This is a genomic window from Pseudomonas farsensis, from assembly GCF_014268805.2.
GTDB classification, from domain to species: domain Bacteria; phylum Pseudomonadota; class Gammaproteobacteria; order Pseudomonadales; family Pseudomonadaceae; genus Aquipseudomonas; species Aquipseudomonas farsensis.
In genome coordinates this window covers 1,812,001-1,869,671 of record NZ_JABWRF020000001.1, presented here as the reverse complement: position 1 = coordinate 1,869,671, position 57,671 = coordinate 1,812,001, and the positions used below count along the sequence as shown (strand labels likewise).

The window sequence follows — 57,671 nt, the reverse complement described above, 5'->3', positions numbered from 1 at the left end:
ACATCGACCACTTCAAGCAAATCAACGACACCTTCGGCCATGCCGCCGGTGACCAGGTGCTACAACGCATCGGCGCGGTGATCAAGGCCGCCTTGCGTGAAGATGACATTGCCGGCCGGCTTGGGGGGGAAGAGTTCGCCGTTTTGCTGCCCGATACGCCCCAGGCAGCCGCGTGTGACATCGCCGAACGCTTGCGCGCAGCCATCGCGCAGGTGAACGTTAGTGCCGAGCACCGGGTAACAGCCAGCATCGGTGTGGCCTGTGCAAGCGCCAACGATACCGAACTCGACACGCTGCTCAGCGGCGCCGACAAGGCCATGTATCGCGCCAAGGCTACTGGCCGTGACCGGGTGGCGGTTGTGGAGCCAGTACGCGCAGCGGTCTGAAGGAGAAACCGCCATGCCCCTTATCGGTAATCTCACCGCCCCCGCCAATGTGCTGGTCTGTGGCGCCAGCCAAGGCATCGGCTTGGCGATGTGCGCGCAGTTGCTCGCCCGTGACGACGTAGGGCTGTTGATTGCAGTATCTCGCCAGGCCTCACGCAGCCCGGCGTTGGAGACACTGGCTGGCGAGCACGGCCAGCGGCTCCTGCGCATCGACTGCGATGCCCGCGATGAGCAGGCGCTACAGGCGCTGGCGACACAAGTGAGTGGCCACTGTCTGCACCTGAACCTGGTCATCAGCACCTTGGGCGTGCTTCATCAGGCGCCTGCGCGGGCCGAGAAGTCCCTGGCGCAACTGGATATGGCGGGCTTGCAGGCCAGTTTCACCACCAACTGCTTCGCCCCTATCCTGCTGCTCAAGTACCTGCACCCGCTGCTGCGCCAGCAGCCCATGACATTTGCCGCACTGTCGGCGCGGGTCGGGTCGATCAGCGACAACCAGTTGGGTGGCTGGTATGGCTATCGCGCCAGCAAGGCGGCGCTCAACCAGCTGCTACGCAGCGCCAGCATCGAGCTGAAACGGCTGAACCCTGCCTCGACCGTGCTCGCGCTGCACCCCGGCACCACCGATACCGAACTGTCCCGCCCGTTCCAGGCCAATGTTCCGCCAGGCAAACTGTTTTCGCCCGCGTTTGCGGCCACCTGCATGCTCAAGCTGATCGCCGAGCATGGGCCAGCGCAGACAGGCACCTTCTGGGCTTGGGATGGTACGCCGATCCCTTGGTGATGCTCTCAGAGTACCCCTTGGATCTGGCCAACCACGTAGTCAGTCGCCTCTTCCACCGTGCCTTCGTTGCGGCACAACACCCAGCCTTGCTCGGCCACCGCGCGCTCGAACGCCTCGGTACAGGCCACCTGCTCTTCCAGGCTGTGAATCACTGTGCTGCCCAGCCCTCGCGTGCGTGCGGCTGCCCTCGCCCATGAGGTTTCGGCACGGGTGACAACGCCTACATGCAGGTCAGGCACCCGAACCTTGCGCTGGATGTTCAGGCGCAGGATGTCGGCAAACGGCAAAAGGCGGCGAAACGCGGCATCAGACGGATACCAGCGGTCGATCAGGATGATGCTGTCTGCGGGCTGTTTGGGCAGCACATTCTGGGAAATCCACGCGCGGCTGTCGGCAAAGCGCTCACACACCTGTAATTCAAGCCCGAGGCCAGGGGCCCGAGCAAGCTGGTTGACCAAGGCCATGGTCTGCCCACGCGATGGGTCGCTTTTTTTCTCGCACAGGCGGATCACCTTGTGGCCATCAACCCGCAAGGCTTGAGTAACGGCCTCAAGCAACGTGGTTTTGCCGGTGCCCTTGGGGCCATCCAGCGAGATAAACAGCGGGCGCGTCATGTTGTGGTACCGGCTTGGCGAGGCCGGTCATGATGCCCTGAAACACGCGCACGGTCATGAACCCTCGCATGGAGCACATTTGTACTCCATGCGACTGCTCGCTCATCGGTTAACCCGCCGGGCAGTAGTTTTCGCAGCGTTTTGCTCAGACGATGCTGTAATGTAGGTCAGTTATTTATACGGCCGTCTCGCTGGCAGCCGCCTCGACTCTCACCAGGCGCCGTCCATGACGTCAGAAACCCCGGTAAACCTTACAAACTGCGATCGGGAGCCGATCCAGATCCCAGGCAGCATCCAGCCCCACGGCTGCCTGCTTGCCTGTGACGCCTCAGCCAGCGTTGTCCTGCGCCATTCGGCAAACCTTGCGCAGATGCTCGGCATCAGCGGCGAAATCAACAATCAGCGGTTGCAAGCGGTGCTGGGCGATGAAGTGGCGCACACGCTGCGCAACGCATTGGCGCGCACCCGCGAAGGCTCGCGCCCGGCGATGACCTTTGGCGTGCAGCTGCCATGCGGGCGGGCATTCGACATTGCCTCGCACCTGTTCAAGGGCACGGTGATCCTGGAGTTCGAACCGGCCGGCGCCAGCATTGCCGAGCCCATCGAGCTGACCCGCACGCTGATCGCGCAACTGCGCGAGATCGACCAGACCAGCAAGCTGTTCCGTGACGCCGCACGTTTTGTGCGCGCAGTCCTGGGTTACCACCGGGTGATGATCTACCAACTGGGCAGCGACGGCGCCGGCAAGGTGGTCGCCGAAGCCAAGCGCGGCGACCTTGAAAGCTTCATGGGCCAGTACTTCCCGGCCTCGGACATTCCCCAGCAGGCCCGTGCGTTGTACCTGCGCAATCCAATCCGGGTGATTTCCGACGTCAAGCTGAAAACCGTGGCCATCGTGCCGGTGCTGGATGCCTCGGGCGAGCCGCTGGACCTCTCCTATGCGCACCTGCGCAGCGTCTCGCCAATCCACTGCGAGTACCTGAGCAACATGGGCGTGGGCGCGTCGATGTCGATTTCAGTGATCGTCAACGGCGAGCTGTGGGGCCTGATCGCTTGCCATCATTACGCACCGCGCACCCTGGCCATGGCCCAGCGCGTGGCAGCGGAGATGTTCGGCGAGTTTTTCTCGCTGCAAGTCGAAACCCTGCGCTCTCGGCAGAACCTGGAAGCGGCGGTGAATGTCCACAATGCTTTGGATGCGCTGCTGCGTGATGCCAACCATGCCATGGACATCGAAGCCTTCTTCCAGTCGCGGCTGAGCGAATTCCAGGCGCTGATCCCCTGTGACGGCATCGGCATGTCGCTGCAAGGCCGCTGGACCTGCGCCGGCCTCACGCCGCCCAGGGCCGCCATGCCAGACCTGCTGAGCCTGGTGCAGACGTTCAGCGAAGGCCGGACCTGGGCCTCCCACCGGCTGTCAACGGTGCACCCGGTCGCCAGCGACTATGCCAGTGATGCCTCAGGGGTGCTGGTGATCCCCATGTCGCAGCAGCCGCGGGACTACCTGATGCTGTTCCGCAAAGAAGTGATCGAGACCCTGGAATGGGCCGGCGACCCCAATAAAACCTACGAAAGTGGCGCCCTGGGCGACCGCTTGACGCCACGCAAGAGCTTCGCAATCTGGAAGGAGACCGTGCACCAGCAGTGTGCCCCCTGGAGCGAACAGGACCGCCAGTTCGGCGAAGCCATCCGTACCGCTATCGTCGAGGTGGCGCTGCACAACAGCGAACTGCTGGCCAGCGAGCGCTCCAAGGCTGAGGTCCGCCAGCGGGTGCTCAACGAGGAGCTCAACCATCGGGTGAAGAACATCCTGTCGCTGATCGGTGCGCTGGTGTCCCACCCCACCTCCGAGAGCCAGACGCTCAAGGACTATGTCGCTACGCTCAAAGGCCGCATCCATGCCTTGTCACTGGCGCATGACCAGGTGGTGCGCGGCGATGGCGGTGGCCGCCTGGCCATGCTGCTTGAAGCTGAACTGTCGCCGTATCGTACCTCGGCCGGGGTGATCGAACTGAGCGGGCCGAACGTTATTCTCGATGCCCGCGCCTATTCGGTGATGGCCCTGGTGCTGCACGAGCTGGCGACCAACGCGGCCAAGTACGGCGCGTTATCGCGCGCCGGTGGGCAACTGTGCGTGAGTTGGACGCTGGATGCCGGCAATGCCTGCGACATCACCTGGCACGAAAGCGCAGGGCCTGTGGTTCGCGCCCCCACCCGCAAGGGTTTTGGCACAGTACTCATCGACCGCAGCATCCCGTTCGACCTGGGCGGTACCAGCCGCGTCGAGTATCTGCCTGAAGGCCTGCGCGGTTATTTCAGGATCCCGGCCAGGCACCTGGCGGTGGCCGAAGCGGTGGAGGCGGCGCAGCCGGCAGACGAGCTTGAGCAGGTCAGTGCAGGGTTCGCCGCGCGCAGCGATGCCTGTGTGCTGATCCTCGAGGACCAGTTGGTGATCGCCGTAGGGCTTGAGCAGATTCTCAACGATGCGCTGATCACCGACGTCATCACCGCAAGCTCCGAGGACGAGGCGCTGCGGCTGCTGGGCAGTCGTGCGCCGGACGCGGCGATCCTGGATATCAACCTAGGCACTGGCAACTCGATCTGTGTCGCCGATGAACTGCTGCGCCGTGGCATCCCGTTCTTGTTTGCCACAGGCTACGGCGACAGTGTCAGCATTCCGCAGCATCTGCAGCAGGTTTCGGTGATTCGCAAACCGTATGACGCCAGCGCGATTCTGATGAACCTGCACAAGCTGCTGCCCCCTGCCCTGCAGGCGCCATGAGCAACGCCTGCACGTAACCGGCCAGGGCCTCTTCACGCGGGCCCTGCGAGCGCTCCAGGCTGTTGTGGGCAACCCGTTGGGCCTGTTCGAGACATGCCGTCATGGTGGTGCTGTCGCCTGCCAGCGCTGCACGCAACGCCAGGCAACGTGGCTTGAAGCTTGCGTTGAACCAGTCGGTTTCGTCGCTGAATACCGCGTCATGCAGGCCGCTGGCATCGCGCGCCAGCATCGCCCGGCAGAACAGCAACTCGGCGCGCAGGATCGCAAGCAGCACCAGGCTGTGTTTCAGCGCAGGGGCAGGCGCCGTTGCCAGCAGCCCCTGCAGCTCAGCGTCCAGCGCCAGGGCGCCCTGCCAATCCCCTTGGTTTTGCCGGGCAAACAGCCGGTAGCCCAAGCCAATCAACGCCAACGGCATGGCCTCGGCCGCCAGGCACTGCAAATCGCCAGCATCGAGATCTTGCGCCTGGGTTCCGGCCACCGTCTGCGCCAACAGCCGTGCATTGGCCAGCGCCGGGCCCTGCTCATCGGGCTTGCCCAGCCAGGCCAGCAGCACCGTGCCGTCACTGACCGCCGGGGCGATGGTCGGCACCAGGTTGGCCAGCCCTACCGCCAGGTTGGAAACAGCCAAGGCCAGCAACACCGCAGCGAGCTTACCCGCGAGCGGCCAGTACAGCGCCAGGCACAGGCCTGCGACGAGCAGATTGCACAACGGCCCCATCAGCGTGATCACCAGCATGCTGCGGCGCATGGGCTGCTGCGGGGCGTGCGCGGCCATCACGTAGCCGGCTATCGGCCCGCCCTTGGCTTGTGGCGACCAACGCAGCCTGAAGCCGCGCCGCTGCGGCTGCAGCTCAACGGCCAGCACCCGCACCAGCAACACCGTCATGCCGCTGCAGCGGGCGCCCAGATAGTGCCCGCCTTCATGCACGGCAAGGCTGAGTGCGCCGAAGACAAACGCCAGAAACATCGCCGAAAACGGCTGCAGGCCGATATCGAGCCTTTCACCCAGAATGAGCGCGGTGAACAGATACCCCGCCAAGCCGATGGTCAGCTGCAGCAGGCGCAACAGCCAACACAATCCTTTGAACAGCATTATCAGATCCTTGATAGACAGCCCGCGCCAGGGCACCCCGGCAAATTGACCGCGCATTGAAGCACCGCCTACGCAGCATATCAACGCTTACTCAGGCAGCAGCTGCAGGCCCAGGTACAAGCTGAGCATGCCGTCCATGCGCAGCGGGTCGACCTCGCCCAGCTCGGCGATACGCTCAAGCCGGTAACGCAAGCTGTTGCGGTGGATGCCTAAGGCATCTGCACAAGCCTGGCTCTGCCCGTCATGGGCACACCATGCCCGCAAGGTGCCCAGCAGGTTGCCGTTGGCATCCTTGGCGCGGATGCGCAGCAAGGGTTCCAGCAGCTCGTCCAGCGCATCGTCGTTACGGTGGCGCCATAGCAAGGCGGGCAAGCGATAGCGGGCCAGCGCCAGCAGCTGTACGCCGGGCAACACTTCGCGGCCGTAGGCCAGCAGGTCGCGCACCCGGCGATAGCCACGGCGCAGTTGCTCCAGGCTCTGCGCCGGGCTGCCCAGCGCTAGCCGCTCAACCTCCCAACCGTGCCGCTGCAAGCGTTCAAGCAACCGGGCTTCGTCCGCCGCAACCGTGGCCGGGCGGCACCACAACAGCGACTGGCGCGCCGGGCTTACACACCAACTGTCCGGGAAACGACTCATCAGCCATGCCGACAGCGCCTCGGCCGGCGGCCCCGACTTCAGTTCAAACAGGCAAGGGATACGCGGCAGGTTGGGCTTCAAGCCCAGTTGCTGCGCTTCATCGACCAGCCGCGGCGACTCGCCACTGCCGCCCAGCAACAGGGCCAGCAAATCGTCACAGCGCTGCCGGCGCCATTGCTGCTCCACCTGCAAGTAGCGCTGGGCCAGCAGCATCTCGGCGGTCATGCGCACCAACTCGCCATAGGTGCGCAGTTGCGCCGCCTCGCCGGTCAGGCCCAGCACGCCGATCAGTCGACCATCGAGCAGCAACGGCAGGTTGACGCCGGGCTGCACGCCCTTGAGGCATTTGGCGGCTTCGCTATCCAGTTCCACGATGCGCCCGTTGGCCAGCACCAACTGCGCGCCCTCGTGGCGGGTGTTGATCCGCTCGGGCTCGCCGCTGCCCAGAATCAGCCCCTGGCTGTCCATCACGTTGACGTTGCAAGGCAGGATGGCCATCGCCCGGTCGACGATGTCCTGGGCCAGCGCGTGGTCCAGTTCGAACATGCAGGTTTCCTTAGATTTGGTCGACAGCACTGCAGCCTGGCGCAACACCTGTGCAAACGCACAAAGACAGCTGCGCTACGCTCCCCGAGACTCTTGAAGGCGAGCGCCGAGACAGGCGACGCGGTAACAACCATAACAACAGAGAACCCGATCATGGCACATAGCCCCGCCCCTGACCAAGGCAACGACGTCACCCGCAATGCGCTGTACCGGCGCATCACCCTGCGGCTGATTCCGTTCATTTTCATCTGCTACCTGTTCAACTACCTCGACCGCGTCAACGTTGGCTTTGCCAAGTTGCAGATGCTCGACGCGCTGAAATTCAGCGAAACCGTCTACGGCCTCGGCGCCGGCATCTTCTTCATCGGCTATGTGTTGTGCGGTTTGCCCAGCAACCTGGCGCTCAACCGCTTCGGCCCACGGCGCTGGATCGCGCTGATGATGATCGCCTGGGGCAGCCTTTCGACCTGCCTGCTGTTCGTCACTACGCCCACCGAGTTCTACACACTGCGCCTGCTCACGGGTGCTGCCGAAGCCGGCTTCTTCCCAGGCGTGGTGCTGTACCTCTCGCGCTGGTTCCCGGCCGCGCGCCGTGGCCGCATCATGGCGCTGTTCATGTCGGCGATCCCGGTGTCGGGCCTGCTTGGCGGCCCGTTTTCCGGCTGGATCCTGCAGCACTTCGCATCAGGCCAAGGCGGTTTGGCCGGCTGGCAGTGGATGTTCCTGATCCAGGGCCTGCCGACTGTCGTGCTCGGCATGCTGGCAATAGTGCTGCTCAGTGACGGCCACAAGACAGCGGCCTGGTTGAGCCCGGCTGAACGCCAGTTGATCGACGCCGACCTTGCCGCCGATGCAGCCGCCAGGCCCGCCACCCAGGGCGAAGGTGTGCTGGCGGTGCTGACCAACCCGCTGATCTGGACCTTTGGCTTTGTCTACTTCTGCATCCAGAGTGGCGTGTACGCGATCAACTTCTGGCTGCCATCGATCATCAAGAACATGGGCTTCGACAGCCCGCTGCTGATCGGCTGGCTGAGCGCCATTCCGTACCTGCTGGCCGGGGTGTTCATGATTCTGGTGGGCCGCTCGGCAGACCTGCGCAACGAACGCCGCTGGCACCTGGTGGTGCCGATGCTGATGGGCGCATTGGGCCTGCTGATCGCGGTGAACTTCGCTGGCCAGCCTGCGATTGCGATTCTGGGCTTGTCCATCGCCACCATGGGCGCCCTCACCGGCTTGCCGATGTTCTGGCCGATGCCCACGGCCTTGCTCAGCGCCGGCACCGCCGTTGCAGGGTTGGCGGTGATCAACTCAGTGGGCCAGATGGCCGGTTTCCTCAGCCCGTACCTGGTCGGTTTCATCAAAGACCAGACCGGCTCGACCGACGCCGCGCTGTATGCGCTGGCGGGGCTGATCGTGGTGGGCAGCATCGTTGCGCTGCGGGCCAGCACTAAGAGAAGCCACTGAGTCTTCAGGCTTCACGCTACAAGGCTTCAAGCGGACGGTGTAGGAGCGGCCTTGTGCCGCGAAGGGGTGCGAAGCAGCCCCGGCGATATCAGCTGATGCACAAATCTAGGGGTGCTTCGCACCCCTTCGCGGCACAAGGCCGCTCCTACACGGGCCACGTCAAGCCTGTGGACTGCACAGACCCGCAATAACCGCGTTGCCCCCGTATCTGGCACACTGGCCCTGCCCTCGCCACGGACCGCGCGCATGCTGATCGACGAAGAACTCACCCTCAAGAAACTCGAAACTTTCCTCGCCTTCATGCGCACTGGCAACCTCGCTCGCGCCGCGGCCGAGCTGTCCACCAGTGCCGTCAGCGTGCACCGCGCCATTCATTCGTTGGAAAGCGCCCTGCGCTGCCCCTTGTTCAAACACGAAGGCCGCCAGCTCATCCCGCTGGAAAGCGCCTATGTGCTGGAGAAAAAGGCCCGCCAGCTGATCCAGGACGCCGAGCAGATGGTGCGCCAAACCCGAGAAGCCGCAGGCTTTTATGCCGAGCGTTTTCGCCTGGGCGCGCTGTACTCACTCACCGTCAAGACCGTGCCGAAGCTTGTCATGGGCCTGAAACTGCGCCGCAGCGAGCTGAATATCGACCTGACCCTGGGCTCGAACATCGACCTGCTGCACCGCCTTAAAAACCACGAGATCGACGCCATGCTGGTATCGCTGGACGAGAGCATCAGCGACCACGCCTGCGAACAGCTCCCGCTGTTTTCCGACGATATCTTCCTCGCCGTCCCCACCGACTCACCCTTCGCCGAGCAGGCCGAGGTCGACCTTGCCGACCTTGCCGACTCGACCTTCATCACCCTGACCCAAGGCTTTGCCACCCACCGCGACGGCGCGCGGGTGTTTCAGCAGGCCGGCTTCGAGCCCAAGGTGGCGATGCAGGTGAACGACATTTTCACACTGCTGAGCATGGTCAGCTCCGGGGTGGGCTTTGCCCTGCTGCCGGGGCGCATTGCAGCGGTATACGAGAACCGCGTGCGCTTGATAGCGCTACAGCCGCGGTATCGGGTGCAGCAACATATTGGCGTGGTGTTTTTGAAGGCCCGCGAGCGCGAACCCAACCTGCTGGCGTTGCTGGCAGAGTGCAGGATGTACAGCCGGGAGGTTTGAACAGCGCGACCTGTCATTTTTGCCAGTAGCAGACTGTTTTGAAGGGTTTCATGCTTGAACCCTGCAACCGGCACGCTGGAGGTCGCTCATGGGCAGGCAACACTTTTTCTATTGCGCAAGCCGGTTGCAAACATGCCTGGCCTGCACAAGAGACGTTGTGTTCTTGCGCAATGGCCACGGACTCATGGCCGAGCTGTCACAGGCCTCTTCTGCACTTCTGATCACCGATAGCAAAGATTCGGTACTGCACAGCATCGGCAGAACACCCTCCAGAACGCCCAGTTATAGCTGCTATGGCTACGAAACAGTGGCTGGGGAGCGCACCTCGTGGATGGGTTTCAATGGGGAGCTCCGGGCGTTTTGGGCCAGCTGCTACTCGCTGGGCAATGGCTATCGGCTGTATAGCACTGCGTTGATGCGCTTTAGTTCGCCGGACAGTTTCAGCCCATTCGGCAAAGGTGGGGTGAATGCATACAGCTATTGCGAATGCGACCCGGTGAACCGTACCGACCCAACCGGTCATATGATACGGCCGCGCTCCCGTTCACTCAGCTCGGTTTCATTCAATGGGCAAACGGCACAACGTCGCCGGTCCTTGAACGGAAGCTTGGAGAACCGCTATCTCGTCCAGGATAATGGCAACAGCAGAAGCCCGACTCAAAGCCCGGACAATCGATCTAATGGCTCAGCAAGCTCGCTTGCCAGCAGCAACTCGAAGCAAAGCCCGGTTCTGAGACAACGACACAGCGTTGCTTGGGATCAGGGTGATGTGCAAAGCACTGGCGCAACCTCAGGCGCCCGCTCCAGCTTCAGCGATGAAAGCGATGTGAGTACATCGGAGGTCGCCTGGCCTTCATCTGGCAGAAGCTCACCAGTGCAACAGGGGGGTGTATGGTTGCCGGACGCTCAACCCCGCCCTGAAAATTTGTATGACGCGGCTCAGGATCGTTCACCGTCGCTGGCAGCAACTCAAGTAAGAACGGGCAGCTAACCACCAGGATTAGCCGCCTTGATTCCGACGTTGCTTTTACCCCACCAACCCGCGCACACAGAAGTACAGGATCGACGGCCCCATCAAGCACCCAAGCCCAGTGTGGAAGGTCGCCGTCAGCGCACCATACGGCACCAGCCGCCGGTCAGTCGCCGCCAACCCTGCCGTAACCCCGGACACGGTCCCCGCCAGCCCGCCAAACACCATTGCAGAGCGCGGGTTGTCCAGGCCCAGCAAGCGGGCCGACACCGGGGTGAACACCATCACCAGAATCGCCTTGATCAGCCCAGTGGCAATCGACAGCGCCATGACATCGGAACTCGCCCCCAGCGCCGCGCCGGTCACCGGCCCGACGATATAGGTCACCGCGCCGGCACCGATGGTGGTCATGCTCACCGCATCGCGGTAGCCGAACACCCAGGCCACGCCGGCGCCGACAATGAACGGCAGCACGGTACCGAGCAGCAGCGCCACTACCCCGATCATCCCGGCCTTGCGCGCCTCGGTGGCCTGCACTTCGAAGGCGGTGGCGACAATGGCGAAGTCACGCAGCATGGCCCCACCCATCAGGCCGATACCGGAGAACAGCGCCATGTCGGCAAGCCCCTTCTGCCCGCCGGTCAGCGTACCGCCTACCCAGGCCAGCACCAGGCCGATGACAATGGCGATCGCCGAGCCGTGCACCCGCCCAAAGGTCAGGTACTTCGACAGCAGTACCGACAGCCACATGATCCCGCCCACCACCGCGAATGCAGTGATCAGGCCGTTGTGTTCCAGTGCGTTCTCAATGATCGGCCACATATCAGCGGCCTCCCGCAGGCACGGCCTGCGCATCGGCTGGCGGCGGTGCGTCCAGCGGCGGTAACGGCTCGCCGCGATGGCTGCGGCTGATCAAGGCAATGGTCAAGCCACACACCAGCACGGCCCCCACCGCCCCCAGCAGCGCCACCGGCCCACCATGCAGCGCGGTGACCACATTTTGCTGGGCGGCCATGGCCACCACCACCGGGATGTACATGGCGCCCCAGAAGCCCACGCCGAACTCGCATTCCTTGCTCATGCCGCCGTTGCGGTGCATGTACAGGCGTGCGCAGATCAGCAGGATCATGGCGATGCCCACCCCGCCCACGTTGGATTTGACGCCCAGCAGCACGCCCAGCAAGTCGCCGACGATGACGCCGGCAAGCGTGCATACCGCCAGCAGAGCCACACCATAAATGATCATTGTTGTTGTCCTCAGCTTTAGTCGAAGTTGCTTGTTGTTGTTCTTCGAAATCAGTGATGCGGTGCAACCCCTGGCTTGTGGCAGGCAGCAACAGCCAGGTGCAGTCATCGGCGGTGGGCCACCTCCTGGCGCAACAGCGCCTCAAGGGTATCGCCGCGGGTAGATTCCACCGCTACCACCCGGCCCTGTTCGAACACCGGGCGTGCCAGGCCGCTGAGCACGCTGCCAGGTGGCACCTCTATATGCAGGCGCACGCCACGCTCGTAGGCATTGCCCAGCAAGCCGCGCCAGTCGACCACCCGTGCCATGTTGCCGGCCAGGTCGTCGCGCAATTGTTCCGGGTCATGCACTGGCCGGGCGCGGGTGCCGCTCAGCCAGGTTATACGGGGCCTGTGTAACTGAACCTTGGCGAAAGCGGCTGCCAGCTCACGGGCCGGTTCATCCAGTAGCTTGCAGTGCGATGGCACACTCACCGCCAGCCGCCGTGCCACGCCCTGCCCTTGGCCACGCGCCCGGCGCGCTACCTCGGCCATGCCCCGGTCGCTGCCGGCAATAACGATCTGGTTGTCGCTGTTGAGGTTGGCCAGGTACACCTCATCGGCCACCTCCGCCAGCAAGCGCTCGACGCAGGCCAGGCCTAGGCCGCTCAGCGCCGTCATGCCGTAGCCTTGCGGATAGGCATGCTGCATCAGGCTGCCGCGCAGGGCCACCAGCCGCAGCGCATCGGTAAAGTCCAGCGCCTCGGCCACCACAGCCGCCGGGTAGGCACCAATGGACAGCCCCGCCACATAGTCAGGCGCAGGGGCTCGCTGCAGCAACCAGCGCGCCCACGCCACCCCAGCCAGCAGCAGGCACAGCTGCACAGCGCGGGTTCCTTGCAGGGCGTGCTCGCTGTCCAGGTTCAGCACCTGTTCGCCCAGCACATCACTGGCCTGCTCCAGTAGCGCTTCGGCGCCGCTTGGCAGGCGATGGAGCATGCCCGCCTGCTGCGCGCCTTGGCCTGGGAATGCAAACAGGCTACTCATGCCGCGTGCTCCAAGGCCGCCCATGGGTCGATCACCAGCGCCGCGCAGCGAGTGGCTTTGAGCATCACTCGCCGTGCGGGGCCGGCCCATTCACGCAGGGCCACGGCACCTGCCGGGGTCTGCAATTGCAGGTCGATACGGCACGGCGCGCAATCGAGGATGTCCAGCAGGTCTTTCGCCGCCGTGCGGGCCAGGGGTTGCGGCGTGCGCAGCAGCAGGTCCAGATCGCTTTCGGCATGCAGCACTTCGATACCGCTGGCGAGCTGGTAGGCGACGCCTCCGGTCGGCCCCCAGGCAAGGCCGAGGGCGTCGAGCACCGGGCCTACCGAGGCCAGGGCCTGCAACGCCGACCACGCTGCGCACTCAGCAGCGGCCCGATGACTACGCACAGCTTCAGGGCTCAAGCGCTCCTGGATAGCGGCCAAAGGCATCAGGCAGGCCAGCCGCTGCGCACGTTGTAGCCCGCGAACCCCGACCGCCACCCAGCCGTCGGCGCATTCAGCCCGGCGCACCACCACCGGCGCGCCGGCTGCGAGCACTTGCCTGGCCCATTGCGGAGCGTCGTCAGGCAGCATGGCGGGGGCCATGCCCCACAGCAGGTCATGCGGGCGCGGGCTGTTCATGTCAGGCCTCCTGCCACTGGCTGCGCAGGCGCGCACGGACGTCGCGCGATGCCTGGCGGTGCTCGCCGCCCAAACGCGACGACAAGTCGGTGGACTGGCCAATGTCGCGCACCGCCTCGGCAAGGCAGGCGCGTACCGCCGCGATGTCGGCGGCACTGGGGCTGTCGGCGTTGTCCACGCTCAGGCGCCGCCACAGCAGGCCCAGCGAGGCGTAACTGCCCAAGTCGTAGGCCATTGGCGGAATCTCGGCGGCCAGCGCCTCCAAGGCATCGACGCTGCGCAGGGTAATCCTGGCGGCAGCCGCCTTGCCCATGGCGTGTACCATGACCCCGCTGTCATCCAGGGCGATCAAGCGCTGCGCCTGGTAGCCATGGGCCAGAAACGCCCCTGACATCGCCTTGCCCACCAGCAGCCCGATGACCGGGTGGCCAGCCAGGCGCGCCTGGGCATAGGCTTCAACCGCGCCGGCCAGGGCTTGGTGAATACCCAGTGCCTCTTCCCGCCGGCCATAGGCTTGGCTGGGCACATCGATCAGCGCAACGATGGCGCGTTTTTCGGTATTGCGGTCGGCTTCCACGGCCTCGCTGACCGCCTTGGCCAGGCCCCAGCCCTCCAGCAGCCCGACCTCTCCGGCGCGCGCCCGCGGGAAGGGGTTGTGCGCATCCGGCACCACGGCGATAAAGCGCGCCGGGCGGTTGTCCAACTCACCATCGATCACCCGCAGCGAGGCTGGATAGCCCGCTTGCGCCTGGCCTGCGGCAAGGTTTGGCAGCCAGTTCAAGGCACGGTTCATTGCGCATCTCCTTGATACAGGGCGCGCACGGCGGCAGCGTCCAGTTGCGGGGCTTCAGCGCCCAGTTGAGCGAGCCGCTGCAGGTACCAGGCATGCTGCCGGGCACGGTTGGCAGACGGTTGCCCGAGCAGTTGCAGCAGTTGCTCGCGAATACGCTCGACGTCGTCGGCAACGTAGGCATCCGCCAGGCCGCAGGCATGGCGTTGTTCGCCGCCGCTGAAGCTCCAGATGAACGGCCGGTCGCCCGCGTTGTACTCCTCGATGCCAGCCTCCTGCTCGATAACCTGCGGGCCGTTGAGGCCAAGGCGTGCTTCACGGGTGACCAGCAGATGGCTGCACAGCCCGGCGGCAATCGACATGCCACCAAAGCAGCCCACCGAGCCTGCAATCACCCCGATGACCGGCTGATGGCCGCGCAATTCGACGATGCCGGCTTGAATCTCGGCAATGGCCGCAAGGCCGAGGTTGGCCTCCTGCAAGCGCACACCGCCGGTTTCGAGCAGTAATACAGCGCAGGTAGGGATGCCGTTGCGGTTGTCTTCGACAGCCAGCTCCAGCGCCCCGGCGATCTTGGCGCCGCCCACCTCTCCCATGCTGCCGCCCTGGAAGCCACCTTCGATGGCCGCAACCACGCACGCACGCCCAGCCAGCTTGCCCTTGGCGATGATCACGCCATCGTCGGCCTGGGGCACGATGCCCTGGCGCGGTAGCCAGGGCGACATCAGGCGGTCGAACGGGCCGAGCAACTCGCGGAATGTGCCGTTATCCAGCAATGCCCGGGCACGCTGGCGGGCGCCCAGTTCGACGAAGCTGCGGTGGCGCAGCAAACGTTCGGTATCAGTCATGGCCGATCTCCTCGAAACCTTGCTCAAGACGCAGGCGCACCACGCCAGGGGTGGCGCCGAAGTCGTGGATGTCGATTTTTACCGCCGGCAGCGCGCGGCCGCTGAACAGGCGCTGCAACAGTTGCTCCCAGCGCGCTTCACTGCCGTTGACCGAGGTAACCACCTGGATATCCAGGCGCCCGGCGGTGCCTGGCTCGATCAACACTTCGAGGTCACCGGAGCTGACACAGCCCACCAGGCTGCGACCACGCCCAGGCTCTACAGCTGGGAATTGAAAATTCAGGGTTTGCATGTCACAGGCTCCCGGCAGTGTCGAGGAACAGGCAGGCGGCCAGCAGATCGGCGGCACCGCCCGGTGAGGCGTTCAAGCGCAGCAGCAGCGCGTCGAGTTGGCGCAGTTGCCGGCGCCCGCCAAGGCTGGCACTGCCGCCGTCGTCGAGCACGGCGCGGGCGCCTTGCTGCAGGGCCAGCAGCCCTTGCGGCCCGGCACGCCAGAGCACGCAGGTGTCGCTGAGGGTGGCCATGATCGCCAGCAGTGCGTCGAGCCGGGCGTGCGCTTCGCTGGCACCCGCCGCGCGGCTGCGGCGCAGTTGCGGCAGGCCGTGGCCGGTCACGGCGGGGAACCCTTGTTGCGCTTGCTCACGCGCCCCGCTAGCCGCATGCCGGCGGCGCACCTGCGCGCCGTGGCTGTCCTGGTTGGTTGCGGCTGGGTCGTCGAACAGCGCGATACGCCCGGCACGTTGCGCCAGGGTGGCGGCATCGGCGTTGCTATCCAGCGCTCGCGCAGCCACCAGCAGGCCCAAGGCCCAGATAGCGCCACGGTGGGTGTTCACCCCGGCGGTGGTGGCAAGCATGGCCGCCTCGCCTTCGCGGCCAATACGCCCCAGGGCGGCGCGCAGCGGCTGGCCGATCTCGGCGTGGTGACGCGCAGCGTCTGCCATGTCCCTGAAGCACGGCCACAGGGCCAGCGCCGAAGCATGCATCAGGCCCAGGGTCATATCGGTATGGGCACCGCTGCTGCGCCGGTCGACAAGGCCCGGTTTGGGCGACAGGTCGGCTTCATCGATCAGCGCCTCGACGGCGAGGTCGGCCAAGTGTGCGGCGGCGCCTGGCGCTAACGGGCGCGTGGGCTGCCAGGCCGGGCGGTTCAGCGCGGTGTGCAGGTCATGTGCGTTCATCACCAGCTCCTGAAACGTGCAGGCGGGTTGTACAGGCCGCCAGACCACTCAACCAGCTCGGCGATGCTGCGTGCAGCGAGCAGTTCGCGGCTGGCATCGGTGCGGCGGATGCCGAGGTCTTCGGGCAAGGCCACAAGGCCCGCCTTGCGCAGGCGCTCGGTATCCTTGGGGTCGTGGCGCAGGCCAATGGCCGTCACACCCGCCACTGCTGCGATCATCTGCTGGCGCTCTTCAAGGCTGCGGGCCTTGTACAGGTAGGCGATGCCTTCTTCGGTGAGCAGGTGAGTGACGTCGTCGCCATAGATCATCACCGGGGCCAGCGGCATGCCGGCCTTCTTCGCCACTTCTACCGCGTCCAAGGTCTCGACGAAGGTGGGCTTGCCGCCTTCCTGGTAGGTTTCGACCATCTGCACCACAAGCTTGCGGCCGCGCTCAAGCAGGGTGTCGGGCACGGTCATGTCCAGCCAGGCTGGGGTGGCATGGCGCCTGCCACGCGGGTCGTGGCCCATGTTCGGTGCGCCGCCGAAGCCTGCCAGGCGGCCACGGGTCACGGTCGAGGAATGGCCGTCGCCATCGACCTGCAAGGTGGCGCCGATAAACAGGTCTACCGCGTACTGCCCGGCCAGTTGGCACATCATGCGGTTGGAGCGCATCGAGCCGTCGCGGCCAGTGAAGAACACATCCGGGCGCTGGGCGATGTAGTCCTCCATGCCAAGCTCGGTGCCGAAGCAGTGCACGCTCTGCACCCAGCCGGTTTCGATGGCCGGGATCAGCGTGGGGTGCGGGTTCAGCGTCCAGTTTCGGCAGATCTTGCCCTTCAATCCCAGCGACTCGCCGTAAGTCGGCAAGATCAGCTCGATGGCGGCGGTGTTGAAACCGATGCCGTGGTTGAGTGACTGCACCTGGTGTTTTTCATAGATGCCGCGAATCGCCATCATGGCCATCAGCACGTGCACCGGTTTGATATGGCGCGGGTCGCGGGTGAACAGTGGCTCGATATAGAACGGCTGGTCGGCGACCACCACAAAATCGACCCAGGAGGCCGGGATATCCACCCGTGGCAGGTCGTCGACGCGGTCTACCAGTTGGTTCACTTGGGCGATCACGATGCCATCGCTGAACGCCGCCGGCTCAACCAGTGCCGGGGTGTCTTCGGTGCTGGGGCCGGTGTAAAGGTTGCCCTCGCGGTCGGCCATGAAACCTGCAACCAGGGTCACATTGGGGATCAGGTCGACCAGCAGGCGCGAGTACAGTTCTATATAGGTATGGATGGCGCCCACTTCCAGCAGCCCGTCTTCGAGCAACTGGCTGATGCGCAGGCTTTGCGGGCCGGCGAAGGAAAAATCGAGCTTGCGGGCGATGCCGCGCTCGAACAGGTCCAGGTGCTCGGCGCGGCTGACGCTGGGCATGATCATGTGCAGGTCATGCAAGCGCTGCGGGTCGACCTTGGCCAGCGAACGGGAGAGGAAATCCGCCTGCTTCTGGTTATTGCCCTCCAGCACCACGCGATCGCCGGGAGCCAGCAACAGCTCCAGCGCCTCGACGATGCGCTCGGTGGGCAACACCACGCCATCGGCCAGGTGGCGCACAAGGCCCAGCCGCCGCTGCTTCTCGGCGCGGCGCCGCGACCATTGCGGCGGTGGATTCTTCATTGTTGTCATTAGGTGACTCCACGGGTTCGCTGTCGTGGGGTCACCTTAGGGCGGCGCAGCTTGGGGCATCAATCAAGCCGGATGGCGGATTGTTACGCTCAGGTTAATAAACACAGGACGACTTTGCCCATAAACCACACGGGGTTACAGTGACAGCCTCAGTCTGGACAACTAACACGAGGTAAAAATGCAGCGCCGCCCTGCAGATTTGCCAATTGTGCCGCGCAAATTCGCATGACAGGATCCAGCGAACAGCCCGCGCATTCCAGGCTTCACCTTGGAAATCAATAACAAAGCAGGGAGACCGCGATGACCGCGCACGCTAGCCCCTCGGCCACCGATCACGTACTGGCTGAAGTCCGCAATCACATTGGCCACCTCACGCTGAACCGCCCCGCCGGCCTCAATGCCCTTACCCTGGAGATGGTCCGCACCCTGCAGCGGCATCTGCATCGCTGGTCGCAGGACGCCCAGGTGCATGCCGTGGTGCTGCGCGGCGAAGGCCCCAAAGGCTTCTGTGCCGGCGGCGACATTCGTTCGCTGCACGACAGCCATAAGGCCGGCGAACGCCTGCACCATGAGTTTTTCGAAGAGGAATACGCACTCGACCTGTGCCTGCACCGCTACCGCAAGCCGCTGCTGGTGCTGATGGACGGTTTCTGCCTGGGCGGCGGCATGGGCCTGGCCCAGGGCTGCGACCTGCGTGTGGTCACCGAACGCAGCCGCCTGGGCATGCCGGAAGTGGGCATCGGCTACTTCCCCGACGTCGGCGGTAGCTATTTCCTCCCACGGGTGCCGGGCGAGCTGGGTATCTACCTGGGCGTCAGCGGCGTCCAGATCAAAGCCGCCGATGCGCTGTATTGCGGCCTTGCCAACTGGTACCTGGACAGCGACAAGCTGCAGGCGCTGGACCAAGGCCTGGACAAGCTGCAGTTCGGCGACCATCCGCTCAAGGACCTGCAGAGCCTGCTGGCCAGCTTAGGCAGCCAGACCCTCGGCGATGCACCGCTGGCCAGGCTGCGCCCGGTGATCGACCACTTCTTCGCCCTGCCCGACATGCCCAGCATCGTCGAACAACTGCGTGCGGTCGCCATTGGTGACAGCCGCAGTTGGGCGCTGGAAACTGCCGACCTGCTGGAAACCCGTTCGCCACTGGCCATGGCGGTCACCTTGGAGCTGCTGCGCCGTGGGCGGCATCTGGCGCTGGAAGACTGTTTTGCCATGGAGTTGCACCTGGACAGCCAATGGTTCGACCACGGCGACATCATCGAAGGCGTGCGTGCGCTGATCGTCGACAAGGACAAGCAGCCGCACTGGAACCCACCTACCCTCGCCGGCCTGAGCCAACAGCGCGTCGACCAATTCTTCGAAGGCCTGTAAGGCCGGGAGCATGAGCATGCAAGACCTGGAACTGAGCGAAGAACAGATCATGATCCGCGACATGGCGCGGGACTTTGCCCGCGCCGAGATCGCACCGCACGCCCAGGCCTGGGAAAAGGCCGGCTGGATCGACGATGGCGTGGTCAGCAAGATGGGTGAACTGGGCCTGCTGGGCATGATCGCGCCTGAGCACTTCGGTGGCAGCTACACCGACTATGTGGCTTACGCCCTGGCGGTTGAGGAAATATCGGCAGGCGATGGTGCCACCGGCGCGCTGATGAGCATCCACAACTCAGTGGGCTGCGGGCCACTGCTGGCCTATGGCTCGGACGAACAGCAGCAAACCTGGCTGCCCAAGCTGGCCACAGGCGAGGTCATTGGCTGCTTTTGCCTGACCGAGCCGCAGGCCGGCTCCGAGGCCCACAACCTGCGCACACGCGCGGAGTTGGTCGATGGCGATTGGGTGATCACCGGTGCCAAGCAGTTCGTCAGCAACGCGCGGCGGGCCAAGCTGGCCATCGTGTTTGCAGTGACGGACCCGGAGCTTGGCAAAAAGGGGCTGTCGGCGTTTCTGGTACCCACCGACAACCCTGGGTTCAAGGTTGACCGCAGTGAGCACAAGATGGGCATCCGCGCCTCAGACACCTGCGCGGTGACCTTGGACAACTGCCGTATCCCGGCGGGCAACCTGCTGGGCGAGCGTGGCAAGGGGCTGGCGATTGCGCTTTCCAACCTTGAGGGTGGGCGCATCGGCATTGCGGCGCAGGCGCTGGGTATCGCTAGGGCGGCCTTTGAGGCTGCGCTGTTGTACTCGCGCGAGCGCATTCAGTTTGGCAAGCCGATCAACGAGCACCAGAGCATCGCCAACCTGCTGGCGGACATGCAGGTGCAGGTTAACGCGGCGCGGTTGCTGGTGTTGCATGCGGCGCGGCTGCGCACGGCTGGCAAGCCGTGTTTGTCGGAGGCTTCGCAGGCCAAGCTGTTTGCTTCCGAGATGGCTGAGCGCGTGTGCTCGATGGCCATCCAAGTGCATGGCGGGTATGGGTACCTGGAGGATTACCCGGTGGAGAAATACTACCGGGATGCGCGGATTACGCAGATCTACGAGGGGTCTAGCGAGATTCAGCGGATGCTCATTGCTCGTGAGCTTGGGCGCTATTCGATCTGATTGTTTCCACAGCAAGCAACTCGACTCGCCCTGCTGGCCTCATCGTAGGCTGTTGCCAGCTCTCATAGAACAACCGCTAACTATCTGATTTACATGGATAACGTGGGAGCGGGCTTGCCCCGCGATAGCGATAGCACTGCCAACATCGCATCGCGGGGCAAGCCCGCTCCCACGGTGCCCAGTTCTCTGCGCGACAGCGCAGCCCGGAAGGGCTGGGTGATCTCCCACAGAGGCCATGCTCAACCGCAACATTGCTGGTTGGGCCCAATCCTGTGGGAAATGATAGAGAGTTGTGGTGAGCGGGCTTGTCCCGCGTTGGGCTGCGCAGCAGCCCTGAAAAACAAGGGGGGCTGCTGCGCAGCCCAACGCGGGGCAAGCCCGCTCGCCACAAGGAGATATGTCTGGCGGGAACAGGCTTGTACAAAACCTTAGAATTTCCCACAAAGACCGCGCAAAGCCGCAACATTGAGGCCTTGCCCAGATCCTGTGGGAGCTGGCGACAGCCTGCGATCACCGGCAAAGCCGGTGCCATCCTACGCAGGCCCGTCCCCCTCAGAACCCTTTGCTGTAGAACAGCGAGTACGACTCGATCCCGTCGTTCGGCTGCTTGATGCCGGCATTGGAGTAATGCATGGCCCGGATGCCTACCTTCTGTTCACCCGGCAGCTTCAAGCCAAAGCCGATGCGGTCCTCGAAGTTGACCGAGGAGCCCAGACGCTGGTCGCCCACTTCGGTCTTGGAGAATGCCGCCAGGCCGATGCCGGCTTCGATGTAAGGGGTGTAGGTGAAACCTTTGAACTCGTAAACGAACACCGGGCTCAGCGATAGCGAGTGCGCCCCGCTGTAGTCGCCGCCTTCCCAATAGGTGTAGGCCGCATCCCAGTAACCGGTCACAAAACCGGTATCGCTCTCCAGCCAGCGCTTGTCCCAATCGAAGGACAGGCCCAGGCGGTAAGTCATGTCACCTTGGGTGGTGGCGCCGACGGCACCGGAAACCTGCGCAGCCTGTGCCGAACAGGCACCAGCGAGCGCCAACGCAGCAACGGCCAGCGAAGCGGCAAGACGGGTCTTCATCAACGGTTTCTCCTGATGGTCGTGTACAGGCCCGCGTCTGTCAGGCGCGGGCCTGTGGCAAATGGGGGCTTGGCCCCTCGTTATGTGCCGCAGGTGACCGCCGCATCCCGGGCGGTCACAAGTGGTAATACTTTCAGGAGTATCGTCCGAGTAGCGCAAAAATTGAAGGTGTTTTGCCACTATCGTGCAACTTTGCTGCAGTGCGTCACAACTGCCCTCAGGCCTTACGTGATCTCGCGGTCCTTGGTCTCAGGCAGGAAGAAGATGCCCAGTACCGCTGTCATCACCGCGATCACGATTGGATACCACAGCCCGTAGTAGATATCCCCGGTCGCCGCCACCATGGCGAATGCGACGGTCGGGAGGAAGCCGCCGAACCAGCCATTACCGATGTGGTACGGCAGCGACATGGAGGTATAGCGGATACGCGCCGGGAACAGCTCCACCAGCCAGGCAGCAATCGGGCCGTAGACCATGGTCACGTAGATCACCAGCAACGTCAGCAACAGCAGCACCATGGGGTAATGGATCTTCGCGGGGTCCGCTTTTTCCGGATAGCCGGCTTCCTTCAGTGCGCCGCTCAGGGTTGCCGTAAAGGCCTCATTGCGCGCCTTGAACTCCGCCGCTGGCAGGCTGCTGCCGTCAAAGCTGGGCAGCACCCGCTCGCCGATACGCACCTGTGCCACGCTGCCGGGTTCAGCGGCCTGGTTCTGGTACGGGATGGCGCGCTTGGCCAGCAGGCTCTTGGCGATGTCGCACGAACTGGTAAAGCGCGCCTTGCCCACCGGGTCGAACTGGAACGCGCACTGCGCAGGGTCGGCGACCACCACCACCGGGTTTTGCTCCTGGGCGACGAACACGTCCGGGTTGCCGTACTCGGTCAGGCCCTTGAAGATCGGGAAGTACGTCAGCGCCGCAATGATGCAGCCAGCCATGATGATCGGCTTGCGGCCAATGCGGTCCGACAGGCTACCGAAGAAAATGAAGAACGGTGTGCCGATCAGCAGTGACCCAGCTATCAGCAGGTTTGCCGTCTGTGGGTCGATCTTGAGCATCTGCAGCAGAAAGAACAGCGCATAGAACTGGCCGGTGTACCACACCACTGCCTGCCCTGCGGTGCCGCCAAGCAGCGCCATGATCACGATCTTGAGGTTGTCCCAGCGGGCGAACGATTCGGTCAGTGGTGCCTTTGATGCCTTGCCCTCGGCTTTCATCTTCAAAAACACCGGCGACTCATTGAGCTGCATGCGGATATACACCGAAATCGCCAGCAGCACGATCGACAGCAGAAACGGCAGCCGCCAGCCCCAGGCCTCGAAGGCCTCGGTGCCCATTGCCGTGCGGCAGGCCAGAATAACCAGCAGCGACAGGAACAGGCCCAGGGTGGCGGTCGTCTGGATCCATGCGGTAAAAAAGCCGCGCCGGCCCTTGGGCGCATGTTCGGCAACATAGGTAGCCGCCCCGCCGTATTCACCGCCCAATGCCAGGCCCTGCAGCAGGCGCAAGGTAATGAGGATCACCGGCGCCGCTACGCCAATGCTGGCGTAGCTGGGCAGCAGGCCCACCACCGCCGTGGACAGGCCCATGATCACGATGGTGATCAGGAACGTATGCTTGCGCCCGATCATGTCGCCCAGCCGGCCGAACACAATTGCGCCGAACGGGCGCACGGCAAAGCCTGCCGCGAACGCCAGCAAGGCGAAGATGAACGCCGTTGTTTCGTTAACCCCGGTAAAGAAGTGCTTGGCGATGATTGCTGCCAGCGAGCCGTAGAGGTAGAAGTCGTACCATTCGAAAACGGTGCCAAGCGAAGAGGCGAAGATGACCTTGCGCTCCTCCCGGGTGATGCCGCGTTGGGGTGCGCTACTGCCCGAGGACGCGCTGTCGATAACCGCCATGGGTTGCCTCCGTCACAGTTTTTTGGACCGGAGTGCCCCAACGAATCCATCCGCACGCACCCAGCCCTTAGGCTTGCAGGTTGCGGCGAAGCACGACGAGGCACAGCCTCGGATCGCGGCAAGGTATGTGAAGCATAATCGGCTTTGCCGGGATATCCACCCGGCAAGCAATGCCTGGGCTATTGGCCGCGCAAGTCTTCGAAGAACGCCTGGCGCCCATCCACCAGTGCCGAGGCGCGCGGCTGGTTTACCGCCTCTGCGTTGGGCCTCTCCACATACCAATAGCAATGGCTGACCGCACGGGTGATCGCAACATAGGCCAGGCGTTGCACCTCTTCCTTTTGCGCGATATCGAACGCCTGGGCATCGCCGGGCTTGCCCAGCCCGGCCAGCCGGTAGACCTGGTTCTTGTATGGCGAGCTGGTCAGATACTGGCAGTCGCCAAGCATGAATACCGCATCGGCTTGCAGGCCTTTGGCGCTGTGATAGGTCAGTTGCTTGAAGCGGCGCTGGCTCGGCGGCAAGCTAGAATCTACTTTAAGTATTGGCAATAAATGCTGCTCCATCAGTGACTTATCGTTACTTTTTCGATACAGCATCATCACCGTTTCGCCCTGCTCATAGTGCTCCACCAGCGTTTGCGCCAACGCCACCTCATCGCGCTCGCACACTTTTACCGGCGCCAAAGGCAGCTCGGCAGCCGGCCCGCTGGCCCGGGCTTTCTTGCCGGTGATCGCCGGCGTGCCTTTGACCAAGTGCTCGGCTGCGTCGATCACGTGCTGCTGGCTGCGGTAGTTGTCCACCAGCATCACCCGGGTATGGGCCGGGGATGGGAAGGCCTTGGTGAACTCCATGAAATACTTCGGCGAACTGCCGCGCCAGCCATACACTGACTGCCAGTCATCCCCTACGCACATCAGCGAGGAATGCTGCGCACCGCGCCCGGCATGCATGGCCGGGCCACGCCTGCGAATCTCAGCCAGGCTTGCGCGCAACCAACTGACGATCTGCGGAGAGACATCCTGGAATTCGTCGATCATCAGGTGCGCCAGGGGCCGCAGCAAAGGGTCCGGCAGCAGCTTGAGGTTCTCGGGGTTATTCTCGCCGAACAGGGCAAACATGCGGTTATAGGTCATCACCGGCGGCGACTGGGCCAGCAGGTGCGCTTCCAATGCCTTCCAGAACAGAGCCAGCGCCTCGAAAAACGGCCCATCGCTGTCACCGGGCGCAAAACTCATGGCGGCCACGGCGTGGCTGACGTCCAGCCCGAGGTTTTCGATAAAGCTGGCGGCGCCGACGAAAGCGTCCAATAGCGGCGCTGGAGCAAGCTCGCCTTTGACCTTGTATTCAAAGCCAGGGCCGGCCACTGCGTCGCCCGCCAAGGCGGCAGCCAGGCGCTTGGCTGAAGCATAGTTATCTAGCCATATCAGCGGCTTATCGCAGAAAGCTTGAAACAAGGTGCGCTTTACCGCCCACTCTGCACGTACTGTCAGCTTGGCGCCGGGGCGCTGATACTGGGCGCTTTCAGAAGGGTCGAAGCCCAGCACCACCCAGGCATCCAGGCCTTCGAGCCGGCCCTGCACATGGAACCGGCTGCCACGAATCTGCACGGTGTCGCGGCACGGCTCTATCCCTTTGATCGGCCACGCGCCTGCGGCAAACCACAGGTCTTCGATAACGTCGCACAGCTCTTCATCGCGCTGGGCAGCCAGTTGCGTCACCTGCACGCGCTTTTGCACATCCGGGTGGTCCGGGTCGACCGGCTTGAGCAGCAGTGCTTCCTGACGCAAGGCGCCCACCAGGCTGGCAAAACGCGGACTCTGCTCAAGCAGGTCGCGGTAGCACAGGTTGAGCTGCTGGCGCTGCGCATCGTTCAAGCGCAGGTCGAACGGATTGCTGTCATCTGCGGCCTCGTTGCCGGCGGGCATGTCATGGCCGAGGGTCTCGAAAGCACGCACCTGGTTGAAGCCCGGCAGGCTGCGCACCAACGGCAGGATGCGTGAATGGAAGGTACGCACCAGCTCGCGCCCTTGCACCGGCGAAAGCTCAAGTTGCCAGAGCGCGAACACCTGCAGCAGGCGCTGAATGAAGTCTCTGCGTGACTCGCGGGTGAACGTGACCACAGTCATCGCGTCCAGCTCGAAGCTCAGGTAATGGCGCAACAATAGAATGCGCAGCACCAGTGAAGTGGACTTGCCCGCGCCCGCTCCGGCCACTACGCAGGTGGACGGGGTGTCGCTGAAAATCAGCTTCCATTGTGCAGCACTGGGCTGGGCATGCGCCGGCAGGCGCTTGGCGACGTCAGCCTTGAAGCGCTTCTTCAGCTCTGCCGTCAATGGCAGGCGCCAGTCATCGAACAGCTTGTCGTCCTCCCCCGGCACCGCCGCGCTTTGCGTGCGCAGGTCGCGAATGACCAATACCTGGCGCCCCGCCTCATAGCCTTCGGCACGGCCGCGTTCGTAACCGTCGCGCAGCCCGTCGGCGTGGCCATTGCGCTGGCCGGTGGCGTGGCCCAGGAACCAACTGTCGCGGTGCTGCGCCTGCAGGCGGCTCAGGCCGCGGCCCAGCAGGCGTGCGGCCAGCCTGCGCAACCAGGGCAACTGGGCGGGTGGGGTCAGGTCAGCCGGTGCGTGGGGATGCTCGTTGGACACGGTCACTCCAAGGGATTCAAAACAGTGGCCATGTTCGCGCTATCTATTGAAAAGTGCCAGCGAATGCTTATGGATCAGTGGATTAGGCGATGAACCGCATGCAGATACACAGCTAAAACAATCGATAGAACTGATCATATTAAGCCGATATTCACGCTTTTTTTAGATCTTTCAGCGCGGCATCATGGCCCCATTCCACCCCATTACAGGAGCACGACCATGCTGCAACTCAGACCGTTCGACAGCCTCGGCCACGCCAACCACGGTTGGCTCGACGCCCACCACCATTTCTCGTTCGCCGAATACCACGACCCAGCACGTATGCACTGGGGCAACCTGCGGGTCTGGAACGATGACTGGATTGCCGCAGGTAGCGGCTTCCCGCCGCACCCGCACCGCGACATGGAAATCATCACCTATGTCCGCGAAGGGGCCATTACCCACCAGGACAGCCTGGGCAACAAAGGCCGTACCGAGGCGGGCGATGTGCAGGTAATGAGTGCCGGCAGCGGTATCGTGCACAGCGAATACAACCTGGAGAACGTCGACACGCGCATCTTCCAGATCTGGATCGTGCCCGAGAGCGTTGGCCAGGCGCCGTCCTGGGGTACCCGACCGTTCCCCAAAGGTGAGCGCGGCGAAGGTTTCGTGACCCTTGCCAGTGGCCGTGAGGGCGACGAAGACAGCCTGCAGATCCGCACCGATGCCCGCCTGGTAGCCGCCACCTTGCGCGCCGGTGAAAGCGCCGAATACCGTTTCGATGAAGGTCGCCGCGGTTATCTGGTGCCGGCCAAAGGGCTGGTAGAGATCAACGGCCTGAAGGCCAAGGCCCGCGATGGCGTGGCGATCGAGCACGAGACCGTGTTGACGGTCACTGCGCTCGAAGACAGCGAAATCGTGCTGGTCGATGTGGCTTGAGCACGGGCCGCTGCTGCGGCCCGGCATCATCCCGCCCGCTCCTGCGGGCGCTCTATTGCTGGATTTCCATGCGCAGCAGCGCCGCACCCAGGCATTTGCCATGGGCATCCAGCGCCAACGAGCGGGTCACCCCGCCGCGCAGTAGCCCCGGCAGCACAAAATTCAACGCGTGCAGTTGTGCCAGCACATGGCGCTGCACGGGCTGTGCGTCGGCATCACGCAGGTGCGCGAACCAGTCGGCCACTTTCTGCGCCGTTACTTCACGCTCCAGCACCGCGAAATCCTCCGGCCGATAGGCAATCAGCGAGATGTTCGAGGTATCGCCCTTGTCACCGGTACGGGTATGGGCAAGCTGTTGCAGGCGGATGATCATGGGCACACCTCCAGATGAACACGGGGAACGGCCAGTTCGCGCGGCAGCAACACGCTCGCCACTGCCAGCACTTCGCGTACCTGGCGGGTAGCGCCGCCGCCACCGGCCGGGCCGTTGGTGTACAGCGTCTCCACCTCATTGGCCAAGGCCTGAGCCGCCTCGCGGGTCGCGCAGCGCCCGGCAACCCGCAGGCGCACCTCCCAAGGCTCGGCCGCTGCGCCGAAGGTGCTGCCATGCAGCGAATCGACGCCCATCAGCTCACAGCGCAGCTCCTGCACGGCAACGCCGGTCAACGCCAGGCGTTGTTCGACCACCTGCCCGGCCAGCCGCGCCCGCGCCACGGCATTCGGCCCGCCATAGGACATCTGCCCTTCCCCGATCCAGCCGTCGCGGTAACCCACGGTGACTTTCAGCCGCTCTGGCCGTGACTGGCCCTGCGCACCGCTGGCCAACACCTGGTCTGGCCCCAGCAGCTCGAAAGCAACGGCGGAAAAGTCGGCAGTGACGTCCGGCGTCAGGTACCGGCTTGGGTCGTGAACTTCGTACAACAATTGTTCGGTGCAGGTGGCCACATCGATACGCCCGCCAGAGCCTGCAACCTTGCTGATACGTGCAATGCCGTCTGGGTCGATTTCGGCCAGCGGGAAACCCAGCCGCGCAAGGTCGGGCACCTCCTTGAGGCCAGGGTCGGCAAAGTAGCCACCGCTGACCTGCCCTGCGCATTCAAGCAGATGGCCAGTCAAGGTGCCCCGGCCCCGGCGTAACCAGTCGTCTTCGGCCCAGCCGAACGCATGCACCTGCGGCGCCAGAAACAGCGACGGGTCTGCAACGCGGCCGGTAATCACCACGTCGGCATCCTCGGCCAGGGCCTGAAGAATGCCTTCGACGCCCAGGTAAGCATTGGCCGACACCATCCGCTGGCCAAGTGCGCCGACGCTTGAGCCGTTATCGAGGGTCCACTCGGGGTGCGCACGCAGCACCTCAAGCACATCATCGCCCTCAACGGCCGCCACCTTGAGCCCACTCAGCCCCAGTTCACGGGCGATGGCCAGCACGTGCTGCGCCGCGGCCTGCGGGTTAGCCGCGCCCATGTTGCTGATGATGCGCAAGCGCCGCCGGCCTGGCTGGCGTACGTAGGGCAGCACGCCGCGCATACGGGCGCCAAGCAGAGGGTCGTAACCGGCCACAGGGTCAGCCAGACGTGCCTGCTGGGCCAAGGCGATGGTGCGTTCGGCCAGGCATTCGAAGATCAGGTAATCGAGCTGCCCGTCACGGGCGAGTTCGATGGCAGGTTCCAGACGGTCGCCGGAATAGCCGGCGCCCGCCCCGATTCGCAAGGTTTGCATGCTCAGAAAACTCCCAGGGCCAGCGCGGTCAGGGTCATCAGCACCGACGCGGCAAACAGAAACGGCAGGGTGAAGCGCTGATGGTCCGCAAGGTCCAGCTTGCACAGGCCCACCAGCAGGAAGGTTGCAGGTGTCAGCGGGCTTACCGGGAAGCCTGTGGTGTGCACACCCAGCAGCGAAGCCTGGGCCACCTGCACCGGGTCCACGCCCAGCGAGCGGCCAACCTCGGCGATCACCGGCATCACCCCGAAATAGAACGAGTCCGGGTCGAACAGCAGGCTCAACGGCATCGACACAAAGCCCACCAGCGCCGGGATCAGTTGGCCGTGGCCTGGCGGAATCTGTTGCACAGCCACCTCGGCCATGGCCTTGAGCATGCCGGTGCCCTGCATGATGCCGGTGAACACCCCGGCCGCCAGCAGGATACTGGCCATGGTCAGTGCGGTACGGGCGTGGGCATCGATGCGCTCGCGTTGTTGGTCGACCCGCGGGTAGTTCAGGCACAGCGCCGCCACAGTGCCGAGCATGAACATCACCACCGGGTCGACCCAGCCGGCGATCATCACCGCCATCACCAACACGGTCAGCAGCAGGTTGGGCCAGAACATCCGCGGCCGGCGCAAGGCCTGCTCCTCGCTGCTGAGTACCCGCTCGGGCGCGGTGATGTCGCCGCCCGCCAGCAGCCCCAGGCGCTTCTCTTCACGGCGGCCCAGCCACCAGGCGCAGGCAAAGACGAACGCCAGGCCCACCAGTTGCACCGGGATCAACGGCTGGAATAGTTCCGATACCGGTACATGCAGGGCGGCTGAGGAGCGCAGTACCGGCCCGGTCCAGGGCAGGAAGTTGACGCCCGCCGCCATGGCCGCAACGCAGGCCAGCACCCGTCGGTCGATGCCCAGGCGGGTGTACAGCGGCAGCATGGCCGGCACCGTCACCAGGAATGTCACCGCCCCCGAACCGTCCAGGTGCACCAGCAACGCCAGCAGTGCCGTGCCGCAGACGATCCGCGTCGGTCGCGTGCCCACGGCGCGCAGGATACGGTCGATGATCGGGTCGAGCATGCCGGCGTCGGTCATCACGCCGAAGAACAGGATGGCAAAGATGAACATGCCCACCACGGGGGCGACGTTCTTGATGCCGGTAATGATGAAGCCGCTGGTCTGCAGACCATAGCCGGCCAGCACTGCCGCGATCACCGGGAACGCGATCAGCGCCACCAGGGGCGAGATACGTTTGCTCATCACCGCAACGAGCAAAGACAGGATGGTAATGACGCCATAAAGGGCGAGCATGGGGGGACTCCGGCTTGTTTTTGTTGTTGGCCGGAGTATCAGCAAGCGTGCGACTTTGTGTAAATTGCAATTTAAAGCCAGGCACATTCGAAAAAACAAAATGAAAAACGCCCTGCAGCATATTCGCGCCTTCATCACCGTCGCCCAGCGCGGCAATTTCGCCCGCGCAGCGGACGACCTGCACCTGTCGCCCTCGGCACTGACTGTGCAGATTCGCCAGCTCGAGGAATGGCTGGGGGTGGCGTTGTTGGAGCGCAGCCCCCGCCACGTGGCACTGACCGCCGCTGGGCGCGAGGCGCTGCCGGCCATGGAGAAACTGTTGCTGGACCTGTCCAATATCGTCAGTGCAAGCCAGGGGCTGGCAGCGGTGCGGCGCGGGGTGGTCACCGTCGCCGCCCTACCCTCGCTCTGCGCCGGCGCCCTGGCCGAATGCCTGGCGCAGTTTGCCCAGAGCCACCCAGGCATTGAAGTGCGCCTGCGCGACCTGGTGGCCGAGCGCATCAATGAGCGGGTGCGCGACGCGGATGTCGATTTCGGCATTGGCGTGCGCAGCCGGCTGGGCCATGGCCTGGCATTCAGCCCGCTGCTGCGTGACCGTTTATGCCTGTTTGTACGCGCGGACCATCCACTGGCCGAGGGCGCGCTGACATTGGCGGCGCTGGATGACCAACCGATGATCCTCACTGGCCGCGACAGCAGCGTGCGCGCGCAGATCGAGCAAGTGTTCAGCGAGCGCGGGCTGCGCCTGCGGGCGGTGATGGAAGCCAATTACATGTCGACGGTGCTTGCCCTGGTGCGCAACGGGTTGGGCATCACCCTGCTGCCCGAGTCGGCGGACGATGGCGAAGGGCGGCTGGTGCGCAGGGCCTTGCCAGAGCCGGGCCTTGAGCGCGAGCTTGGGGTCATCACCCGTAGCGAAAGCAGCCTGTCGCCTGCGGCTGCGCGGTTGCTGGAGTGTTTGCAGGGCATCAACCTGTAGACTGGGTAACTGCTGTGCAAGCCCGCCCTGGCCTCATCGCAGGCTGTCGCCAGCTCCCACAGGGTATGGGTCAAGGCACAATATCGAGGCTAGACACATTCACTGTGGGAGATTCTATGGTTTTGTACAACCCTGTTTTCGCCAGACAGATCTCCTTGTGGCGAGCGGGCTTGCCCCGCGTTGGGCTGCGCAGCAGCCCCATGGGTTTTCAGGGCTGCTGCGCAGCCCAACGCGGGACAAGCCCGCTCGCCACAACTATCTATCGTTTCCCACAGGATCGGGTACAACCAGCAATGTTGCGGTTGAGCACGGTCCCTGTGGGAGCTGGCCACAGCCTGCGATGAGGCCAGGGCGGGCTCGCACAAAACCATAGAATCTCCCACAGGATCTGGGCACCCAAAGGTGCCAGCGAGGCATTTCACCGTTACAATGCCCGCCTTACCGTGACCGCCCGAACCATAACGACATGTCCCTTCCAAAGAATCACCTGGAACTGCTCAGCCCTGCCCGTGACGTGAGCATCGCCCGCGAAGCGATCCTGCACGGCGCTGACGCCATCTATATCGGCGGCCCAAGCTTCGGCGCGCGCCACAATGCCTGCAACGAGGTCGGCGATATCGCCGAACTGGTCGAGTTTGCCCGGCGCTATCACGCGCGGGTGTTCACCACCATCAATACCATCCTGCACGACAACGAGCTGGAGCCGGCGCGCAAGCTGATTCACCAGCTGTACGACGCAGGCGTCGACGCGCTGATCGTGCAAGACCTCGGCGTGATGGAACTGGATATCCCGCCCATCGAGCTGCACGCCAGCACCCAGACCGACATTCGCACCCTGGCACGGGCGCGCTTTCTCGACCAGGCCGGCTTCTCGCAGCTGGTGCTGGCCCGCGAGCTGAACCTGCAAGAAATCCGCGCCATCGCCGCCGAAACCGATGCGGCCATCGAATTCTTCATCCACGGGGCGCTGTGCGTAGCGTTCTCCGGGCAGTGCAACATCTCCCATGCCCAGACCGGGCGTAGCGCCAACCGTGGCGACTGCTCCCAGGCCTGCCGCCTGCCGTATACCCTCAAGGACGACCAGGGCCGTGTGGTCGCCTTCGAGAAGCACCTGCTGTCGATGAAGGACAACAACCAGACCGCCAACCTGCGCGACCTGGTCGACGCCGGCGTGCGCTCGTTCAAGATCGAAGGCCGTTACAAGGACATGGGCTATGTGAAGAACATCACCGCCCACTACCGCAAAGAGCTCGACGCCATCCTGGAAGACCGCCCGGCCCTGGCCCGCGCTTCCAGCGGCCGTACCGAGCACTTCTTCGTGCCCGACCCGGACAAGACCTTCCACCGCGGCAGCACCGACTATTTCGTCAGCGACCGCAAGATCGATATCGGCGCGTTCGACTCGCCGACCTTCACCGGCCTGACCGTGGGTGTGGTAGAAAAAGTCGGCAAGCGCGACCTGCTGGTGGCAACCGAGGTACCACTGAGCAACGGCGACGGCCTCAACGTGCTGGTCAAGCGCGAAGTCATCGGTTTCCGGGCAAACATCGCCGAGCTCAAGAGCGAGTCGCAAGAGGACGGCCAGAAGCGCTACCGCTACCGCGTCGAGCCCAACGAAATGCCCGAGGGCCTGTACAAGCTGCGCCCCAACCACCCGTTGTCGCGCAACCTCGACCACAACTGGCAGCAAGCGCTGCAACGCACCTCGGCGGAGCGCCGCGTCGGCATCGAGTGGCACGCGGTATTGCGTGAGCAGCGCCTGATGCTCACTGCCAGCAGTGAAGAGGGTTTGAGCGTGCAGGTGGCACTGGACGGGCCGTTCGGCGCCGCCAACAAGCCGCAGCAAGCGCTGGAGCAACTGCACGACCTGCTCGGCCAGCTCGGCACCACCATGTACCACGCCAGCGCCATCGAACTGGATGCGCCGCAGGCGTTCTTCATCCCCAACTCGCAACTCAAGGCCCTGCGCCGCGAAGCCATCGAGGCGCTGACCGAAGCACGCATCAAGGCCCACCCACGCGGCAGCCGCAAGGCCGAAACCACCCCGCCACCGGTCTACCCTGATTCGCACTTGTCGTTCCTGGCCAACGTCTATAACCAAAAGGCGCGGGACTTCTATCACCGCCACGGCGTACAACTGATCGATGCGGCCTACGAGGCCCACGAAGAGCACGGCGAAGTACCGGTGATGATCACCAAGCACTGCCTGCGCTTCTCGTTCAATCTGTGCCCGAAACAGGCCAAGGGTGTGACTGGCGTGCGCACCAAGGTGGCACCGATGCAACTGATTCAGGGCGATGAAGTGCTGACCCTCAAATTCGACTGCAAGCCGTGCGAAATGCACGTGGTGGGCAAGATGAAAAGCCACATCATCGACCTGCCTACCCCAGGCAGCGCGGTGGCGCAGGTGGTCGGGCACATCAGCCCGGAAGACCTGCTCAAGACCATCCCGCGCGCGCCGCACTAAGCGCCGTTAGCGGTCACCGGTATGCTGTGGGGGCATACCGGTGGCAATGCGCCTGCACCTGCTCTTCTGTGCCACACCTGCTATGGTTTCCCCACACAAAAACAAGACACAGGAGCGCCCATGTCAGCGCCCGCCTCCCGCGCCAGCGAGCTGGCCGCCTTCATCGACTGTCACCTGCCCGGCCGCAGCCTTGCGCCCGACGCACTGATTGCCGAGTCCTGGTATCGCAGTATCAAGCAGCACCACCTGGACCCCGCCCAGCGCCATATAGACAATCTGCTTGGCGCCGCCGAGGTTCGCGAGCATCAGGCTCGCCATGAGGCCTGGCTGAACCTTGCAGGCCTCGGCCTCAACGGCCTTGCCCAGCGGGTGGCGCCGGCAGGCTTTGCGGTGCTGCTGAGCGACCGCAACGGCATTACCCTCGATGCCCGCTTACCCGCCGACACCCTGCGCTACACCCGTGCAGGGCTGGTGGCCGGGGCCTGCTGGGACGAGTCGATTGCGGGCACCAACGGCATCGGTACGGCGCTTGCGGCAGGCCAGGCGTTGACCATTCACCGCGAGGAGCACTTTCTGGCGAGCAATGCCCAGCTCAGCTGCTCGGTATCGCCTCTGTTCGATGCACAGAATCAGTTGCTGGGCTGCCTCAACGCTACCTGCCTGCACGCCGAGGGCCCCAAGCAGGCGCAGCATCTGACCCTGCAACTGGTAAGCCTGTATGCGCGGATGATCGAGGACACGCATTTTCGCCACTGCTACCGCGACGGCCTGACGCTAGCGCTGAGCCCTGGCGGCGGCCTCGAAGACCTCGCAGCCGGCCAGTTGCTGGCGCTGGACGACAGCGGCCGCGTTATCGGTGCCAACCGCGCCGCGTTCATCTGCCATTCCCAGGCACTGCTAGGCATGCGCATCGAGCAATTGTTGCCGGCCAGCATCGACCAACTGCTCGACCTTACCTATGGCGGGGCCCGGGGTGTGACACTGCGTAGCCACGCTGGCCAGCAGCCGCTGAATATCGGCCTGCGCGTGCCCGCCGGCTACCGCCCGGCCAAAGCCAAAGTCATCGCCACAGCAACTCGCAACACCAGCCACCCCGATCTCGATACCCTGGCTGGCAGCGACGCTCAGTTGCAACAGGCCGTGCGCCGCCTGCGCAAGGTACTGGACAAGGACATCGCCATTTTGCTCGGCGGTGAAACCGGTACCGGCAAGGAGGCCTTCTCCCGCGCCCTGCATCATGCCAGTGAGCGTCGCGCCGGGCCTTTCGTGGCGCTGAACTGCGCGGCCATCCCCGAATCACTGATCGAAAGCGAGCTGTTTGGCTACCGCGCCGGCAGCTTTACCGGGGCCAACCGCAAAGGCATGAAGGGCAAGCTCGAACAGGCCCATGGCGGCACGCTGTTCCTTGATGAAATTGGCGACATGCCTGCGCACCTGCAAACCCGCCTGCTGCGAGTGCTGGCTGAGCGCGAGTTGGTGCCACTGGGGGCCGAGGCCCCGGTCCCGCTGGATATCCAGGTGATCAGTGCCACGCACCAGGACCTGGCGGCAATGATAGCCAGCAAGGGTTTTCGCGAAGACCTGTACTACCGGCTCAGCGGCCTGCGCGTGCAACTGCCGCCGCTGCGCGAGCGTGGCGACCGCGAGGCGTTGATCGAGCGTTTGCTGGCAACCCAGCCAGTGGCGCTTAGCCCTGAAGCGCGAGATTGCTTGCTGGGGTATCACTGGCCGGGGAACGTGCGGCAACTGATCAACGTGCTGCGCTCGGCTATGGCGCTGGCTGAAGATGGCCTGATAGACGCCGATTGCTTGCCTGAGGAACTGCTGATGAGGCCTCACGCAAGCCGGCCAAAAGCGCTGGAGCAGCAGGTTGGGCAAGTTGAGGCCGAGCACTTGTTGCAGGTGCTGCTACAAGTACGCTGGAACATGAGCGCAGCCGCGCAGACCGCAGGCATCTCACGCTCTACGCTTTACCGCAAGATGAAGCTGTACGGGATTGTGCAGCCTAATCTGCAGGTTTGAAGGGCAGTGCATCTTCTACCGCTGGAGATCTGCTTTTTTGTGGCAAGCAGGCTGTAGTGGCGAGCGGGCTTGCCCCGCGTTGGGCTGCGAAGCAGCCCTGAAACCCACAACCAAGGGCAGGGCCGCTCTGCAGCCCAACGCGGGGCAAGCCCGCTCGCCACAAAGCGATTGTTCTGGGGCCGAGGAGCTGTGGCCGCGAAGGGCCGCAGGGCGGCCCCAATTGGCCGGCTCACCCTTGTATGTAAACCACCTGGGTGCGGGTGTACTCATACAGCCCATGCTTGCCATCCGCCCCGCCGATCCCCGACTTGCGCGCCCCGGCGTGGAAACCCTGCATGGCCTCGAAGTTCTCGCGGTTGATGTAGGTCTCGCCAAAGTCGATCTCGCGGCTGGCGCGCAGCGCCGCATTGAGGTCGCGGGTGTACAGCGATGAAGTCAGGCCATATTCGCTGTCGTTGGCCAGGGCAATCGCCTCGTCCAGGTCATGCACCACCTGAATCGGCAACACCGGCCCGAAGATCTCCTTGCGCATGATTTCCATGTCGGCCTTGCACCCGGCGAGCACCGTCGGCTGGTAATGAAAACCGGCACCAAGGTCCGCCACCTTGCCGCCGAGCACCACCTGGGCGCCCTGCCCGGCTGCCGTGCGTACCATCTGCGCCACCTTGTCCAGCCCGGCCTGGTTGATCAATGGGCCCATGTCCAGGTCGGCATCCCGCGATGGGTCGCCGTAACGGACCGACGACATCGCGTGCGCCACCTTGTCGATGAAGGCATCTGCCGCCTGGCGCTGCACATACACACGCTCGGCGCAGTTGCACACCTGCCCGGTATTGATCACCCGCGAGGCGACGATCGCCCTCACTGCCAGGTCCAAGTCAGCATCGGCGAGCACGATCGCCGGGGCCTTGCCGCCCAGCTCCAGGTTGAGCTTGGTGATGTTCGGCGCTGCCGCTGCCATGATGCGGGCGCCAGTGGCAACGCTGCCGGTAAAGCTCACAAGGTCCACCCCCGGGTGGCTCGACAGCCCATGGCCGACACTTGCACCACGCCCGCCAACCACATTGAACACACCAGCCGGCAGGTCGGTCTGGGCCACCAGCCGGGCGAATTCATAGCAGTTGATCGGGGTTTCTTCGCTGGGCTTGATCACGATGGTATTGCCGGTGATCAGCGCCGGCGCCATCTTGCGTGCGATCAAGAAAAACGGAAAGTTCCACGGCAGAATGCCGGCCACCACGCCTAATGGCTTGCGCAGCAGGAAAATATGTTCGCCTGCGCGGTCACTGGTCAGCACCTCACCCTCAAGGCGTCGTGCCCACTCTGCCATGTAGTCCAGGTAATCCGCGGTGAAGGCTACCTCGACCTGTGCCAGCGCCTGCACTTTGCCACCTTCATGGGTGATGAGACGCGCCAGAGGTTCAGCATTGGCGCGGATTTTCGCCGCGATCTGGCGCAGGAAGCCTGCCCGTTCGATGGCGGGGCGCGCAGCCCATGCCGGTTGCGCCCGCCTTGCAGCGTTAACCGCTTGCTCTACGTGGTCGGCCGATGTTTCTGGAACATGGGCCAGCAGCTCACCGTTGGCGGGGTTGAAAACCTCGATGTGCTCGGCGCTGGCCACGAAGACGTTGTCGATGAAGTTCTGATAGGTGGCTTCCGTCATGTCGGTGTCACTCCTGGGTATGGTTATCGGCAAGCGGCTGGGTGGCAGGCTTGGCGCTGAAACGCTGCCAGGCATCGCCCTCGGTCTGCAGGTCATGGGCGCGCTTGATCAGGTAGTCGTGCAGTTTGGCCACCTCGTCAGGCTTGAGGCGGTCGGCGAACGAGGGCATGCCATCGGGGATGCGCCCTCCGTACAGGATGCTGAGAAACATCTGGTGCTTTTCGGCGCTGAGCTTGCGCAGGTCGGGCAATACACCGCCGCTGACGGCGTGGATACCGTGGCACTGTGAACAGTTGCCGTCATACAGCGCGGCACCTGCGGCAATGGTCTGCGCATCACCGGTCTGCGCCGGTGGCTTGGGCGCATCGGCCGGCGCTGGCGGTTCGTGCAGCGTGGCGGTGCCGCCCAGCTTGTAGGTGAGCACCTGGGCGAACGGCTGAACCCCGGCGCGCAAGCTCAGCGCACCGGCAAAGGTGCTGAACGCCCCACCCCAGCCAGCCATGAAGGTCACGTACTGCTCGCCGTCTACCGAATAGGTGATCGGGGCCGCCATCACGCCACTGGCGGCGGGCGACTCCCATAGCTTTTTGCCGGTCTCGGCCGCGTAGGCGATCACCCGGCCATCGGCGCTACCCTCGAACACCAGGTTGCCGGCAGTGCTCAAGGTGCCGCCGTTGAAGATGGTGATGTAGGGGACTTCCCAGGCCGGCGCCTGTTTGACCGGGTCCCAGGCAATCAGCTTGCCGGACCAGGTCTTGGCCATTTCCAGCAGGCCGTCCGGGCCTTCAGGCATCATGCCGGTGCGCAGTCCCAGCTGGTAGACGCTCTTGAAGGGGTGGCGCTTGGGCGCTTCGGGGATATGTTCGTAGTACGCCGACATGATGTGCGCCGGGATGTACACCAGGCCCGTCTGCGGGTTGTAAGACATCGGGTGCCAGTCGTGTGCGCCCCAGAACGCCGGGGTGACCAGCTTGCGCTTGCCATCCTTCCAGTAGGCGGCGGCCTGGTCATCGACAATGGGCCGGCCAGTCTTCATGTCGATGCCCTTGGCCCAGTTCACCGGCACGATGTTCTTCGCTGACAGCAGTTCGCCGGTCTTGCGGTCAAGCACATAGAAGAAACCGTTTTTCGGCGCCTGCATCAGCACCTTGCGCTGGCGGCCGTCGATGGGCAGCTCGGCCAGGATCATGTGCTGGGTGGCGGTGAAGTCCCAGGCGTCACCGGGAGTTGTCTGGTAATGCCAGGCGTATTCGCCGGTATCGGCGTTGACCGCGACGATGGATGACAGGAACAGGTTGTCGCCCTTCGCCTGGCTGCGCCATTTCGGGTCCCACAGCGAGCCGTTGCCTACGCCTATGTACAACAGGTTCAGCTCGGGGTCGTAGGCAAACGAATCCCAGGCAGTGCCGCCGCCACCCTGCTCGACGAACGCATCGCCATGCCAGGTCTTGGCGGCGATGGCCATGGCTTTGTCCTCCGGTGGCAGTTTCGGGTCGCCGGGCACGGTAAAGAAGCGCCACACTTGCTTGCCGGTCTCCGCGTCATAGGCGGTGACATAGCCGCGTACGCCAAACTCGGCGCCGCCGTTGCCGATCACCACCTTGCCGTTGACCACCCTCGGCGCCCCGGTAATGGTGTAGCTGCGGGCATGATCGCTGCGGGTGTCCACCGACCACACGCGCTTGCCGGTCTTGGCATCGATTGCCTCCAGCCGGCCATCCAGCACCCCCACGTAGACCTTGCCCTGCCACACCGCCACACCACGGTTGACGGCATCGCAACAGGCCTCACCGGCGCGCTGGCGGTCCGATTTCGGGTCGTATTTCCACAGCAGCTTGCCGTTGCGCGCATCCAGGGCGTAAACCACCGAGAACGGCCCTGTGGTGTACATCACGCCGTCGACCACAATCGGCGTCGCCTCGACGCCACGGTCCAGGTCGAGCTTGTAGCTCCAGGCCAGCCCGAGCTGGTTGACGTTGCTCTGGTCGATGTTCTTCAGCGGGCTGAAGCGCTGCTCGTCGTAGGTGCGGCCGTGGCTCATCCAGTTGCCGGGCTCCTTGTCGGCGGCAATGATGCGTGCACCGTCCACCTCGGCGGCGTGACTGGGTAGCAGGCAGGACAGGCTAAGGGCAATGGCAAGGGGCAAGACACTCGGCAACAGCCGGCGATGCGGGCCGGATTGGGTCATGGCTGGTTCTCCGTTCTTGTTATGGCGACAGCTCAGCAGAGCGTCGCAAGAACCCAGAGCAATGCCTGTGCCACGGGGGCATAACGCGGCTGTAATGCCGGTGGCAGACGGCTTGGTGCCGGCTGCATGAGGCGCTGTAGTTCAGGCCAGACTGTCGCAGCCGTGGCACACCTGGCGCGGCGCTGACACAGCTGTGTCAGCCTGGAATGCCGGCGAAACCTTTCAAAGCGCCTGGCTTGTGTGTAAAAACAGCAGACCTACCTCTGCGATGAAAGGATTCCCGGCAATGAAATACCGCCCTCTTGGCACCTCTGGCCTGCAGGTCTCGGCCCTGACCCTCGGCAGCATGATGTTTGGCGAGCAAACCAGCACCGAGGACTCGCTGCGCATCATCGACAAGGCCTGGGACCAGGGCATCAACTTTGTCGACACTGCCGATGTGTACAACGCCGGGCGCTCCGAAGAAATCGTCGGTGAGGCCGTGGCGCGCAATCGCCATGAGTGGATCGTCGCCTCCAAGGCCGGCTACGGCCCGGTCGACGGCGTGCCTAACCGCAGCGGCCTGTCGCGCAAGCACCTGTTCAATGCCATCGAGGCCACCCTGACGCGCATGGGCACCGATTACCTGGATATCTACTACCTGCACCGCGAAGACCACAGCGTGCCGTTGGAAGAGACCGTGCGCACCATTGGCGACCTGTTGGCGCAAGGCAAGATCCGCTACTGGGGCGTGAGCAACTTCCGTGGCTGGCGCATCGCCGAAATTTGCCATGTGGCCGATACACTCGGCGTTGCCAAACCGGTGGTCAGCCAACCGCTCTATAACATCGTCAATCGCCAGGCCGAGCCTGAGCAACTCACCGCTGCAGCCTTCCACGGGCTTGGCGTGGTGCCGTTCAGCCCGCTGGCGCGCGGCGTGCTCAGCGGCAAGTACGCACCCGGCTCCACGCCGGATGCCGGCAGCCGTGCCGGGCGCCAGGACAAGCGCATCATGGAGGTGGAATGGCGCCAGGAATCACTGAGCATCGCCCGCCAGGTCCAAGCCTATACCGAAGCCAAGGGCGTGGGCATCGTCGAGTTCGCCATTGCCTGGGTGCTGAACAACAAACTGATCAGCTCGGCCATCGTCGGGCCGCGCACCGAGGCGCAATGGGACACTTACGCCGGTGCCCTGGAGGTCAAGGTAACGGCTGAAGACGAGGCCTTCATCGACTCGCTGGTGACGCCGGGGCATGCTTCGACGCCTGGCTTCAACGACGTGGCGCACTTTGTCAGCGGGCGCTTGCCCCGCGGGTGAACGTTGTTGGGCGTGCCGCTGTTGCATGCCCCTATATTCCCCATTGGGGACGTTGACGCCGGGGTACCGGTCCCCCCTTTCCCCAATCACCCCTGTATCTTGCGCACCATCCAATTCAACCTGCGATGGTGCTCAATGAAACTGTTCGAACCGCTCAAGCTCGGCCCCCTCACCCTGCCCAACCGGGTATTCATGGCGCCGCTGACGCGACTGCGCAGCCGCGAGCCGGGTGATGTGCCGACGCCGCTGATGGCCGAGTACTACACCCAGCGTGCCAGCGCCGGGCTGATCATCACCGAAGCGACGCAGATTTCCTTCCAGGCCAAAGGCTATTCAGGCTCGCCGGGCATTCACAGTGCCGAGCAGATCGCCGCCTGGCGCCAGGTCAATGAAGGTATTCACGGCGCTGGTGGCCACAGCGCGGTGCAGGTGTGGCACACCGGGCGCGTTTCGCACACATCCTTGCAACCCGGTGGTGCAGCGCCTGTGGCACCTTCGGCGCTGCCTGCCGATGCACGCACCACGCTGCGCGACGAGCACGGCCAATTGATGCGCGTCGAAACCTCCACCCCACGTGCCCTGAGTGAGGCCGAAATCGCTGAAATTGTCGGGGACTTCGGCCAGGCGGCAGCTAATGCCCGCGAGGCCGGCTTCGATTTCATCGAACTGCACGCCGCCCACGGGTACCTGCTGCACCAGTTCCTCACGCCCAGCGCCAACCTGCGTGAAGACCGCTACGGCGGCAGCGTCGAAAACCGCGCACGGATTGTGCTGGAGGCGGTAGACGCCGCCATCGCGCAATGGAGCGCCGACCGGGTGGGCATCCGTATTTTCCCGCTGGGGGGCTTCAACGGCGTCGACAACGGGGAAGACCAGGAAGCTGCGGGCCTGTACCTGATTGGCGAACTGGCCAAGCGCAACCTGGCCTACCTGCACTTGTCAGAGCCAGACTGGTCGGGCGGCAAACCGCTGCGCGACGAGTTCCGCAAGGCGATCCGTGCGGTCTACCCAGGGGTCATCGTAGCGGCTGGTGCATACACGGCTGAAAAAGCAGAAGACTTGCTGAACCGTGGCCTGATCGACGCTGCGGCATTCGGCCGGGCGTTTATCGCCAACCCTGACCTGGTGGAGCGTTTACAGCAGCAAGCGCCGCTGAACGAGCATCGGGCGCAGTTCGACTATGCCAATGGTGCTGAAGGCTATACCGATTACCCGGTAATGCAGAAGGCGTAACGCCCGCAACGGCCGTGAGGCCGGCATAAAAAAGCCTGAACTGCATGACAGTTCAGGCTATGGCACAAGGGCTGTGCGTTGGCTTACTCAGGACGCACTTGAGCGGCTTGCATGCCCTTTTGCCCTTTTTCAGCGACGAAGCTGACGGTCTGGCCTTCTTTCAAAGACTTGAAACCATCCGACTCGATCGCCTTGAAGTGGACGAACAGGTCATCGCCACCACCCTGAGGGGTGATGAACCCGAAACCTTTCTCGTCGTTAAACCACTTCACTGTGCCGGTCTGTCTGTTGGACATGCTCTGAATCCTCATTCATTAACTGTGTTTCTTCATTACGAGGCTTGCAGATGCAAACCTCGGTAACCGCATCTTGCGCGCATCCGCGCAACGGTTCCACTGGCATTATTAACAGTGGTTCCGTTGGTCAGTGTAGACGGGCTTTCAAACTTCCCAAGGCACTCCGTGCTGCCAGCTTTCTACCAGCAGATCGATGAACCCGCGCACCCTTGGCGACAGGTGGCGTTTGCTCGGGTACACGATGCGAATGGGGTCGGCAGGTGGGCGGTATTGTTGCAGCACCTCCACAAGCGTGCCGGCGCGCAAGTCGTCGCCCGTGATGTAGGTAGGCAGTTGAATCAGCCCGAACCCCGCCCGCGCGCCGTCGAGCAGCGCTTCGGAGCTGTCGATGTTCAGCCGCCCAGGCTCTTCGCACAGATGCAGGCCTGCTTCGGTATGAAAACGCCAGGGGCTGGACTTTTCACCCACCAGAAACGCGATCTTGTCATGCCCGTACAGGTCCGCCGGCACCTGCGGCGTGCCGTGGGCGGCCAGGTAGTCGGGCGAGGCGCAAGTGACGTAGCGCTGCCAGGCCACGGTGCGGGTCAGCAGTTGCGAGTCTTCTTTAGGCGCACCGATACGCACCGCGACGTCTACGCCCTCTTCGACCAGGTCGACAAAACGGTCAGTGAAGCGAATATCGGCACGCAGCTCGGGCCAGCGCTTGAGGTAGCGGTCAAGCAGCGGCAATACATGGCGCTGGCCGAACGACAGCGGTGCGGTCAGGCGCAGGGTGCCGGTGGGCTTACCCCGGCGCTGGGCCATGGTGGTATCGACCTCATCGAGGTCATCGAGAATCTGCTGCCAGCGTTCGAAAGCCACCTGCCCTTCATCGGTCAGGCTCAGCTTGCGCGTGGTGCGGTTGAGCAGGCGCACCGCCATGCGCGCTTCCAGGCGGGCGATGCTTTTACCCACCGCCGAACGGGTCAGGCCAAGGCTTGCACCCGCGGCGGTGAAGCTGCCGGCCTTCACGGCGCTGACAAAGGCGGCGATGTCGCCGAAGCGGTTGGGTTCCATGGGGCATTCCGGTTGGCACAGCCCTGCAAGATGGGTGCAAATCGGCGTATTGCAAGGCTCAGCGGATAATCAGCCGATAGGCAACGGCCCGTGTTTCACGACCGTTGGGGTACCCTGCGAAAATCACCTGCTCTTCGCCGGCCTTGGGGCCTGCGGTATACACGTAGCGATTGATCGGTTTGGGTGCGCTGATGCGGTATTCGCGGTGCAGGCGGCCCAGCTTGTCCGGGTGGATAGCGCCCATTTTTTCGACCGGCGTCCAGCGCTCAAGCCAGGTCTTGCGGCCTTCGGCTGTGGTGTAGTCGTGTATGACGCAGCGCTCGCCGCGCTTGAGTTGCACCGGGATTACCCAGTTGCCGAACTGCTCGTCCTTGTACGCTTTGTCAACCTGCACCTCGCAAGCCATTGTGGGGCCTGCCAGAAGCGCCAGGGACAACAGGTAACGGTTCATGTAAAGCTCCTTGAGTGCTGATGAAGATCAAAGGCCGGGCAAACCTGTTCCGGCCTCATCGCCGGCTGTCGCCAGCTCCCACAGGATCTGGACAAGGCCTCAATGTTGCGACTGTGCGCGATCGCTGTGGGAGATTCTATGGTTTCGGGCAAGTCGCTTTTGATTGTGTAGGAGCGGCCTTGTGTCGCGATGGGCTGCGAAGCAGCCCCAGGATCTGTGCACCCACCAGAATCGCTGGGGCTGCTTCGCAGCCCATCGCGACACAAGGCCGCTCCTACAATGACCGCGTAAAACGGCACCGATATAGCGACAAGCCCCATTCCGTGGGAGCTGGCGACAGCCTGCGATGAGGCCAGTGCAGGCTGGTGATCAATGCCGGGCTCCAGCGGCATGCCCTTCCGGCTGCGCCGCCCAGGCGGCCAACGGCAAAGGTGGCTGCTGGGTGAAGATGCGCTGCCAGACCAACCTCAGCTTCTGCCCATCGAACAGCGAGGCGGCGCCGCCACCGACCCAGCCGCGCGGCTGGATCACCACCCATTGCCCAGTGTTGTCGCGCTCGGCCATTTGGAAACGGAAAGTGTAATTGCCAGGTATGCCCATGCGCAGGTCAGTCACCACCAACGCATCCCCCACCACGTCGTAGCGCAGCCAGTCGTCGGTGAACCAGCGCAACCGATCGTGCAACGGATCGCCATCCAGCACCTTGCCCGCCGCTAGATTTCGCGGCAGCCGCAGCAATTCGGGCGGCTCGCTGTCGAACCAACTGCTCACCGCTTCGTAGTAATCGCCCTCCGGGGTTTTGGCCAGCCCCCGCCAGACCAAGGTTGTGAACGCGATAGGGACAGCACGCATTTCGGTAACCGCGATCCCCTGCTGCTCGAATGCGGCGTTCAAGCGCTGTTCGGCAGCCATGCGCCCGGCAAGGCCGAAGCCCAGGTAAGCGGTACTGAAGGCAAGGGCGATGGACAAAACCCCGACTGCCCTGCCCTGCAAGCCTTTCGCCACGGCGTAGAACACCGCCGCCAGCAAGGGCACGGTATAGACCGGGTCGATAATGAACACTGCTGCCCAGCTTTGCGGCGTGATTTGCAGCGGCCACAGCAGTTGAGTGCCATATACTGTGAGCGCATCCAGCACCGGGTGGGTGATCAGCACCAGCCAGAACGCGATGAAACAACGCCCCAAGGTATAGCCCTTTTGTGGCCACATTCTACAGACCAGCCACGCCAGTAACAGCGCCATGGCCGTGAGCACGAACACCGAATGGGTCAGGCCACGGTGGAAGGTCATCTGCGACACGGGGTCGGCATAGCGGACCAGTACGTCAAGGTCGGGGACGGTGGCGAGGGCTGCGCCGTACAGCAATGCGCGACGGCCCTGGATACGGCCCAGGACCGCGCCCTGCAGGGCCGCGCCGAGGACGGCTTGGGTGAGAGAGTCCATGGACAGGTTCCGGAAAAACGATGCAGGGAAACTACCCGTAACCTGTCGAACGGTGCAAATGGCGTCTTGTATCAGCAAAGCTCTATTTTTATCTATACCTGTCCAATACCCCAATAGCGCGGCAGCCGCAGCACTCAATGAACGCCATAGCAATTACCCATTGAACACGCAGCCCAGGGTGCAGTAAGCTCGGGCTCATTCACTGGAGAGCATCATGTCGATACCCGCCCGCAACCTCGCCAAACACATCGGTCGCCCTGCGCACCGCGTGCTGGCCGTTGCCGCTCGTAACGCTGCTGCCTGCTCCTATTTTGGGTATTGGTTTAGCCACTAGGCGCCGATACCTACCCGGCGCCCACCTTCGAGGGGCCGCCGAACATGAGAATACTCAAACCCCCGGTCGGCTCCCCGACCGGGGGTTTTGCTTTTTCGGGCTTTGACTTTCAACATTTTTATTGAGGACAGCTTCATGACTTACATCACTTATGCCTACCCAAGCACCTACGCATGGCGATTTAGCCAATCCCGTTCGGGCCAGCCTGCCGCCTCCGTTCGGTCGATTTCCGGTGGCACTGCCGCGCCTCAACCGAATTTGACGATCTGTCGAACACCTCGATAGGGCCGACCGCGCGGGCCTGAACCCGCCGTCCGCCCAGGGAAATAACACCATGCACGCCTCGAACCTCGCCCTGACCCAACCGCAAGCCGCCAATACCAGCGTCAGCAAACGCCTGCCAAGCCCGCACCTGCTCAAGCAGCAGATGCCACTGTCCAGCGAACTCACCCAGCAAGTCCATAGCCAACGCCAGGCCATCCGCGCCATCCTCGAAGGCCGCGACCCGCGCCTGTTGGTGGTGGTCGGCCCGTGCTCGCTGCACGACCCACGCTCCGCCCTTGAATACGCCGACCGCCTGGCTGAACTCAGCCGCGAGGTGGATGACAAGCTGTTGCTGGTGATGCGCGCCTACGTCGAAAAGCCACGTACCACGGTGGGCTGGAAAGGCCTGGCCTACGACCCGCACCTTGATGGCAGCGACGATATGCACGCAGGCATCGCGCTGTCCCGCGGGCTGATGCTGAGCATGATCGAGCGCGGCTTGCCGGTCGCCACCGAGCTGCTGCAACCGGTGGCAGCCGGTTACTTCGACGACCTGCTGGGCTGGGCGGCCATTGGTGCGCGCACCACCGAATCGCAGATCCACCGCGAGATGGTCAGCGGCCTGGAGCTGGCGGTGGGCTTCAAGAACGGCACCGATGGCGGCATTGGCATCGCCTGTGACGCCATGCGCAGCGCCGCGCACCCGCATCGCCACTTCGGCATGGATGCACAGGGCTACCCGGCAATCATCGAGAGCCTTGGCAACCCGGACACTCATCTGGTGCTGCGCGGTGGCCATCAGGGGCCGAATTACGATGCTGCAAGTATTGCCCTGGCGCGCCAGGGGCTGGCCAAGGCTGGGCTGGCAGCACGGATCATGGTCGATTGCAGCCATGCCAACAGCGGCAAGGACCCCACGCGGCAGCCGGCGGTGTTCGAGGATGTCTTGCAGCAACGCCTGGATGGCGACCGTTCGCTGGTCGGGGTCATGCTCGAAGGCCACCTGTTCGACGGCTGCCAGGCGCTGGGCAAGGGCGCGCTGAAATACGGCGTGTCGATCACTGACGCATGCTTGGGGTGGGCATCGACAGAGGCCCTGCTGCGCGGGGCGGCACAACGTTTGTAGTGCCCGGCATCGCTATCGCACAGAGCGTTATACCTACTGAGGGAGCGGGCTTGCCCCGCGATGCGCAAGCATGACCTCCGTCATTGCTCTTGCTGCCGCAAAGTGGACTGCCTTCAAGAAATTGGACACCCATTCAATTCCTGGGCGCAGTCCGCCGGCCTGAGTCAGGGGATGAGGGTTTGCTCTACGGCGAGACACGCCCCAGGCAAGTGCGTTAGTCTTGCCCTTTTTCACCCAAGGAGCAGCTCTCATGGCCAAAGCCACCGCCCGCCACATCCTCGTCAGCAGCGAAGACAAGTGCAACGAACTCAAAGCCCAGATCGAAGCAGGCGCCGATTTCGCCGAAGTCGCCAAGGCCAACTCCACCTGCCCGTCCAGCCGCCAAGGCGGTGACCTGGGCTCGTTCGGCCCGGGCCAGATGGTCAAAGAGTTCGACACCGTGGTGTTCAGCGCCCCGGTCAACACCGTGCAAGGCCCGGTGAAAACCCAGTTCGGTTATCACCTGCTCGAAGTGACCAGCCGCCAGGACTGAGTCATCACAGCCGATGAGCAGCCCTATGGGGGCGGGCTTGCCCGCGAATGCGTCCAGCCAGGCATTATTGTCGCCTGCACGACCGCCTTCGCCGGCAAACCGGCTTTCACAGGGTTTGGCGGCAGTAGCACTGTTATGTTCAGCATTCACCGCCCTCGCCGCCCCCAGCCACGCCCTCACCGTCTACGGTGAAGCCCCTCGCTACAACGCAAGCTTTCAGCACTTCGACTACGTCCACCCCGACGCCCCCAAAGGCGGCAGCCTGCGCCGCTCGGCCATCGAAATCGGCCAGTTCGACCATATCCTCCCTTTTATAGACAAAGGCACCGGCGTCAGTGAAGTCGACGGCTGGCTGTACGCGCCCTTGGCCGTGCGCTCGTTCGATGAGCCTTACAGCGTTTATGGCTTGATCGCCCGCACCCTGGAACGCGGGCCGGACGATGCCTGGCTGCGTGTGGACATCGACCCACGCGCCACCTTCGCCGATGGCAAGCCGGTGCGGGCCGAAGACGTACGCTTTACCTTCGAACTGCTGATGAGCAAGGGCAGCCTCAAGTACCGCACGTTATTCGCCGAGGTCAGTGCGGTCATCGTCGAGGGCCCGCGACGAGTGCGTTTCGACCTGCGAACACCGCACGGTCGCACCCTGGCGCTGGATATTGCCACCCTGCCGGTGCTGCCTGAGCACGACTGGCAGCAGCGCGATTTTGCCAACGGTGGCGGTTTCGACAAGCCGGTCGGCAGCGGGCCTTACCGGATCAGCCGCATCGACAACGGCCGCAGCATCACCTTTGAACGCGACCCCCAGTGGTGGGCCCGTGACCTGCCCGTAAGCCGGGGGCGCTTCAACTTCCAGCGCATCCGCCTGGAATACTTCGGCGACACCGAAGTCGCCCGCCAGGTGCTCAAGGGCGGCGGCTACGATTACAACCGCGAATACTCTGCCACCGCCTACACCCTGGGCTACAAGGGCGCGGCCCTCGACGACGGGCGCTTGCAACGCGCCCATCTGGGCCCGGCCAAGCCCCAGGTGGCTCAAGGGTTTGTGTTCAACCTCGACCGCCCGGCCTTCCAGGACCGCCGCGTGCGCCAGGCGCTGGGCATGCTCTGGGACTTCGAGTGGAGCAATCGGCAGATGATGCGCAATATGTACATCCGCCAGCAGAGCGTGTTCTCCAATACGCCGCTGGCTGCCCGTACGCTGCCCGATGCCGAAGAGCTCAAGCTGCTCGAACCGCTGCGCGGCCAGGTGCCCGACGAAGTGTTCAGCCAGGTTTTCACAGCGCCGGTCACCGATGCCTCGGGCATTATCCGCCCGCAACAGTTGCAAGCCCTTGCCTTGCTGCAAGCCGCTGGCTGGCGCCCGCAGGGCGACCAACTGGTCAACGCCGCCGGCGAGCCGCTGAGTTTTACCTTCCTCAACGGGCAGGCGGGCCTTGAACGCCTGCTGCTGCCGTGGAAGCGCAACCTGGCGCAAATCGGCGTTACGTTGAATATCCGCAATGTCGATGCCGCTCAATATGTGAACCGGGTCATGGCACGCGACTACGACATGATCGTCACCGGCTACCCGGTCACCCTTTCGCCGGGCAGCGAGCTTTACAACTACTTCGGCTCTGCGGCAGCCCATGACCCTGGCTCGAACAATGTGATGGTGCTGCAGGACCCCGCTGTCGACCGCTTGCTTGAAGGCCTGGTGCGCGCCGACAGCCAGGCCGCCATGCTGCGCCACGCCCATGCCTTGGACCGAGTGTTACAGTGGAACTACTACTGGATCCCCAACTACTACCCGCCAGGCAGCTCGACGGTGTGGTGGAACCGCTTCGGCCTGCCCAAGGTTCAGGCGGCGTATGACGAGGGCCTCGACACCTGGTGGGAGGTCAGCCCAACGGCGTTGACCGACCAGCAGATGCGCGCGCTCAAGGGCAATTCACCATGACCGGCTATATTCTGCGCCGCCTGTTGCTGATCATTCCCACACTGCTGGCCATCCTGCTGGTCAACTTCGCCATCGTCCAGGCCGCCCCGGGCGGGCCCGTGGAGCAAGCGGTGGCGCGCCTGCAAGGCATCGGCGGCAGCGCACCTGGCGCGCGCAGCGAAGCGCTGCAGGGCGAGTCGCGTGCCAGCCGTGGGCTGGACCCGAAGCTGCTGGATGACATAAAGCGCCAGTACGGCTTCGACAAGACCGCCAGCGAACGCCTGTGGCTGATGCTCGGCCAGTACGCCCGGCTGGATTTCGGCCAGAGTTTCTTTCGTGGGGCCAAGGTCACCGACCTGATTCTGGACAAACTTCCGGTCACCCTGTCGCTGGGGTTCTGGGCCACGTTGATCACCTACCTGGTATCGATCCCGCTGGGCATCCGCAAGGCGGTGCGCCACGGTAGCCGCTTCGATGCCTGGAGCAGCGCGCTGATCGTGATCGGCTACGCCCTGCCCTCGTTCCTGTTCGCCCTGCTGCTGATCGTGGTGTTCGCCGGGGGCACGTCGCTGAACTGGTTCCCGGTGCGGGGCCTGGTGTCCGACGATTTCGACCAGCTCAGCCTGCTGGGCAAAGTCGCCGACTATTTCTGGCACTTGGTATTGCCAGTTGGGGCGCTGGTGATCGGCGGGTTCGCCACCCTCACCCTGCTGACCAAAAACGCCTTCCTGGATGAAATTACCCGCCAGTACGTAATTACGGCGCGGGCCAAAGGCCTGAGCGAGCGCCGGGTGCTTTACCGGCATGTGCTGCGCAACGCCATGCTGCTGGTGGTCGCTGGGCTCCCCCAGGCGCTGATCACGGTCTTTTTTGCAGGCTCTTTGCTGATCGAGGTTATTTTCTCGCTCGACGGCCTTGGGCGCATGAGTTACGAGGCGGCGGTGTCCCGTGATTACCCGGTGGTGTTCGGCACGCTGTTCATCTTTACCTTGGCCGGGCTGTTGATTCGTCTGCTGGGCGATCTGTGCTACACGGCGCTGGACCCGCGCATCGACTTCGACACGAGGGCGCACTGATGCTCTCGCCACTGGCTCGCAGGCGCCTGCGCCGCTTTCGCGACAACCGCCGTGGCTGGCTGTCGCTGTGGCTGTTTGCAGGGTTGCTGCTGCTGAGCCTGGGCGCGGAACTGGTGGCCAACGACAAGCCGCTGCTGCTGTCGTACCAAGGCGAGCTGTACACCCCGGCGCTCAAGCGCTACACCGAGCAGCAGTTCGGTGGGCAGTTGCCTTTTCAACCCGACTACCGCAGCCAGTACGTGCGCGAGCTGATCGCAAGCCAGGGTGGCAGGATGCTGTTCGCGCCAATACCGTTCAGCGCCGATACGCCCAACTACGACTTGCAGGCACCCACCCCTAGCCCGCCAAGCGCAAGCAACTGGCTGGGCACCGATGACCAGGGCCGCGACGTGTTGGCGCGGGTGCTGTACGGCACCCGAGTGTCGTTATTGTTCGCCTTCGCCCTGACCGCGGTCAGCGTGCTGATCGGGCTTGCTGCCGGGGCATTGCAGGGCTACCACGGCGGATGGGTCGACCTGCTTGGCCAGCGCCTGCTCGAAGTCTGGTCCGGGCTGCCGGTGCTGTATCTGCTGATCATTCTGTCGGGGTTCGTCGAGCCGGGTTTCTGGTGGCTGCTGGGCATCATGGCGTTATTCTCGTGGCTGACCCTAGTGGATGTGGTGCGCGCCGAGTTTTTGCGTGGGCGCAACCTTGAGTACGTAAAAGCTGCGCGTGCGCTGGGTTTGAGCGACCTGCAGGTGATGCTGCGGCATATCCTGCCCAATGCCATGAACGTGACGCTGACCCTTGTGCCGTTTATGCTGACCGGGGCGATCACCACCCTGACCGCGCTGGATTTCCTCGGTTTCGGCATGCCCGCCGGCAGCGCCTCGCTGGGCGAGCTGGTCACCCAAGGCAAGCAGCATCTCGAAGCGCCTTGGCTGGGCTTTACGGCGTTCTTCGCCCTGGCGCTGATTTTGTCGCTGCTGGTGTTCATCGGCGAGGCGCTGCGCGAGGCGTTTGATCCGCGAAGGTAACAAGCCTACCTGCTCCGGCCTCATCGCAGGCTGGCGCCAGCTCCTACAGGGACTTGAGCTCGGCCACAACATCGCGGGCTGGCGTGACCTTTGTGGGAGCTGGCGCCAGCCTGCGATGAGGCCGGAGCAGGAAGGCTCAGAACCACTGCCCCAAATACGTCGCAGCCACTGACAAAACCAAAACAACCAAGGAGAACTGCATGACCCTAAAAGGCAAGACTGCACTGGTCACCGGCTCTACCAGCGGCATCGGCCTGGGAATCGCCCAGGTACTGGCCCAGGCCGGTGCGAATATCGTCCTCAATGGCTTCGGTGACCCGGCCCCGGCCATCGCCCAGATCAAGCACCAAGGTGTCGAAGCCATCCACCACCCAGCAGACCTCTCCGACATCCGCCAGATCGAACAACTGTTCGCCGCCGCACAACGCGCCTTTGGCGCGGTGGACATTCTGGTCAACAACGCCGGCATTCAGCATGTCGCCCCGGTGGAGCAGTTCCCGGTCGAGGCCTGGGACAAGATCATCGCCCTGAACCTTTCAGCCGTTTTCCATGGCAGCCGGCTGGTACTGCCGGGCATGCGCGAGCGCGGCTGGGGGCGCATTGTCAATATCGCCTCGGTGCATGGTCTGGTCGGCTCCACCGGCAAGGCTGCCTACGTGGCCGCCAAGCATGGTGTGGTCGGCCTGACCAAGGTGATCGGCCTGGAAACCGCCACCAGCAACATTACCTGCAACGCCATCTGCCCCGGTTGGGTACTGACACCGCTGGTGCAGAAACAGATCGACGACCGCGCCGCCAATGGCGGGGATGCCCAGCAAGCACAGCACGACCTGCTGGCCGAGAAGCAGCCATCGCTGGCCTTCGTCACGCCCCAGCATCTGGGTGAGCTGGTGCTGTTTCTGTGCAGCGAGGCCGGCAGCCAGGTACGCGGCGCGGCCTGGAACGTCGATGGCGGCTGGCTGGCCCAGTGATGACCGCCGCGTGCGGGGCAAGGCCCGCACAGCGGCGCGGCTTCAGGCATAATGGCGGCCTTTTTTGCCCCGAAACACAGGTGTTACATGAAAGCTCAAGCCCGCCACATCCTGGTAAAAACCGCTGAAGAAGCCGAAAAGCTCAAGCAGCGTATCGCCAATGGCGAAGCCTTCGACGTGCTGGCCAAGAAGTTCTCGACCTGCCCATCCGGCAAACGTGGCGGCGACCTGGGCGAAGTCCGCCCAGGGCAAATGGTCGGCGCAATCGACCAGGTGATCTTCAAGAAGCCGCTGCGCGTGGTCCATGGGCCGATCAAGAGCAAGTTCGGCTACCACCTGGTGCAGACGTTCTACCGCGACTGACCGCCTGCCAACTGCGGCCACCTGTCATTTTTGCCAGTTGCGCCGCGCCGCTATGCTTCTGTAAAACCGCGGTGACCCCGCACAGCTTCGCTGTCGTGCCGGCCCTTCTGCTACGCGGAGGAATCCACGATGGCGGCGCGCCTGTACGTGCCCGTTATGTTGTGGCAATTGCTGGGTATCTGCACGGCCCAGGCCGAGTGCACATTGCTGCCAGGGCCTGGCGATGACAACTTCGTTTGCAGCAGCGCAGACGCCCCTTCACTGACCGATACCAGCGGCGACAACAGCCTGCTATTCCCTGCTGGCGGCAACGGCAGCATCATCGGCAACGTCACCTTTGGCGCAGGGCGCGACCGCCTGGACATGGCCTCAGGCCGCATCGCAGGCAACGTCAACCAAGGCGCCGGCATCGACGACTTCAGCATGAGCGGCGGTGTGATCGAGGGTAATCTCAATCAGGGCGACGGGCTGGACACTTTTTACATGTCCAGCGGCTGGATCCAGGGTACCTTCGACAGCGGCGACTACGCCGAAATGGACGGCGGGCGCATCGGCAACGTCAACATGCGCCTGGACCAGAACACCTTCATCATGCGCGGCGGCGGCATCGACCAGAACCTGATTACCGGTTTTGATACCGATTACGTAGAGGTTTTCAACGGCAGTATCGGTGGCAATATCAGCGTCAGCGGTGGCAATGACCAGGTGCTTGTGCACGGTGGCCAGATTGGCGGCAACGTGCTGCTGAGTACCGGCGACGACCGCTTCGTCTGGGACGGCGGGCGGATTGGCGGTTCGGTCGACCTCGGCCCAGGCAACGACACGGCTGACGTGCGCGGGCTTGGGGCCGATGTGCTAGCGATCACGCTTGATGGCGGCAGTGGCGAGGACAGCCTGGCCTTTGCCGGCAGTAACCCGCTCGGCGGCGCCAATTACAGCAACTGGGAGCAGATCCACCTGACCCAAGCCAGCCGGCTGGCGCTGGACGATACGCTGCTGTTAGGCGATGCAGTCAGCGGCAGCGGCACTCTGACCATCGACCCCAGCAGTACCCTCACCTCCCGCCAAGGTACCATTGCCGCCCTCGGTGCAGGCGGGGCTACGGTGCGCAATGCCGGTACTTTAGACCTGAGTGCCGGAAACGACGCCCGAGGTCGGCTTACCATCGTCGGCGATTATCAGGGCAGCAATGGCAGCGTGCGCCTGAACAGCGTACTGGCCGGCGATGGCGCGGCCTCCGACCGGCTCATCGTCAGCCAAGGCACAGTCAGCGGCAGCACACGCCTGCACATCACCAACCTGGGCGGCAGCGGCGCAGCCACCGTCAGCGATGGCATTCTGGTGGTTGAAGCAGTACAGGGCGCCACCAGCAGCGCCGCTGCTTTTACTCAGGCCGCGCCGGTGTCTGCCGGGGCCTATGACTACCAACTGTTCAAGGGCGGCCCAAGCGCCGGTAGCGAAAACAACTGGTACCTACGCTCAAGCCTGCTTGCCACCCAAGCGCCACTCTACCGGCCGGAGGTGCCCGTTTATGCCGCAGCTCCCCGCGGCGCGGCGGTGATTGCACGGCTAGCGGTGGGCACACTGCATCAGCGCCAAGGTGATCAGCGTGTGCAGTCCGGCAGTTGGGGGCAGGCGTATGCCGCTAACCTGCATCAGCAGTGGAGTGGCACCGTCAACCCAAGCCTGCAGGGGGATATCAATGGCTTCAGAGTGGGCCAGGATCTTTACGCCAATACCGACGCTGAGGGTGCGCATCAGCAGGCTGGGGTGTACCTGGGCCACAGCCGTCTGAATGCGCGGGTCGAGGGTTATGCCCTGGCGCAAGCGAACCAGCGCGTCGGCGAGCTGGAACTGACTGGCGACAGCCTCGGGCTGTACTGGACTCGGGTTGGAGCCAGAGGCGGCTATGTCGATGGCGTGGTGCAGTACACCTGGCTCGACGGCCAGGCTCGCTCCGACCGAGGCGGCAAGCTTGACCTGGATGGCCATGCGTGGACCGCCTCGTTGGAGGCGGGCCTGCCCATAGCGCTGTGGCCGGGGTGGACGCTGGAACCCCAGGCGCAGTTAGTTGCACAAAAAGTTGTGCTCGACGATGGCAGTGACCGCGTCTCGCACGTGGCTCACGAGGCCCAGGTAGAGATCACCACCCGCCTGGGTTTGCGCCTGGAGCGTGCAACAACCGCACGCTGGCAGCCGTATGCGCAGCTCAATGTGTGGCACGGCGATGGCGGCCATGACAGCGTGGTGTTCGACCGGGCCGAACGCATCAAGACCGACTACCGCTACACCTCGCTGCAAGTGGAAAGCGGCTTGCTGGTGCAGGCCAGCGAAACACTGACGTTGCATGCGGGCGCCCAGTACACCCGCAATCTCGACAGCCGCCAGCAACAAGCCAGCGGCGTAAACCTTGGCCTGCGCTGGCGCTTCTAACGCCGCGCAGCCAGCAGGCCCAACCCGGCACAGCCCAGCAGCGAGGCGCTGACCCGGTTGAACACGCGCCTCGGGCCTGGTCGCTCGCACCAACGCTGCAAATAGGTGCCGAGCCCTGCGTAAATAGCGATGGCCGCCCACTCCAGCAACAGGAACAGCACACCCAAGTACACAAACTGCTCGCCCACCGGCGTGCTGCTGCCAACATCTACAAACTGGGGCAGGAAGGCGGTGAACAGCAGAATCGCTTTTGGGTTGCCCGCCGCCACCAAAAACTCCTGACGCGCCAGCTTCCAGATGCCGCGAGACTGCTCCGAGGCCAAGGCGGCCTCGCCCACCGGCGCGCGCCACAGCTGCCAGGCGACGTAGAACAAGTAGCCGGCACCCAGCACCTTGATTGCCAGGAACAAGTATTCGCTGGTGTGCAGCACCACAGCAAGGCCCAGGGCGGCCAAGGCAATCATGCCGCTGAACGCAAGCAACCTGCCGCCTCCGGCGACACAAGCGGTGCGCAGCCCGTAACGGCTGGCGTTATGCAACGACAACAGGTTGTTCGGCCCCGGCGCCATGTTCAGGGCAAAGCAGGCGGGGATGAACAGCAGCAGGCTCGACAGGTCCATTTTGTTCTCCTTCTGGGGCTTGCCAGCGTCGCTTCGGCGCGGCGTTTGCGTCAAGCACAGTGGCGCGGCAATTGGGCAGAACAGTAGACTGGCAGCTTCCATGCCCTGCAGGCTCTACGCGATGCCCACTTCCAGCTGCGAATTCTGGCACGACCCGGCGCTGCCCCATGTCGAGAGCCGGCGCGCCTGCCATAGCCGGGCGTGCTACAAGGCGCACAGCCACCCCACCTTCTCCATCGGTGCGGTAGATGCCGGCTTCAGCCGTTTTACCGGGGCCGGGCGCGGCGAGGCCCGGCTTGCACCGGGCACCCTGGTACTCGTGCCGGCGCAGCGGGTGCATGCCTGCAACCCTGAGCCTGGCCAGGCCTGGAGCTACCAGATGCTGCACCTGAATGCCGACTGGTTGCAGCGCCTGCGCCTGGAGGCCGGCATCGATGCCGAAACTGCGCAGGCCCCAGCGCGCATCACCCGCGTGCCGGCGCTGTATCGGCAGTTCTGCAGGCTTAACGAGGTGCTGTTTTCCAGCGCAACTGCGCTGGAAAAGGATGCAGCACTGGTGGCGTTCATTGGCGACCATGACTTTTCCGGGCAGCCAGCCTTGCCGGCAGCGCCTGCCCTGGCGTCATCGCTGCTGGGCGAGCTGCTGGAGCAGATCCAGCGCCAGGACCTGGCAGGCCTGAGCCTCGACGCGCTGGCGGCCCAGGCCGGGCTTGGCCGTTATCAGCTGATTCGCGCGTTTGCCGCAGCGACCGGCATGACCCCCCACGCTTATCTGCTCAATGCCCGGGTCAACAAGGCGCGCGAGCTGTTACGCCAGGGCCAGGGTTTGGCGGACGTGGCCTACGCGCTGGGCTTTGCTGACCAGAGCCATTTCCAACGGGTGTTCAAGGCCCATGCCGGGGTAACGCCGGGGGACTATCGGCTGACGGCTTCGAGCCAGACGCGGCCAGCGTAGGTGCAGCCTGGAGTCGCAAAAAGGGCCGCAAAGCGGCCCTACTCTCTCAATGGCTACCCATATCCAGCACAACCCGCCCACCGCAGGGGCATTCATCCATATGCCGGTGCGCATCGACCACCTTGTCGAACGGGTACACCTTGATGATCTGCGGCGTCAGCAACTGGTCGGCGGTGAACTGGTTGATATCGCGCAACGCCCGCTGCAACGCGACCTGGTCCTGCGCGATCCCCAGCTCCGGCTTGCCAGTGAAGTTGCCAATGCAGTGCACATGGAACTGGATATTCTTCTGAAACGCCGCACACGCTGGAAACGGTGTCTGGTTGCCGCCTTGCAGCCCATACAGCACCAGGCTGCCACGCGGTGCCAGCACATCGCCGAGCAATGACATCTGCGGCCCGCCCATGCCGTCGAGCACCATATCCACGCCACGGCCATCGGTGTATTTGCCGATCTGCAGCAGCAGGTCCTGCTCTTCGGTCACAATGACCTTCTCGGCGCCAAGGCTCAGCAGGTACTCGCGCTGATCGGGCTCTTTGGTGGCAGCAAACACGCGCAGCCCCAGGGCTTTGCCCAGTTGCACGAAAGCCGGCCCTGCGCAGTGGCTGGCATCGGTAATCAACGCCGTCTGCCCAGCCTTGGCCCGGGCCAGATCGACATAGGCAAAGTAGGCGATCAACAGCGGCGTGTAGTGCACGCTGGCTTCGATCGGCGTCAGTACATCGGGGTAGCGGGTAATGGCGTTGCGCGGCAGCACAATCACATCGCCGTACACCGGGTGGTCGTTGGCGCTGGTGGCCGGGAAGCTGGCAACCCGGTCGCCCACGGCAATGTCATCCACGCCTTCGCCGACCGCGGTAACCACACCGGCCATTTCATGGCCGATGCCTGCTGGCAGGCGGGCTTGGGAAGGGGCCAGGTTCTGCCGCCAGAGCACGTCGTACCAGCTCACGCCGATGGCTTCGACGCGGATCTGCAGCTCGCCGGCAGCCGGCGACGGCTCGGCCTGCTGTTCGCAGCGCAGCACATCGGCCTGGCCGAACTTGTGGAAACGGATCATGCGGGACATGGCA

At 63.9% G+C, this 57,671-nt stretch carries 49 protein-coding genes (1 of these 49 running past the window's edge); 23 read left to right on the top strand and 26 right to left on the bottom strand.

Going from position 1 to position 57,671, the window contains the following annotated elements; translation table 11 throughout:
• Both HU719_RS08535 and HU719_RS08530 read left to right on the top strand, forming a co-directional pair.
• Positions 1–386: the 3' portion of a GGDEF domain-containing protein gene (locus HU719_RS08535; protein ID WP_346656579.1), read on the top strand. It extends 661 nt beyond the left edge of the window; the window shows 386 of its 1,047 coding nt (coding positions 662–1,047); its start codon lies off the left edge, out of view; its stop codon occupies positions 384–386.
• A 13-nt stretch (positions 387–399) separates the two neighbouring features.
• Positions 400–1,170 carry an SDR family NAD(P)-dependent oxidoreductase gene (locus HU719_RS08530; RefSeq protein WP_186536961.1) on the top strand — a complete coding sequence of 257 codons (771 nt, stop codon included), beginning with the start codon at positions 400–402 and terminating at the stop codon, positions 1,168–1,170.
• Positions 1,171–1,175: 5 nt separating this feature from the next.
• On the opposite strand, the gene HU719_RS08525 is transcribed toward HU719_RS08530, so the two are convergent.
• Complete coding sequence (locus HU719_RS08525) at positions 1,176–1,784, bottom strand: dTMP kinase (protein ID WP_186536962.1); 609 nt, start codon at positions 1,782–1,784, stop codon at positions 1,176–1,178.
• A gap of 226 nt (positions 1,785–2,010) precedes the next feature.
• On the opposite strand from HU719_RS08525, the gene HU719_RS08520 reads away from it, so the two are divergent.
• Positions 2,011–4,566 (top strand): HWE histidine kinase domain-containing protein, encoded by a 2,556-nt coding sequence (locus HU719_RS08520; protein ID WP_186536963.1) that lies wholly within the window; start codon positions 2,011–2,013, stop codon positions 4,564–4,566.
• Here HU719_RS08520 and HU719_RS08515 read toward each other — a convergent pair.
• A complete protein-coding gene (locus HU719_RS08515) occupies positions 4,454–5,659 on the bottom strand; it encodes a M50 family metallopeptidase (protein ID WP_186536964.1) in 1,206 nt (401 codons plus the stop codon). The two genes, HU719_RS08520 and HU719_RS08515, sit on opposite strands and share 113 nt — an antisense overlap.
• Before the next feature lie 87 nt (positions 5,660–5,746).
• Positions 5,747–6,841, bottom strand: coding sequence for a sugar diacid recognition domain-containing protein (locus HU719_RS08510; RefSeq protein WP_186520488.1), 1,095 nt, complete (start codon positions 6,839–6,841; stop codon positions 5,747–5,749).
• A gap of 153 nt (positions 6,842–6,994) precedes the next feature.
• On the opposite strand from HU719_RS08510, the gene HU719_RS08505 reads away from it, so the two are divergent.
• From HU719_RS08505 to HU719_RS23760, 3 genes are all read left to right on the top strand, one after another.
• Positions 6,995–8,305 carry an MFS transporter gene (locus HU719_RS08505; protein WP_186520489.1) on the top strand — a complete coding sequence of 437 codons (1,311 nt, stop codon included), beginning with the start codon at positions 6,995–6,997 and terminating at the stop codon, positions 8,303–8,305.
• A 246-nt stretch (positions 8,306–8,551) separates the two neighbouring features.
• A complete protein-coding gene (locus tag HU719_RS08500; RefSeq protein WP_186520490.1) occupies positions 8,552–9,463 on the top strand; it encodes a LysR family transcriptional regulator in 912 nt (303 codons plus the stop codon).
• Positions 9,464–9,551: 88 nt separating this feature from the next.
• Positions 9,552–10,454: an RHS repeat-associated core domain-containing protein gene (locus tag HU719_RS23760; protein WP_186537370.1), complete on the top strand. Its 903-nt coding sequence runs from the start codon at positions 9,552–9,554 to the stop codon at positions 10,452–10,454.
• 36 nt (positions 10,455–10,490) lie between these two features.
• Here HU719_RS23760 and madM read toward each other — a convergent pair whose 3' ends face one another.
• The 9 genes from madM to mdcA all read right to left on the bottom strand — a co-directional run bounded on the left by madM (position 10,491) and on the right by mdcA (position 17,804).
• A complete protein-coding gene (madM, locus tag HU719_RS08490; protein ID WP_186520492.1) occupies positions 10,491–11,255 on the bottom strand; it encodes a malonate transporter subunit MadM in 765 nt (254 codons plus the stop codon).
• A 1-nt stretch (position 11,256) separates the two neighbouring features.
• Positions 11,257–11,679, bottom strand: coding sequence for a malonate transporter subunit MadL (gene madL / locus HU719_RS08485; RefSeq protein WP_186520493.1), 423 nt, complete (start codon positions 11,677–11,679; stop codon positions 11,257–11,259).
• Positions 11,680–11,783: 104 nt separating this feature from the next.
• On the bottom strand, positions 11,784–12,704 hold the full coding sequence (gene mdcH / locus HU719_RS08480; RefSeq protein WP_186537369.1) for a malonate decarboxylase subunit epsilon: 921 nt from the start codon (positions 12,702–12,704) through the stop codon (positions 11,784–11,786).
• On the bottom strand, positions 12,701–13,327 hold the full coding sequence (locus HU719_RS08475) for a malonate decarboxylase holo-ACP synthase (protein WP_186537368.1): 627 nt from the start codon (positions 13,325–13,327) through the stop codon (positions 12,701–12,703). The genes mdcH and HU719_RS08475 overlap by 4 nt, the downstream gene beginning before the upstream one ends.
• 1 nt (position 13,328) lies before the next feature.
• Positions 13,329–14,120, bottom strand: a complete 792-nt coding sequence (gene mdcE, locus HU719_RS08470) for a biotin-independent malonate decarboxylase subunit gamma (RefSeq protein WP_186537367.1) — start codon at positions 14,118–14,120, stop codon at positions 13,329–13,331.
• Positions 14,117–14,965, bottom strand: a complete 849-nt coding sequence (locus HU719_RS08465) for a biotin-independent malonate decarboxylase subunit beta (protein WP_186520497.1) — start codon at positions 14,963–14,965, stop codon at positions 14,117–14,119. Before HU719_RS08465 ends, mdcE begins: the two co-directional genes overlap by 4 nt.
• The gene (locus HU719_RS08460) at positions 14,958–15,257 is read right to left on the bottom strand and encodes a malonate decarboxylase subunit delta (protein WP_186520498.1); all 300 of its coding nucleotides are present in this window, start codon (positions 15,255–15,257) and stop codon (positions 14,958–14,960) included. Before HU719_RS08460 ends, HU719_RS08465 begins: the two co-directional genes overlap by 8 nt.
• A gap of 1 nt (position 15,258) precedes the next feature.
• On the bottom strand, positions 15,259–16,143 hold the full coding sequence (locus tag HU719_RS08455) for a triphosphoribosyl-dephospho-CoA synthase (protein WP_186537366.1): 885 nt from the start codon (positions 16,141–16,143) through the stop codon (positions 15,259–15,261).
• On the bottom strand, positions 16,143–17,804 hold the full coding sequence (gene mdcA / locus HU719_RS08450) for a malonate decarboxylase subunit alpha (protein WP_186520500.1): 1,662 nt from the start codon (positions 17,802–17,804) through the stop codon (positions 16,143–16,145). Before mdcA ends, HU719_RS08455 begins: the two co-directional genes overlap by 1 nt.
• Before the next feature lie 300 nt (positions 17,805–18,104).
• On the opposite strand from mdcA, the gene HU719_RS08445 reads away from it, so the two are divergent.
• Together HU719_RS08445 and HU719_RS08440 are read left to right on the top strand one after the other, a co-directional pair.
• On the top strand, positions 18,105–19,175 hold the full coding sequence (locus HU719_RS08445) for an enoyl-CoA hydratase/isomerase family protein (RefSeq protein WP_186537365.1): 1,071 nt from the start codon (positions 18,105–18,107) through the stop codon (positions 19,173–19,175).
• A 16-nt stretch (positions 19,176–19,191) separates the two neighbouring features.
• Positions 19,192–20,343: an acyl-CoA dehydrogenase family protein gene (locus tag HU719_RS08440; protein WP_186520504.1), complete on the top strand. Its 1,152-nt coding sequence runs from the start codon at positions 19,192–19,194 to the stop codon at positions 20,341–20,343.
• Positions 20,344–20,895: 552 nt separating this feature from the next.
• Here HU719_RS08440 and HU719_RS08435 read toward each other — a convergent pair.
• The 3 genes from HU719_RS08435 to HU719_RS08425 form a co-directional block, all read right to left on the bottom strand.
• Positions 20,896–21,417 carry an acyloxyacyl hydrolase gene (locus HU719_RS08435; RefSeq protein ID WP_186523257.1) on the bottom strand — a complete coding sequence of 174 codons (522 nt, stop codon included), beginning with the start codon at positions 21,415–21,417 and terminating at the stop codon, positions 20,896–20,898.
• A 224-nt stretch (positions 21,418–21,641) separates the two neighbouring features.
• Positions 21,642–23,315 (bottom strand): MFS transporter, encoded by a 1,674-nt coding sequence (locus tag HU719_RS08430; RefSeq protein WP_186523259.1) that lies wholly within the window; start codon positions 23,313–23,315, stop codon positions 21,642–21,644.
• A 179-nt stretch (positions 23,316–23,494) separates the two neighbouring features.
• On the bottom strand, positions 23,495–25,966 hold the full coding sequence (locus HU719_RS08425) for a UvrD-helicase domain-containing protein (protein ID WP_186537401.1): 2,472 nt from the start codon (positions 25,964–25,966) through the stop codon (positions 23,495–23,497).
• 219 nt (positions 25,967–26,185) lie between these two features.
• Between HU719_RS08425 and HU719_RS08420 the strand changes: the two genes are divergently transcribed.
• On the top strand, positions 26,186–26,884 hold the full coding sequence (locus tag HU719_RS08420; RefSeq protein WP_186523263.1) for a pirin family protein: 699 nt from the start codon (positions 26,186–26,188) through the stop codon (positions 26,882–26,884).
• Between the two features lie 52 nt (positions 26,885–26,936).
• Here HU719_RS08420 and HU719_RS08415 read toward each other — a convergent pair whose 3' ends face one another.
• From HU719_RS08415 to HU719_RS08405, 3 genes are read right to left on the bottom strand one after another with little or no spacing between them, the layout of a single operon-like run.
• Entirely contained in the window at positions 26,937–27,251 is a 315-nt protein-coding gene (locus HU719_RS08415; protein ID WP_186523267.1) for an AtuA-related protein, read from the bottom strand.
• 2 nt (positions 27,252–27,253) lie between these two features.
• Positions 27,254–28,603 carry an acyclic terpene utilization AtuA family protein gene (locus HU719_RS08410; protein ID WP_186537402.1) on the bottom strand — a complete coding sequence of 450 codons (1,350 nt, stop codon included), beginning with the start codon at positions 28,601–28,603 and terminating at the stop codon, positions 27,254–27,256.
• 2 nt (positions 28,604–28,605) lie between these two features.
• On the bottom strand, positions 28,606–29,895 hold the full coding sequence (locus tag HU719_RS08405) for a CitMHS family transporter (protein WP_186537403.1): 1,290 nt from the start codon (positions 29,893–29,895) through the stop codon (positions 28,606–28,608).
• Positions 29,896–29,995: 100 nt separating this feature from the next.
• Here HU719_RS08405 and HU719_RS08400 point away from each other — a divergent pair, with 100 nt between their 5' ends.
• The 3 genes from HU719_RS08400 (at position 29,996) to HU719_RS08390 (ending at position 35,363) form a co-directional block, all read left to right on the top strand.
• Positions 29,996–30,874, top strand: a complete 879-nt coding sequence (locus HU719_RS08400) for a LysR family transcriptional regulator (RefSeq protein ID WP_186537404.1) — start codon at positions 29,996–29,998, stop codon at positions 30,872–30,874.
• 466 nt (positions 30,875–31,340) lie between these two features.
• Positions 31,341–33,341 carry a peptidase U32 family protein gene (locus HU719_RS08395; RefSeq protein ID WP_186537359.1) on the top strand — a complete coding sequence of 667 codons (2,001 nt, stop codon included), beginning with the start codon at positions 31,341–31,343 and terminating at the stop codon, positions 33,339–33,341.
• Between the two features lie 120 nt (positions 33,342–33,461).
• Positions 33,462–35,363 carry a sigma-54-dependent Fis family transcriptional regulator gene (locus HU719_RS08390; RefSeq protein ID WP_186537360.1) on the top strand — a complete coding sequence of 634 codons (1,902 nt, stop codon included), beginning with the start codon at positions 33,462–33,464 and terminating at the stop codon, positions 35,361–35,363.
• A gap of 229 nt (positions 35,364–35,592) precedes the next feature.
• Here the strand turns inward: HU719_RS08390 and aldA are convergent, their stop codons facing one another.
• Positions 35,593–37,026: an aldehyde dehydrogenase gene (gene aldA / locus HU719_RS08385; RefSeq protein ID WP_186537361.1), complete on the bottom strand. Its 1,434-nt coding sequence runs from the start codon at positions 37,024–37,026 to the stop codon at positions 35,593–35,595.
• A gap of 7 nt (positions 37,027–37,033) precedes the next feature.
• Positions 37,034–39,214 (bottom strand): PQQ-dependent dehydrogenase, methanol/ethanol family, encoded by a 2,181-nt coding sequence (locus tag HU719_RS08380; RefSeq protein ID WP_186537362.1) that lies wholly within the window; start codon positions 39,212–39,214, stop codon positions 37,034–37,036.
• A 286-nt stretch (positions 39,215–39,500) separates the two neighbouring features.
• Here HU719_RS08380 and HU719_RS08375 point away from each other — a divergent pair, with 286 nt between their 5' ends.
• Both HU719_RS08375 and HU719_RS08370 read left to right on the top strand, forming a co-directional pair.
• A complete protein-coding gene (locus HU719_RS08375) occupies positions 39,501–40,511 on the top strand; it encodes an aldo/keto reductase (RefSeq protein WP_186537363.1) in 1,011 nt (336 codons plus the stop codon).
• A gap of 135 nt (positions 40,512–40,646) precedes the next feature.
• Positions 40,647–41,744, top strand: coding sequence for an alkene reductase (locus HU719_RS08370; protein ID WP_186523047.1), 1,098 nt, complete (start codon positions 40,647–40,649; stop codon positions 41,742–41,744).
• Positions 41,745–41,827: 83 nt separating this feature from the next.
• On the opposite strand, the gene HU719_RS08365 is transcribed toward HU719_RS08370, so the two are convergent.
• The 4 genes from HU719_RS08365 to HU719_RS08350 form a co-directional block, all read right to left on the bottom strand.
• Positions 41,828–42,040, bottom strand: a complete 213-nt coding sequence (locus HU719_RS08365; protein WP_003179963.1) for a cold-shock protein — start codon at positions 42,038–42,040, stop codon at positions 41,828–41,830.
• 144 nt (positions 42,041–42,184) lie between these two features.
• Positions 42,185–43,096, bottom strand: coding sequence for a LysR family transcriptional regulator (locus tag HU719_RS08360; protein WP_186537364.1), 912 nt, complete (start codon positions 43,094–43,096; stop codon positions 42,185–42,187).
• Between the two features lie 58 nt (positions 43,097–43,154).
• On the bottom strand, positions 43,155–43,547 hold the full coding sequence (locus tag HU719_RS08355; RefSeq protein ID WP_186523051.1) for a hypothetical protein: 393 nt from the start codon (positions 43,545–43,547) through the stop codon (positions 43,155–43,157).
• Positions 43,548–43,916: 369 nt separating this feature from the next.
• Positions 43,917–44,990: a metal-dependent hydrolase gene (locus HU719_RS08350; RefSeq protein WP_186534684.1), complete on the bottom strand. Its 1,074-nt coding sequence runs from the start codon at positions 44,988–44,990 to the stop codon at positions 43,917–43,919.
• A gap of 668 nt (positions 44,991–45,658) precedes the next feature.
• Here HU719_RS08350 and HU719_RS08345 point away from each other — a divergent pair.
• The 8 genes from HU719_RS08345 (at position 45,659) to HU719_RS08310 (ending at position 55,023) form a co-directional block, all read left to right on the top strand.
• Positions 45,659–46,714: a 3-deoxy-7-phosphoheptulonate synthase gene (locus HU719_RS08345; protein ID WP_186516428.1), complete on the top strand. Its 1,056-nt coding sequence runs from the start codon at positions 45,659–45,661 to the stop codon at positions 46,712–46,714.
• A 250-nt stretch (positions 46,715–46,964) separates the two neighbouring features.
• Entirely contained in the window at positions 46,965–47,246 is a 282-nt protein-coding gene (locus tag HU719_RS08340) for a peptidylprolyl isomerase (RefSeq protein WP_186534683.1), read from the top strand.
• Positions 47,247–47,259: 13 nt separating this feature from the next.
• Entirely contained in the window at positions 47,260–49,185 is a 1,926-nt protein-coding gene (locus HU719_RS08335; protein ID WP_186534682.1) for an extracellular solute-binding protein, read from the top strand.
• Complete coding sequence (locus tag HU719_RS08330; protein ID WP_186534681.1) at positions 49,182–50,240, top strand: microcin C ABC transporter permease YejB; 1,059 nt, start codon at positions 49,182–49,184, stop codon at positions 50,238–50,240. Before HU719_RS08335 ends, HU719_RS08330 begins: the two co-directional genes overlap by 4 nt.
• Positions 50,240–51,256: an ABC transporter permease gene (locus tag HU719_RS08325; RefSeq protein ID WP_186534680.1), complete on the top strand. Its 1,017-nt coding sequence runs from the start codon at positions 50,240–50,242 to the stop codon at positions 51,254–51,256. Before HU719_RS08330 ends, HU719_RS08325 begins: the two co-directional genes overlap by 1 nt.
• A gap of 200 nt (positions 51,257–51,456) precedes the next feature.
• Positions 51,457–52,227 (top strand): 3-hydroxybutyrate dehydrogenase, encoded by a 771-nt coding sequence (gene hbdH / locus HU719_RS08320; RefSeq protein ID WP_186534679.1) that lies wholly within the window; start codon positions 51,457–51,459, stop codon positions 52,225–52,227.
• An 87-nt stretch (positions 52,228–52,314) separates the two neighbouring features.
• Positions 52,315–52,590: a peptidylprolyl isomerase gene (locus tag HU719_RS08315; protein WP_133323846.1), complete on the top strand. Its 276-nt coding sequence runs from the start codon at positions 52,315–52,317 to the stop codon at positions 52,588–52,590.
• Between the two features lie 129 nt (positions 52,591–52,719).
• Positions 52,720–55,023, top strand: coding sequence for an autotransporter family protein (locus HU719_RS08310; protein ID WP_186534678.1), 2,304 nt, complete (start codon positions 52,720–52,722; stop codon positions 55,021–55,023).
• Here the strand turns inward: HU719_RS08310 and HU719_RS08305 are convergent.
• A complete protein-coding gene (locus tag HU719_RS08305; RefSeq protein WP_186534677.1) occupies positions 55,020–55,643 on the bottom strand; it encodes a LysE family translocator in 624 nt (207 codons plus the stop codon). The genes HU719_RS08310 and HU719_RS08305 overlap by 4 nt on opposite strands.
• Positions 55,644–55,764: 121 nt before the next feature.
• Here HU719_RS08305 and HU719_RS08300 point away from each other — a divergent pair, with 121 nt between their 5' ends.
• Positions 55,765–56,598: an AraC family transcriptional regulator gene (locus HU719_RS08300; RefSeq protein ID WP_186534676.1), complete on the top strand. Its 834-nt coding sequence runs from the start codon at positions 55,765–55,767 to the stop codon at positions 56,596–56,598.
• 46 nt (positions 56,599–56,644) lie between these two features.
• On the opposite strand, the gene HU719_RS08295 is transcribed toward HU719_RS08300, so the two are convergent.
• The gene (locus HU719_RS08295) at positions 56,645–57,667 is read right to left on the bottom strand and encodes a zinc-dependent alcohol dehydrogenase family protein (protein ID WP_186516403.1); all 1,023 of its coding nucleotides are present in this window, start codon (positions 57,665–57,667) and stop codon (positions 56,645–56,647) included.
• Positions 57,668–57,671 lie beyond the last annotated feature (4 nt).

Coding starts and splice junctions, on each gene's coding strand:
- HU719_RS08530 (WP_186536961.1), top strand. CDS start 400: ATGCCCCTTATCGGTAATCTCACCGCCCCCGCCAATGTGCTGGTCTGT.
- HU719_RS08525 (WP_186536962.1), bottom strand. CDS start 1,784: ATGACGCGCCCGCTGTTTATCTCGCTGGATGGCCCCAAGGGCACCGGC.
- HU719_RS08520 (WP_186536963.1), top strand. CDS start 2,011: ATGACGTCAGAAACCCCGGTAAACCTTACAAACTGCGATCGGGAGCCG.
- HU719_RS08515 (WP_186536964.1), bottom strand. CDS start 5,659: ATGCTGTTCAAAGGATTGTGTTGGCTGTTGCGCCTGCTGCAGCTGACC.
- HU719_RS08510 (WP_186520488.1), bottom strand. CDS start 6,841: ATGTTCGAACTGGACCACGCGCTGGCCCAGGACATCGTCGACCGGGCG.
- HU719_RS08505 (WP_186520489.1), top strand. CDS start 6,995: ATGGCACATAGCCCCGCCCCTGACCAAGGCAACGACGTCACCCGCAAT.
- HU719_RS08500 (WP_186520490.1), top strand. CDS start 8,552: ATGCTGATCGACGAAGAACTCACCCTCAAGAAACTCGAAACTTTCCTC.
- HU719_RS23760 (WP_186537370.1), top strand. CDS start 9,552: ATGGGCAGGCAACACTTTTTCTATTGCGCAAGCCGGTTGCAAACATGC.
- madM (WP_186520492.1), bottom strand. CDS start 11,255: ATGTGGCCGATCATTGAGAACGCACTGGAACACAACGGCCTGATCACT.
- madL (WP_186520493.1), bottom strand. CDS start 11,679: ATGATCATTTATGGTGTGGCTCTGCTGGCGGTATGCACGCTTGCCGGC.
- mdcH (WP_186537369.1), bottom strand. CDS start 12,704: ATGAGTAGCCTGTTTGCATTCCCAGGCCAAGGCGCGCAGCAGGCGGGC.
- HU719_RS08475 (WP_186537368.1), bottom strand. CDS start 13,327: ATGAACAGCCCGCGCCCGCATGACCTGCTGTGGGGCATGGCCCCCGCC.
- mdcE (WP_186537367.1), bottom strand. CDS start 14,120: ATGAACCGTGCCTTGAACTGGCTGCCAAACCTTGCCGCAGGCCAGGCG.
- HU719_RS08465 (WP_186520497.1), bottom strand. CDS start 14,965: ATGACTGATACCGAACGTTTGCTGCGCCACCGCAGCTTCGTCGAACTG.
- HU719_RS08460 (WP_186520498.1), bottom strand. CDS start 15,257: ATGCAAACCCTGAATTTTCAATTCCCAGCTGTAGAGCCTGGGCGTGGT.
- HU719_RS08455 (WP_186537366.1), bottom strand. CDS start 16,143: ATGAACGCACATGACCTGCACACCGCGCTGAACCGCCCGGCCTGGCAG.
- mdcA (WP_186520500.1), bottom strand. CDS start 17,804: ATGACAACAATGAAGAATCCACCGCCGCAATGGTCGCGGCGCCGCGCC.
- HU719_RS08445 (WP_186537365.1), top strand. CDS start 18,105: ATGACCGCGCACGCTAGCCCCTCGGCCACCGATCACGTACTGGCTGAA.
- HU719_RS08440 (WP_186520504.1), top strand. CDS start 19,192: ATGCAAGACCTGGAACTGAGCGAAGAACAGATCATGATCCGCGACATG.
- HU719_RS08435 (WP_186523257.1), bottom strand. CDS start 21,417: ATGAAGACCCGTCTTGCCGCTTCGCTGGCCGTTGCTGCGTTGGCGCTC.
- HU719_RS08430 (WP_186523259.1), bottom strand. CDS start 23,315: ATGGCGGTTATCGACAGCGCGTCCTCGGGCAGTAGCGCACCCCAACGC.
- HU719_RS08420 (WP_186523263.1), top strand. CDS start 26,186: ATGCTGCAACTCAGACCGTTCGACAGCCTCGGCCACGCCAACCACGGT.
- HU719_RS08410 (WP_186537402.1), bottom strand. CDS start 28,603: ATGCAAACCTTGCGAATCGGGGCGGGCGCCGGCTATTCCGGCGACCGT.
- HU719_RS08405 (WP_186537403.1), bottom strand. CDS start 29,895: ATGCTCGCCCTTTATGGCGTCATTACCATCCTGTCTTTGCTCGTTGCG.
- HU719_RS08400 (WP_186537404.1), top strand. CDS start 29,996: ATGAAAAACGCCCTGCAGCATATTCGCGCCTTCATCACCGTCGCCCAG.
- HU719_RS08395 (WP_186537359.1), top strand. CDS start 31,341: ATGTCCCTTCCAAAGAATCACCTGGAACTGCTCAGCCCTGCCCGTGAC.
- HU719_RS08390 (WP_186537360.1), top strand. CDS start 33,462: ATGTCAGCGCCCGCCTCCCGCGCCAGCGAGCTGGCCGCCTTCATCGAC.
- aldA (WP_186537361.1), bottom strand. CDS start 37,026: ATGACGGAAGCCACCTATCAGAACTTCATCGACAACGTCTTCGTGGCC.
- HU719_RS08380 (WP_186537362.1), bottom strand. CDS start 39,214: ATGACCCAATCCGGCCCGCATCGCCGGCTGTTGCCGAGTGTCTTGCCC.
- HU719_RS08375 (WP_186537363.1), top strand. CDS start 39,501: ATGAAATACCGCCCTCTTGGCACCTCTGGCCTGCAGGTCTCGGCCCTG.
- HU719_RS08370 (WP_186523047.1), top strand. CDS start 40,647: ATGAAACTGTTCGAACCGCTCAAGCTCGGCCCCCTCACCCTGCCCAAC.
- HU719_RS08365 (WP_003179963.1), bottom strand. CDS start 42,040: ATGTCCAACAGACAGACCGGCACAGTGAAGTGGTTTAACGACGAGAAA.
- HU719_RS08360 (WP_186537364.1), bottom strand. CDS start 43,096: ATGGAACCCAACCGCTTCGGCGACATCGCCGCCTTTGTCAGCGCCGTG.
- HU719_RS08355 (WP_186523051.1), bottom strand. CDS start 43,547: ATGAACCGTTACCTGTTGTCCCTGGCGCTTCTGGCAGGCCCCACAATG.
- HU719_RS08350 (WP_186534684.1), bottom strand. CDS start 44,990: ATGGACTCTCTCACCCAAGCCGTCCTCGGCGCGGCCCTGCAGGGCGCG.
- HU719_RS08345 (WP_186516428.1), top strand. CDS start 45,659: ATGCACGCCTCGAACCTCGCCCTGACCCAACCGCAAGCCGCCAATACC.
- HU719_RS08340 (WP_186534683.1), top strand. CDS start 46,965: ATGGCCAAAGCCACCGCCCGCCACATCCTCGTCAGCAGCGAAGACAAG.
- HU719_RS08335 (WP_186534682.1), top strand. CDS start 47,260: ATGAGCAGCCCTATGGGGGCGGGCTTGCCCGCGAATGCGTCCAGCCAG.
- HU719_RS08330 (WP_186534681.1), top strand. CDS start 49,182: ATGACCGGCTATATTCTGCGCCGCCTGTTGCTGATCATTCCCACACTG.
- HU719_RS08325 (WP_186534680.1), top strand. CDS start 50,240: ATGCTCTCGCCACTGGCTCGCAGGCGCCTGCGCCGCTTTCGCGACAAC.
- hbdH (WP_186534679.1), top strand. CDS start 51,457: ATGACCCTAAAAGGCAAGACTGCACTGGTCACCGGCTCTACCAGCGGC.
- HU719_RS08315 (WP_133323846.1), top strand. CDS start 52,315: ATGAAAGCTCAAGCCCGCCACATCCTGGTAAAAACCGCTGAAGAAGCC.
- HU719_RS08310 (WP_186534678.1), top strand. CDS start 52,720: ATGGCGGCGCGCCTGTACGTGCCCGTTATGTTGTGGCAATTGCTGGGT.
- HU719_RS08305 (WP_186534677.1), bottom strand. CDS start 55,643: ATGGACCTGTCGAGCCTGCTGCTGTTCATCCCCGCCTGCTTTGCCCTG.
- HU719_RS08300 (WP_186534676.1), top strand. CDS start 55,765: ATGCCCACTTCCAGCTGCGAATTCTGGCACGACCCGGCGCTGCCCCAT.
- HU719_RS08295 (WP_186516403.1), bottom strand. CDS start 57,667: ATGTCCCGCATGATCCGTTTCCACAAGTTCGGCCAGGCCGATGTGCTG.